We start from the raw sequence: 47,862 nt of genomic DNA on the forward strand, positions 1-47,862 counted from the left end.
GCCTATGTCCAACACCCCGAAACCCGCCAGCCTCCCCCGCTCCGCCTACGCGGCGATGTTCGGGCCGACCAAGGGCGACCGCATCCGCCTCGCCGACACCTCGCTCGTCATCGAGGTCGAGCACGACCACACCCGCTACGGCGAGGAGGTGAAGTTCGGCGGCGGCAAGGTGATCCGCGACGGGATGGGGCAGAGCCAGGCCAGCAATGCCGGCGGCGCCGTCGACACCGTCATCACCAACGCGGTGGTGCTCGACCACTGGGGCATCGTGAAGTGCGACGTCGGCCTCAAAGGAGGGCGGATCGCGGCCCTCGGCAAGGCCGGCAACCCGGACATCCAGGACGGCGTCACCATCGTGGTCGGGCCCGGCACCGAGGTGATCGCCGGCGAGGGCAAGATCCTCACCGCCGGCGGGTTCGACAGCCACATCCACTTCATCTGCCCGCAGCAGATCGACGAGGCGCTGAATTCCGGCGTCACCACCATGCTCGGCGGCGGGACGGGCCCGGCCCACGGCACCTTCGCCACCACCTGCACGCCCGGCCCCTGGCACATCGCCCGGATGATCGAGGCGGCGGACGCCTTCCCGATGAACCTCGCCTTCGCGGGCAAGGGCAACGCCTCGAAGCCCGACAGCCTGGAGGAGATGATCCGCGCGGGCGCCTGCGCCCTCAAGCTGCACGAGGACTGGGGCACGACGCCGGCGGCGATCGATTGCTGCCTGTCGGTGGCCGACGCCCACGACATCCAGGTGATGATCCACACCGACACGCTCAACGAGTCGGGCTTCGTCGAGGACACGATCGCGGCGTTCAAGGGCCGCACCATCCACGCCTTCCACACGGAGGGCGCCGGCGGCGGCCACGCGCCGGACATCATCAAGGTGGCGGGGCTCGCCAACGTCCTGCCCTCCTCCACCAACCCGACGCGGCCCTTCACCCGCAACACCATCGACGAGCATCTCGACATGCTGATGGTGTGCCACCACCTCGACCCGTCGATCCCCGAGGACCTCGCCTTCGCCGAGAGCCGGATCCGCAAGGAGACGATCGCCGCCGAGGACATCCTGCACGACATCGGCGCGCTCTCGATGATGTCGTCGGACAGCCAGGCGATGGGCCGGGTCGGCGAGGTCATCATCCGCACTTGGCAGACCGCCGACAAGATGAAGCGCCAGCGCGGCGCCTTGCCGGGCGACGCGACGGGGCACGACAATGCCCGGGCCAAGCGCTACGTCGCCAAGTACACGATCAACCCGGCCATCGCACACGGCATCTCGCGCCACATCGGCTCGGTCGAGCCCGGCAAGCTCGCCGACCTCGTCCTGTGGTCGCCGGCCTTCTTCGGGGTGAAGCCCGACCTCGTCATCAAGGGCGGCGCCATCGCGGCCGCTCCGATGGGCGATCCCAACGCCTCGATCCCGACGCCGCAGCCGGTGCATTACCGCCCGATGTTCGGCGCCTTCGGCCGGGTGCCGGCGAAGACCGCGCTCACCTTCGTGTCGAAGGCGGCGATCGAGGCGGGCCTGCGCGAGCAACTCGGCGTCATGAAGGAACTGGTCGCGGTCGAGAACGTGCGCGGCGGCATCTCGAAGAAGAGCATGATCCACAACGACGCCACCCCGGTGATCGAGGTCGACCCCGAGACCTACGACGTGCGCGCCGACGGCGAGTTGCTGGTCTGCGAGCCCGCCGAGGTGCTGCCGATGGCGCAGCGCTACTTCCTGTTCTGAGCTATCCTGCGGGGCAGGAGCGTCTGTCATGCCCGAGCTTGCCGAGCGGGCGCCGGGAGACGACGATCTCGCCCGAGACCGACGACCTCCTCTGGACGCAGGCGCAGGCCGCGCTGATCCGGGCCGGCCGCTGGGCCGCGCTCGACCGGGAAGCGTTGGCCGAGGAGATCGCCGACTTGGGCGGCTCGCGGAAATCCGAGATCCGCAGCCGCCCGACCGTCCTGCTCCACCACCTGCTGAAGTGGGAGTTCCAGCCCCAGCAGCGGCAATATGGCTGGCGGGCGACGATCGTGGAGCAGCGCGTGAGCCTGGACGACCTCGTGACGATGAGCCCGAGCCTGCGCGCCTGGCCGGCGGACGTGGTGGGAAAGGCTTACCGCCTCGCCCGGGTGCGGGCGGCCGAGGAGACGGGGCTACCGGAGCGTACTTTTCCGCCGGATTGCCCCTACACCCTGGCACAGATCCTGGACGAGCGGTTCTACCCGGGTCCGGAGGAGCCGGATGTCGTCTGAGGCGGTGAGGACCGGGCCTGACCGGCACCGCTCGGACGATGATGGCGCGTCGCACGCCGATCCGGACTATCCTACGAGGGCAGGAGGGCTTGCGATGCCCGAGATCGCGGAGCGCATGCCGGACACCGGCACAGCCTATCGAGTGGATTTCTACCGCTGGACGCGGGAGCAGGCGCGGGCCCTCGCGGCCCGTGACCACGCGCATCTCGACGTCGTCAACCTGCTCGATGAGGTGGAGAGCGTGGGCCGCAGCCAGCGCACGGCGCTCGAATCCCACTTGTGCGTGCTGCTCGTCCACCTGCTGAAGTTCCAGGCGCAGCCGCAGCGGGCGACGCCGAGCTGGCGCCACACCCTGAAGGCGCAGCGCACGGCCATCGCCCGCCTGATCGCCCGCAGCCCGAGCCTGCGCGCCTATCCGGCCGCGATCGTGGAGGAGACCTACCGGGATGCGGTGCGGGATGCCGCCGAGGAGACGCGGCTCGACCCACGCCTGTTTCCGCCGGCCCTGTCCTTCACGCTCGACCAGATCCTCGATCCGGGGTTCGAGCCGTGAGCGAGGCGGACCGGCCCGACCTGTTCTCGGAGGACCTGAGCGCCTGGGCCGAGGAGCAGACCCGTCTCCTCGCGGCGGGCCGGATCGACGCGATCGACCGCGCGCATCTGGCCGAGATCGTCCGCGACCTCGGCGAGCGGGAGCGTCGGGAGATCCGCGACCGGCTCGGGGTGATCCTGACCGGCCTGCTCCGGTGGGCCGCACAGGTCGACCTGCGTTGCGACAGTTGGGCGATCACGACCGACCGGCAGCGCCGGCTGGTCGCCTCCCTCCTCGCCGACAGTCCGAGCCTGCGGCCGGAGCTTCCCTGGCTGGTGGCGGAGGTCTATCCGGAAGCGAAGGCCCGCGCCGTACTGGAGAGTGCCCTGTTCGACGACAGTTTTTCCGAATCCTGCCCGTTCACCGACGAGGAGATCCTGAGCGAGGGCTTCCTGCCGGATCCCCACGGGGACGACGCGGTCCGGGGGCCCGGCTGGTGGCGGCGCGAGGCGACGCGATGATCCGCGCCACCCGCGTCATCCGCCGCGAGGCCCTCGCCGCCGGCGAGATCGTCGACCGCATCGTGCTCGATTCCGGCGACCGCCACCGCCGCCGCATGGCGATGCGGGGCGTCGGCGGCCTCGCCTTCCTGCTCGATCTGCCCGAGCCGGCGGTGCTCGACGACGGCGACGCCCTGTTGCTCGAGGACGGCCGCCTGGTCTGGGTCGAGGCGGCGCCCGAGCGGCTCTTGGAGATCCGCGCCCCCACCGACCACGCCCTCAAGCGCCTGATCTGGCACATCGGCAACCGGCACATCCCGGCCGAGATCGGCGCGGACGCGCTCTGGATCGCCCACGACCACGTGCTCGCCGCGATGGTGGAGGGACTGGGCGGCACCGCGACGCCGGTGGAGCGGCCGTTCCGGCCCGAGGGCGGCGCCTATGCGGGCGGGCACGCACAGGATCACGGGCACGGGCATCATCACCATCACGATCACCCGCACGACCACGCCCATGGCTGAAGCCGTCCCGGACACCCTGGTGCTGCTGGCCTGGCTCTCGCCGGGCTACCCGGTGGGGGCCTACGCCTACTCGCACGGCCTCGAATGGGCCGTGGAGGCCGGGGACGTACGCGACGAGGCGAGCTTGCGGGACTGGCTCGGCGACGTGCTGGAGCACGGCGCGGGGCGCAGCGACGCGATCCTGGCCGCCCACGCGCACGAGGCCGCGGCAGCGGGCGATGCCGAGGCGCTGGTCGCGGTGAACGACCTCGCCCTGGGCTTAAGCCCCTCGCGGGAACTGCACCTCGAGACCAGCCAGCAGGGCCGCTCGTTCCTGGACGCGACCCGGGCCGCCTGGGACACGCCGCACCTCGCCGCGCTGAGCGGCCATCTCGACGGGCCGGTCGCCTATCCGGTCGCGGTCGGCGCGGCGGCAGGCGCCCACGGGCTCGACCGCCGCACGGTGCTGGCGGCCTACCTCGCCGCCTTCCTGCAGAACCTCGTCTCGGCCTCCCTGCGCCTCGCGCCCGTCGGCCAGACCGCCGGAACGCGGGCGGTCGCCGCCCTGATGCCCCGGGCCGCGGCTTTGGCCGACGCCGTGCAGGGACTGCCCCTCGACGACGCCGGCACGGCGACGGTGCGCCTCGATCTCGGCTCGTTCCGGCACGAGACACAGTACACGCGGATCTTCCGGTCGTGACACGCCGTCGGGCGGGCTCACGGTTTCGCCGGACTTCCACGTGGCTCGCCGCCGCGCGGGCCGGGCGGTTCCGGCGACCGGGCCGGTCGACCACCAATCCGTGAATGCGGGCCCGCTCACGCCTGCGACCGCGCCGCCCCGGGGACCGGCCCGTCCGGCACGTACACGGTCTCGACCGGCAGCAGGGCCCGGGCCTCGTCGCGACGTCCGGCCTCGAGGGACGCCTCGATGTGGTGCGCCAGACCCGTGACGTCCGTGATGCGCACGATCCAGTCGCGAACGTAACGCTCGACGGCCTCACCGGAGAGGCCGATCTGGATGGACCGATGGGGCAGCGGGTTCAGGTCGAGGTCGCGTTCGGGATCCCACTGGATCCGGACCGGCGATGCATCCTTCACCCTCCCATAGGCGTCAGACGAATGGCCGGGCCCGCCATGGCTCAAGCAGCCATGGCCGAGGGCCCAGGCGAAGCCCTCCCGGTGGAGATCGATGGCGAGGATCCGGGCCTGCCCCTCATCCTTCCGGCCCCAGCCGGCACGGTACATCATCCAGAGGAACGAGGGCTTGATCCACGTCATTCGCCCCATCTTGAACGGCGGCGACACGAAGCGGCCCCGGCTCAGAACCGTATCGGCGATGGCGTGGTGGTAGGCTTGGGTAAGACCCGGACGGACCCGGCCGGCTGATGGGCCCTGATCTGGCGCTCGGGAACGAACGGGCTTGCGGTCATCTGCGCGACACTCTCCCGGTCAGGATGCAAGGCAGCGCTCCGCCGCCGGCTCCATGGGCATCTGCGGCCGGCTCGGCGCCGGCCTGGGCGGTGTCCGAGAGCGGAGATGATACGTAACGTCAGCCCTGGGTTCAAACGCGACGCGACGGCTTTTCCGGCGAATCGAGATCTGCCGCGGGCCGTGTCGCAGCGGATGTCGGGGTCGCTGGCGGAGACCCGATCGACACCGTTGGATGCTCGGGCCTTGCGGGCAGACGATCCGTGGCGCCCGCCGACGTCGATAATGTCCGGTCATCGCTACACCCCGCATGGGAAGGGAGCACGCGCGACGTCGCACCGCCGCGCGCAGGCACGCGATCCCGCACGGCGGTCGGCCTCAGGTCTGCGCCGTCCTCGCACGCGATGCCGCACCTGCCCCCGGGGACCCCTCCGCCCACCCGAACGTTTGGTGAGCGATCGCGTCGCGGCCCAGCGGCCGCGGCGGCGCGCATCACCTCGTTTCGGGCCGGGAGGCACCATGGACAAGTCCGATTCCGCGCCGCGGCTGACGCGCCGGAGCGTGCTCGAGAGCGGCGTCGCCGCCGCGGCGGTGCTCGGCTTCTCCGGATCCGCCCGGGCCGCGACCCCGCCGGCCCAGGCCCAGGCTCCTCAGGCCCCGGCCGCCGAGCCGGCGACGCCGCGCATGCCCGTGACCCTCCAGGTCAACGGCCAGGCCCGGCCCCTTGAGGTCGATCCGCGCACCACGCTGCTCGACGCGCTCCGCGAGCGCATCGGCCTCACCGGCTCGAAGAAGGGCTGCGACCACGGCCAGTGCGGCGCCTGCACGATGATCGTCAACGGCCGGCGCATCAACGGCTGCCTGACGCTGGCGGTGATGCACCAGGGCGCGGAGATCACCACCATCGAGGGACTCGGGCAGCCCGACGCGCTCCACCCGCTCCAGGCCGCCTTCGTCAAGCACGACGGCTACCAGTGCGGCTACTGCACGCCCGGCCAGATCTGCTCCGGCGTCGCGGTGCTGGCCGAGATCGCGGCTGGCATCCCGAGCCACGCCACCGGAGACCTCACCGCGCCGCCCGAACTCAGCGAGTCCGAGATCCGCGAGCGCATGAGCGGCAACCTCTGCCGCTGCGGCGCCTATTCCAACATCGTCGAGGCGATGACCGAGGTCGCCGGACACCAGACCGCGCGGGGGCAGGCATGAAGTCGTTCACCTACGAGCGCCCGGGCACCCCGGCCGAGGCCGCCGCGGCGGTGGCGCGCAACCCCGACGCCAAGTTCATCGCCGGGGGCACCAACCTGCTCGACCTGATGAAGCTGCAGGTCGAGACGCCGGCCCACCTCGTCGACGTCAACGGACTCGGCCTCGACACGATCGAGGCGACGCCGGAGGGCGGGCTTCGCATCGGTGCGCTGGTGCGCAACACCGACCTCGCCGCGGATGCCCGGGTGCGCAAGGATTACGGGGTGCTCGCCCGGGCGCTGCTCGCCGGCGCCACCGGCCAGCTGCGTAACCAGGCGACGACCGCCGGCAACCTCCTGCAGCGCACCCGCTGCCCGTATTTCTACGACACCGCGCAGGCCTGCAACAAGCGCCGGCCCGGCTCCGGCTGCTCGGCCCTCGACGGGGTCAGCCGGCAGCTCGCGGTGATCGGCGCGAGCGAGGCCTGCATCGCCACCCATCCGTCCGACATGGCGGTGGCGATGCGCGTCCTCGACGCCACCATCGAGACCGTCGACGCGGCCGGCGCGGAGCGAAACATCCCGATCGCCGAGTTCCACCGCCTGCCCGGCGACGCGCCGGAGCGCGACACCACCCTGAAGCGCGACGAGCTGATCACGGCCGTGACGCTGCCCAGGCCCCTTGGCGGGGCGCAGGTCTACCGCAAGGTGCGCGACCGGGCCTCCTACGCCTTCGCCCTCGTCTCGGTGGCGGCGGTGGTGCAGCCGGACGGGACCGGGCGGGTCGCGTTCGGCGGCCTCGCCCACAAGCCCTGGCGGGTCGAGGAGGCGGAAGGCGACCTCCCCCGCGGCGCCAGGGCCGCCGCTTCGGGCATGCTCGCCGGCGCCGCGCCGACCCACGACAACGCGTTCAAGCTGGTGCTGGCCGAGCGGACCCTCGGCGCAGCCCTCAAGCAGGCGAGGGCCTGAGCCATGAAGTTCGACACCCCGGCGGGCCAGAACCCCATCGACCAGCTCAAGGTCGTCGGCCGCCCGACCGACCGCATCGACGGCAAGTACAAGACCACCGGCACCGCGCCCTACGCCTACGAGCGCCACGACGTGGCGGAGAACCAGGCCTACGGCTACGTGGTGGGCGCCGGCATCGCCAAGGGCACCGTGCGGGCCGTCGACACGGCGGCCGCCAAGGCGGCGCCCGGCGTGCTCGCGGTGGTGACCACCCTCGACGTGCCGAAGCTCGGGCTCGGCACGATGAACTACGCCAACCTGTTCGGCGGCGACCGCATCCAGCACTACCACCAGGCGGTGGCCGTGGTGGTGGCGGAAACCTTCGAGCAGGCCCGGGCGGCGGCGTTCCTGGTCCGGGTCGACGCCGCACCCGAGGCCGGCCGCTTCGACCTCGCGGCCGAGGCGGATTCCGCGCCGCCGGTCAAGGCCGACAGCGGCGAGGGCAGCGGGGCCGACGGCGCCGAGCGGGTCGGCGACTTCGAGGGCGCGTTCGCGCAGGCGCCGGTGACGCTCGACGAGACCTACACCACCGCCGACGAGAGCCACGCCATGATGGAGCCGCACGCGACGATCGCGGCCTGGGACGGCGACCGGCTCACGCTCTGGACCTCGAACCAGATGATCGCCTGGGCCAAGGGCAGCATCGCCAAGATCCTCGGGATCCCGAAGCAGAACGTGCGGGTCGATTCGCCCTATGTCGGCGGCGGCTTCGGCGGCAAGCTGTTCGTGCGCGCCGACGCGGTGCTGGCGGCCCTCGCGGCGAAGGCGGCCGGGCGCCCGGTGAAGGTGGCGCTGACCCGCCCGCTCATCCCCAACAACACCACGCACCGGCCCGCCACGATCCAGCGGGTGCGCATCGGCGCGACGCCGGACGGGACCATCACGGCGATCGCGCACGAGAGCGTCTCCGGCAACCTGCCGGACGGCGGCCCCGAGACGGCGGTCGACCAGACGAAGCTCCTCTATGCCGGGGCGAACCGCCTGACCGCCCTGCGGCTCGCCCATCTCGACCTGCCGGAGGGCAACGCCATGCGGGCGCCCGGCGAGGCCCCCGGCATGCTGGCGCTCGAGGTCGCCATGGACGAGATGGCGGAGAAGCTCGGCATCGACCCGGTCGAGTTCCGCATCCGCAACGACACCCAGGTCGACCCGAACCAGCCGGAGCGCCCGTTCTCCCACCGCAACCTCGTCGGCTGCCTCAGGCTCGGCGCCGAGCGGTTCGGCTGGGACAGGCGCGACAGGCGGCCCGGGCAGGTACGCGACGGGCAGTGGCTCGTCGGGCTCGGCATGGCGGCGGGCTTTCGCAACAACCTGGTGATGAAGTCCGCCGCCCGGGTGCGGCTCGACGCGAGCGGCACGGTGACGGTCGAGACCGACATGACCGACATCGGCACCGGCAGCTACACCATCATCGCCCAGACCGCCGCCGAGATGATGGGCGTGTCCCTCGACCGGGTGGTGGTCCGGCTCGGCGATTCCGACCACCCGGCCGCCGCCGGCTCGGGCGGGCAGTGGGGCGCCAACAACGCCACCGCCGGCGTCTACGCCGCCTGCATGCGCTTGCGGGAGGCGGTGGCGCAGCGCCTCGGCATCAACTCGGCCGACGCGACCTTCGCGGACGGCGAGGTCCGGGCCGGCAACCGCGCCGTGGCGCTCGCCGTGGCGGCGGAAGCGGGCGAGATCGTCGCCGAGGACGCCATCGAGTACGGCGACCTGTCGAAGCGCCAGCAGCAATCGACCTTCGCGGGCCACTTCGTCGAGGTCGGGGTCGACGTCGACACCGCCGAGGTGCGGGTGCGCCGGATGCTGGCGGTCTGCGCCGCCGGGCGCATCCTCAACCCGAAGGCGGCCCGCAGCCAGGTCATCGGCGGGATGACCATGGGGGTCGGCGCGGCGCTGATGGAGAAGCTCTCGGTCGACAAGCGGCGCGGCTTCTTCGTCAACCACGACCTGGCCGGCTACGAGGTGCCGGTCCACGCCGACATCCCGCACCAGGAGGTGATCTTCCTCGACGAGGTCGACCCGACCTCCTCGCCGATGAAGGCCAAGGGGGTGGGCGAGCTCGGCCTGTGCGGGGTCGGCGCCGCGGTGGCGAACGCGGTCTACAACGCCACCGGCGTGCGGATCCGCGACTATCCCCTCACCCTCGACAAGCTGCTCGCGCGCATGCCGGACGCGGCGTGAGGCCGGCGCGTCCCGTGCCTTCGGGGGCCTGGACGACGCCGGCAGGCCGAGCCCGGGCTTCATCGGGTCCGCGCCGACGAAGCCGCCCCCGAGGGAGGCTGCCGGCCGCCCACGGTCGACCGGTCGAGGGCGTCAGACGAGCCAGGCGACCAGCAGCGAGACGGTGACGACCGAGACGAGGTGGGAGATGAGGATCGCCCCCGAGGTCACGCCGGCCTCGAGCCCGTAGAGCTTGGCCAGGGTGAAGGGCCCCGAGCCGATCGGCAGGGCGCTGAGCAGCACGGCCGCCCGCGCCCACAGGTCCGGCACCGCGAAGACCTGGTAGACGAGGAACGCCGTCATGGCCGGCTGCAGCACCAGCTTGAGGCCGACCAGCACCGCCATCGGGCGGACATCCGCCAGCACCACCCGCTCCTGCGCCAGGAAGAGCCCGATGCACACCAGGGCGCAGGGCGAGGCGGCCCCGCCGAGGAGCGCGGCGAAGCGCTCGACCGGTCCCGGCACCGGGATTCCGGCGAGCCCGACCGCGAGCCCGGCGAGGGGCGCGATCAGCAGCGGGTTGCGCACCAGCGCCAGCACCACCTTGCGGGCGGTGCCGGCCCGCCCTGCCCCCTTCTGCAGGTCGAGCTCGATCAGCACGATCGCGAACAGGAACAGCACGCAGGCGGTGAACAGCGTCGCGATGATCGCCGCCGGCAGGCTCGCCGGGCCGAAGACCAGCAGGCAGAGCGGGATGCCCATGAAGCCGACGTTGCTGTACCCGGCATCGAGCCCCTCGATGCAGGCCTGGGCCCCGCGCAGGCCCCGGCCGAGCCCGAGCACGAAGGCCGCCGCGAAGGCCGCCGCGATGCCGCCCGCGAAGGCCGCCGCGAACCCGACCTGGGCGACTTGGTCCGGCGTGATCTTCGCCATCGCGCCGAACATCAGGGCCGGCAGCGCGAGGTAGATCGCGAACCGGTTCAGGCTGTCGGCCGCCGCCGGCCCGAACAGCGCGGTGCGGCCGGACAGGAACCCCGCCAGGATCAGGGCGAAGATGGGAAGGACGGCGTTGAGGACGGCCTGCATCGGGGAGGAGCGCCGGGACCGGGCGGAGCGCCGGCGAGAGCCGCTTTGGTTCAGCTCGACGGGCGGCGCAAGGGTTGAAGCCCTGCACCCCCGGCAGGGCGGCCGGGCGTTGCGGTGGACCGGCAGGGCCGCCTGCCGGCCGCGACGGGCCGAGGCCGGACGCTGGATCGCCTCCGGAACCTGACGGCGTGCCGCGGGAACGGGACCAGGGCTGGCCGCCCGACCGCGCTGCGGCAGCACCCAGGGTGCGGTCGGAGCCGTCGCCGCTCGGGCCGGACCCGCACCGGCCACGCTTCATGCATCCAGCGCATGGCTGCCGACGCAGACTCGACGATTGTGCGGTGCGGCAAAGCGTGGGATACAGGATGCACGCAAGGACGCGATGGCGTCGCGGACTTGCCAGCCCTCTTGGGCGTTTCCTCCCTAGACTTCGGGCCACTCTCGCGAGTGGCCTTTTTTCTTGGCTCATCGGCAGTTCGGCCCGTTGCTCCGGGCTGATGTTTTCAGGCCTGCGGTTCTCCGGGCCCTGCCGTGGCGACGTCCCGCGCCATTCGCCGGCGAGCCTCTCGATTCCTGCCATCTCGTCGCTCAGTCCCGTCTGGGCGCCGCGTCCCCTTTCGGGCAAGGTGCCCTAGATCACGCCTCGGGATGAGGCGCCCCGGAGAGACATCCTTTTCTCGCCCGCTGCGGCCCGGCCGCGGCGAGGCCTCGCAGGAGATTGTCATGACGGGCCGAAACGTTGCCGACCTCTGCATCGAGACCCTGGAACACGCCGGCGTCGAGCGCGTCTACGGTGTCGTCGGCGACAGCCTGAACGGGCTCACCGAGGCGATCCGGGCCCGGGGCAAGATCCGCTGGGTGCATGTGCGCCACGAGGAGGTGGCGGCCTTCGCGGCCTCCGGCGAGGCGCAAGCGACGGGCGGGCTCGCGGTCTGCGCCGGCTCCTGTGGCCCCGGCCACCTCCACCTCATCAACGGCCTCTACGACGCCCACCGCTCCCGCACGCCGGTGCTGGCGATCGCCGCCCACATCCCCTCGGCCGAGATCGGCACCAACTACTTCCAGGCCACCCATCCCGAGGAGCTGTTCCGGGAGTGCAGCCACTATTGCGAGCTGGTCTCGGACCCGGCGCAGCTTCCCTTCGTCCTCGAGATCGCGATCCGCACGGCGATCGGCAAGGGCGGCGTGTCGGTGGTGGTGATCCCGGGCGACGTCGCCCTGAAGGAGGCGCCCGGGCGGGCGCTCGCCAGCCCGGCGACGCTGGCGCCGAAGCCCCCGGTCACGGTGCCGCAGGATTCCGAGCTCGACGCCCTGGCGGCGCTCCTCGACGGCGCCGAGAAGGTGACGCTGTTCTGCGGCCGCGGCTGCGCCGGCGCGCGGGAGGCGGTGATCGGCCTCGCCGAGGCCCTGAAGGCGCCGGTGGTGCATGCGCTCGGCGGCAAGGAGCACGTCGAGAGCGACAACCCCTACGACGTCGGCATGACCGGGCTGATCGGCTTCTCCTCCGGCTACGCCGCCATGGAGGCCTGCGACGCCCTGCTGCTGCTGGGCACCGACTTTCCCTACCGCCAGTTCTACCCCGAGAAGGCGAAGATCGCGCAGGTCGACATCCGGCCGGAGAATCTCGGCCGGCGCTGCCGCCTCGACCTCGGCCTCGTCGGCGACGTGGGGGCGACCATCGCGGCTCTGCGGCCGCGCCTCAAGGCCCGCGACGATGCGAGCCATCTCGAGCGCTGCCGCAAGCACTACGCGAAGGCCCGCGAGGGCCTGGACGACCTCGCCACCGGCAAGCCCGGCCGCAAGCCGATCCACCCGCAATACCTGACCCGGCTGGTCAGCGAGGCCGCGGGGCCCGACGCCGTGTTCACCGCCGATGTCGGCACGCCCACCATCTGGGCGGCGCGCTACCTGACCATGACCCCGGGCCGGAGGCTGATCGGCTCCTGGGCGCACGGCTCGATGGCTAACGCCATGGCGCACGCCATCGGGCTGCAGGCCTCGCAACCGGGCCGGCAGGTGATCGCGCTCGCCGGCGACGGCGGCTTCACCATGCTGATGGGCGATCTCCTGACCCTGGTGCAGGAGAAGCTGCCGGTGAAGGTGGTGGTGTTCAACAACGGCACCCTCGGCTTCGTCGAGATGGAGATGAAGGCCGCCGGCTACCTCGACACCGGCGTGGCGCTCCAGAACCCCGACTTCTCGGCCATCGCCCGCGCCGCCGGCCTGCACGGCCGCCGGGTCGAGGATCCGGGCGAGCTGGAGGGGGCTCTCGCCGAGATGCTGGCGCATGACGGGCCGGCCCTCCTCGACGTGGTCACGAACCGCCAGGAACTCGCGATGCCGCCCCGCCTCCAGGCCGAGCAGCTGAAGGGCTTCAGCCTCTACGTGATGCGGGCGGTGATGAACGGACGCGGCGACGAGATCGTCGATCTGGCCAAGTCGAACCTGATCCGGTGACGAACCTGATCCGGTGACGAACCTGATCCGGCCCTGAGCAGACTTGCGTTAGCCTGCCCACGACACCGACAGTGGCGGTCGGCTGTATCGGAGAGGCGAACGCCTCCTCGTCAGCCCTCCGCCCTGTCCGGGCCCGGACCGGGCCTGCACGACTGAAACGTAGTGGAAGGAGATCTGGGAAAGGGCGGAGAGCTCAGGACGGACCGGCTGTCCGGCAGCCTCCGGTCACCGACGTATGCCGTGGGGCGGGCCAACACTTCGCCCGCTCATGGGCTTGATATGACGCAGGATTGCTTCGCAGGACCGGCAATCGCTTCTGCGAAGCCTGCTCGGGGCGGCTACCCGCCGACCGGCCGCGTCGCCGCGATCAGCCACGCGCGGGTCTCCGGGTCGACCAGGCCCGCCAGCGCCTCGCGCACCCGGGCGTGGTAGGCGTCGAGCCAGGCCGCCTCCGCCGGGGTGAGCAGTTCCGGCGCCACCAGGGCGAGGTCGATCGGGGCGAGGGTCAGGGTCTCGAAGCCGAGCATCGGGCGCTCGCCGCCGGCGACCTCCCGCGGCTCGACCAGGACCAGGTTCTCGATCCGGATGCCGAAGGCGCGCGCCTTGTAGTAGCCGGGCTCGTTCGAGACGATCATCCCGGGCTGCAGCGCCACCGTCCCGGTCTTGGCGATGCGCTGCGGCCCCTCGTGCACCGACAGGAAGGCGCCGACGCCGTGCCCGGTGCCGTGGTCGAAGTCGAGGCCGGCCTCCCAGAGCGGGCGGCGGGCGAAGGCGTCGATCTGCGCCCCCGTGGTGCCGCGGGGAAACACCGCCGTGGCGATGGCGATGTGGCCCTTCAGCACGCGGGTGAAGCGGTCGCGCATCTCCGGGCTCGGCGTGCCGACCGCCACCGTGCGGGTGATGTCGGTGGTGCCGTCGCCGTACTGCGCCCCGGAATCGATCAGGAACAGCTCGCCCGGCTGCACCCGGCGGTCGGTGTCGCGGGTGACGCGGTAATGCACGATGGCGCCGTTCGGCCCGGACCCCGAGATCGTCGGGAAGGCGATCTCGCGCAAGTCGTTGGCCTTGGCCCGGAACCCTTCGAGCCGCACCACGGCGTCGATCTCCGACACCGCGCCGCCGGGGGCCTCGCGGGCGAGCCAGGCGAGGAAGCGGGTCACCGCGGCGCCGTCGCGCAGGTGCGCGGCGCGGGCACCGGCGATCTCGGCCTCGTTCTTGACCGCCTTCATGGCGGTGATCGGGTCCGGCCCGACATCGACCGCGCCGCCTGCCGTCTCGATCCGCTCCTTGAGCGCCACGGCGCCGGTCGCCGCGTCGAGGCGCACCCGCGCCTTGGCGCTCCCGAGCGCCTCGAGGGCGGCGGGCAGGGAGGCCGGCTCGTCGCGGTCGGCGAGCCCCTCGAGCGCGGTCGCCGCCTCCGGCGTGACCTTCTCGGGATCGAGGAAGAGGCGCGGCCGGCCCTCCCGCGGGATCACCGCGTAGCCGAGCGGCAGGGGCGTGTGCGCCACGTCGCCTCCGCGCAGGTTGAAGGCCCAGGCGAGGTTGTGCGGGTCCGACACCACCAGGGCGTCGAGGCGCGCCTTCGTCAGCGCCTCGCGCACCCGCCCGAGCTTCGCCGCCGCGGCCTCGCCCGCCAGGGTCTCCGGGTGGAGCACCACCGGCGCCCGCGGGGCGGCGGGGCGGTCGATCCAGACCAGATCCACGAGGTTCAGCGGCGTCGGCGCGAGGCGCCCGCCCGCGGCCTTGGCGGCGCGATCGAGCCGGGTGAGCCCGTCCGGCGTGTGCAGCCAGGGATCGTAGGCGAGGACCCCGCCGGCCGGCAGGTTCGCCTCGATCCAGGCCTCGACGCTGGTCTCGGCCAGCGGCACCGGGGTGATCACGCCGGTGTCGACCTGCTCGGCGGCCTGGAGGGTGTAGCGCCCGTCGACCACCAGGGCGGCCCGGTCGGCGAGCACGATCGCCGTGCCGGCCGACCCCGTGAACCCGGTGAGCCAGGCCAGCCGCTCGGCGTTCGGGGGGACGTATTCCGACTGATGCTCGTCGGCCCGCGGCACCACGAAGCCGGCGAAGCCCCGCTGGGCCATCGCGGCCCGGAGGGCGGCGACGCGGGCCGCGCCCTCCCGGTGGCTGGGATCCTCGAAGCTCTGGAAGCGGGCGGTCTGGCTCATGCCCCCTGGGGTACGACGCCGCGTGCGGGGCGGCAACTGCCGCCGGTCCTCAGTACAACGGCTGCAGCCGCACGTTCGGCACCGCGAACGGGCCGACGACCACCCGCCCGCCGGCGAGCCGCACGGTGGGCAGCACCTTGAGCGGCGGCTCGCCGGGGCGGTCCGGCGCGTCCGGCCCGGCCTGTCCCGGCGCCGGCTCCTTGCGGCGCCCGCCGAGGAACTGGCCGACGATGTTGCCGATGAGCGCCGCGCCGTCGCCGCCGAGGCGCGCGCCGAGCTGCTCGCTGATCAGCGGGGCGATCACCTGCTCGAGCCCGGCGGTGCGCACGTCGAGCTGGCCCGCCGGCCGGTGCTGCTCGTCGAGGGACAGGACGCCCTGCGCCCGCAGGCGGCGGCTGCCCTTCTCGGCGGCGAGGCTCGCGAGCTCCACCGTGCCGCCGGCGGCGCGCCAGCGCTCCAGCTCCTGGGCCAGCGTGCGGGTGCGGAAGCCCGCGGCCCGGGTCACCGTGGCGTCGAGCGCGATGCCGGCGGGCTCGGAGCCGCCGAGCACCGGATCGAGGACCGGCACCGCCGCCCGCATCACCCGGGCGCTCAGGTCGACGGCGCCGTCGCCGGCGAAGCGGCCCGGCGTCGGCCGGGCGTGCAGCTCGAGGTGGTCGGCGGAGAAATCGATCGGCGAGGGATCGGCGCCGGTGACGGCGCCCTTCAGCCGGTCCACCACCAGGGAGGCGCGCTGGAAGCCGTCGCCCGTCGCGTGCAGGCTCGCCTCCAGCTGGCCCCAGGTCACGTCGGCGGAGAGCCCGTCCTGCTGCACCCGGAACGGTCCGGTCGCCTCCAGGATCACGTGGCGCGGCTGATAGACCTGCGCCACCGCCACCACCGGGCCCACCGTGAAGCGCACGTCGGAGCGGGCGAAGCTCAGCGAGGTGCAGCGCAGCTCGAAGCGGAACGGGTAGCCGGTGAGCGAGCGGTCGGCGCAGGTCCATTGCCGGCCGGCCTGCGCCTCGCGGTTAAGCCAGCCGTCGATCTCGCCCTCGGCCCGGCCGCGGAGCCAGAACCAGCCCGCCGTCCAGGCGAGCGCCAGCAGCGCGAGGAGCACGAACGGCGCGAACAGGCCGAGGCGCAGGCCCGGCCCGCGGCCCGCCCCACCCGCCGTCGGCGGCGTCCCGTCCGTCGGCCCACCATTCGTCGGCCTGTCAGTCATCGGCGCGATCCCGGCTCTGCGGCGGCCCGACCTGGACCGTCCGGATTGAACCGCGTCCCCGTAGCTGCTACCGGCCGCGCCCGGCAAGGGAGGCACGCTCACGAGGTCGTGCCGGAACCGTCTTGCCGGGAGGATGCGGGGGCGCGAGGCGATGGGGACGGCGGATCCGTCGGATCTCTGGGTGTTCGGCTACGGCTCGCTGATGTGGCGGCCGGGCTTCCCCTTCGTGGAACGCGGCCCGGGCCGCCTGCGCGGCTATCACCGCTCGCTCTGCGTGCTCTCGCACGTCCACCGCGGCACGCCGGAGCGGCCGGGCCTGGTGCTCGGGCTCGACCGGGGCGGATCCTGCCGCGGCATGGCCTTCCGGGTGGCGGCGGACGACGCCCCGGCCACCCTCGCCTACCTGCGCGAGCGCGAGCAGGTCACGGCGGTCTACGTCGAGCGGGTCCTCGGCGTGACCCTCGACGACGGACGCCGCACCGAGGCCGTGACCTACCTCGTCGACCGGCGCCACCCGCAATATGCCGGCCGCCTGCCGGAGCCCGAGCTGGTGCGGCTGGTGCGCCAGGGCCTCGGCCGGTCCGGCGCCAACCCGGACTACGTCCGCCACACCCACGACCAGCTCGTCGCCATGGGCATTCCCGACCCGGTGCTGGCCCGCCTCGCCGCGGCCTGCGCGATACCGAGCCCCTGAGGACCACCATTCCTTCGCGGCACCTTCGCCTCCCGCGATGGCGCTGCGGGACGGGAGCCCAACCGCGGCGTTGCGATCATTTCCGGTTCAGGTGCGTTAGTCCGTCTGGGCCCTGACAGACCCGAACGGGCAAGCCGGAGCGTCTCCGCGTTGATGAATCCCACGACCCATCTCACCCTGATCAACGTCTTCGTCGGCGACATCCAGGGTGGGCTCGGCCCCTTCCTCGGCACCTGGCTGGCGCAGGCCGCGCAGTGGGGGCCGAGCCAGGTCGGCCTCGTCACCACGATCGTCGGCTTCGCCACCCTGGCCTTGAGCGGGCCGCTCGGGGCCCTGGTCGACCGGGCCGGCCGGCCCCGGATGCTGATCGCCGGCGCCTGCGCGATGATCCTCGTCGGCACCCTGCTGCTGCTGCCTGCCCGCGCCTTCATGGCGGTGCTGGCGGCGCAGTTCGTCGCCGCCGTCGGCGGCACCCTGGTGGTCCCGGCGGTGACGGCGCTGACCCTCGGCATGGTCGGCAAGCAGGCCTTCCCGAAGCAGCAGGGCCGCAACCAGGCCTGGAACCATGTCGGCATCCTGGCCGCCGCCCTGGCGATCAGCTTCGGCACGCCCTACACCGGCCCGAGCATCGCCTTCTGGGTGCTGGGGGGCCTGTCCGCCTGCGCCATCGTGGCCGCCGTGACGACGCCGAAGAAGGCCTGGAACGGCCGGCGCGCCGTCGGCTGGAAGGAGGACGACCCGGACGACAAGCCGGAGCGCTCCGCGATCCTGAAGGTCCTGTCCGACCGGCGCCTGCTGATCCTCTCGGCGGCGCTCGCCCTGTTCAACCTCGCCAACGGCTCGATGCTGAGCCTGCTCGGCCAGAAGCTGGTGGCGGCCGGCCAGGACGGCACCGGCTGGACCGCCCGCTACGTCATCGTCGCCCAGGCGGTGATGATCCCGGTGGCCCTGTTCGCCGGCTCGCTCGCCGACCGGCGCGGCCGGCGCCAGCTCCTGCTCGTCGCCTGCGCGGTGCTGCCGGCGCGCGCCCTGCTCTCGGCCTTCCTGTCCGACCCGTACTGGCTCGTCCTCGCCGAGGTGCTGGACGGCGTCGCCTCGGGGGTGATCGGCGTGGCGGTGCCGGTGGTGGTGGCCGACCTCACCTGGGGCTCGGGCCGCACCCAGACGGCGCTCGGCACCGTCGCGGCGGTGCAGGGCGTCGGCGGCGCCCTGTCGGGCTGGGTCGGCGGGCTGCTCGCGCTCCATCTCGGCTGGACCTGGGCCTTTCTGGCGCTCGCGATCCCGGCCGGCCTCGCCCTCCTGATGGCTTTGTGGCTGGAGGAGACCTGCGCCCCCGGCGGCCAGGACGGCGCCGGTGCGGCCTGCGGCGAGGCCGCGCCGGCGGAGCCGCGCGAGCGGCCGGTTGGCGCCCCGGCGGGCCCCTGAGGACCGGGGACACTGCGCCGTCGGGTCAGCCCCCCACTGGACAGGCCGGACGGCGCCGTGATGCTATTGCGGCCCTCGCCCGAGGCCTCTGAGTTGAGTGCGCCGCCATGAAGACGCTCCTCGTTCCGGTCGCCCGCCACACCCTGCTGGATTCGGTGCTCGACACCGCGGTCCTCACCGCCCTCCGCTTCGGGGCCAGCATCGAGGGGTTCGGCCTGCGGCCGGCCCTCGCCGAGTACGTCCCCGTCGACATGGTCGGGGGCATGACCTGGGTGCGCGACGAGGAGACCGACCTCGTCGAGGCCCGCGATTGCGGCGGGCTGTTCACCGCCGCCATGGAGCGGCACGGCATCGCCCGCGAGAGCGCCGACACAGCCAAGAACGGCCCGCGCTACCGCTGGCTGCCGGACGCGCCCCCCGGGGACGGCTTCCTCGCGCAGCACGCGCGCCTGTTCTGCGCCACGGTGGTCGGGCGGCCCGGCAGCGGCGAGAACGCGCCGCGGATGACCACCCTGGAGGCGGTGCTGTTCGAGAGCGGGCGCCCCCTGGTGATCGCCCCGCCGACGCCGCCCGCCAGCATCGGCGAGACCGTGGTGATCGCCTGGAACGGCTCGACCGAGACCGCCCGCGCGGTCGCCTTCGCGGCGCCGTTCCTGCGCGGCGCCGCCCGCATCGAGGTGCTGGGGGTCGATGCCGGCATGGTGCCGGGCCCGAGCGCTGAGGAGATGGCCGCCGCCCTCAACCGCGAGGGCCTCTCGGCGCAGGGGCGCACCCTGGCGGCCGGCCGCCGCACCGTCGGCGAGATTTTCTTGACCGAGGCCGAGGCGATCGGCTGCGACCTCCTGATCAAGGGGGCCTACACCCAGAGCCGCCTGCGCCAGATGATCTTCGGCGGCGCCACCAGCCACATCCTCGCCCACGCCACCATGCCGGTGCTGATGGCGCATTGACGGACCGCGATGACCTCCGATTTCAGCCTCGACCCGCGGCTCGCCGCCGACACGATCGCGCTCGGCGACCTTGAACTCTCTACGGTGCTGCTGCTGAACGACAAGCGCTTCCCCTGGCTCGTCCTGGTGCCGCGCCGGTCGGACGTCTCGGAGCTGACCGACCTCACCCCCGAGGACGCCGCCCGGCTGATGGAGGAAACCCGCCTCGCGGTCGGCGTGATGCAGGCGCTCGCCAAGCCCGACAAGGTGAATGTCGGGGCGCTCGGCAACATGGTGGCGCAGCTCCACGTCCACGTGGTCGGGCGGTTCCGGTCCGATCCGGCCTGGCCGGGGCCGGTCTGGGGGCACGGTACGCGGGAACCGTACCCGGCGCACGCGGCGGCCCAGCTGGTCGAGCGGGCGCGGGGGTTGTTCGCGGCGGCGTGAGGGACACTGAAAGCCGGATCGCGCCGTTCGAACGTTACGTCAGGCAAGAAACGCTCTAAGGTGGCGCCTGTCCCGATCCACTCGCCACCGGCACTCCCGATGTCCAGCACGCCGCCCGCTCCCCTCGCCGCCTGGGGTCCCCCGGTGATCCGCACCATCGCCATGCCGGCCGACACCAACCCGGCGGGCGACATCTTCGGCGGCTGGCTCATGGCGCAGATGGATCTCGCGGCCGGCAACGTCGCGGCGCGCCGGGCGCGGGGGCGCTGCGCCACCATCGCGGTCGAGGGCATGACGTTCCTGCAGCCGGTGGTGGTCGGCGACGAGGTCAGCCTCTACGCCCACATCGTGTCGGTGGGCCGGTCCTCGATCCGCATCCAGATCGAGGCGTGGCGCCGTGCCCGGGAGAACGAGGAGACGATCAAGGTCACGCAGGCGCTGTTCACCTTCGTGGCGATCGACGAGAACCGGCGCCCGCGGGCGGTGCCGCCGGACACCGCCGCGACCGGGGGCACCGGCTCCGATCCCGCGTGAGCCCGCGCTCCGGCCCGTCCGCCGGAATCGTCGCGCCGGGACGGCACGAGGCCGGGCAGGCTCTGCGTCCGGGGCAGTCTCACGGCGGCTGCACCGGGAGCATGGCGCTCCCCTCGCCCGCCACCTTGCTCTTGCATCATTTTGCCTGCCCATGCTCCCTCCGCTGCGAGGGGCCGCGCCGGGCTCCGCACGATGATGCATGAGGATCCGCCTTGCCCGCCTCCCTGCCCGTCTCCTTGGATCGCCTCGGCTACACCCACAGCCTGCTCGAGCGCCATTCCGCCGAGCGCAGCGGCCCGACCCCGACGCTGGCCGACACTCCCGACGCGAGCCTGCTGCTGTTCTGCGGCGACGTGCCGGTGCTGCGGGTGACGGACGAGCACGCCACCTGCCTGCTGAACCCTGAGGACGCGGCCCGGGCCGGCGCGCTGCCGCTCGAGCTCTTCCTCGGCCGGGTCGGCGGCCGTCCCGCCTTCGCCGGCGCCCTGCCGGCCGATGCGGCGGCCCTCTATCGCGACGATCCGGCCTACCGGGTGATCGACGCCCGCGCGGTCGCGGTCGAGGGCGCGGTGCCGGCGCCCGAGATGGGGGTGCTTGCCACCGCCAAGTCGCTGCTCGGCTGGCATGCCCGCCACGGCTTCTGCGCCAATTGCGGCCACGCCACCACCCTCTCCTGCGGCGGCTTCCGGCGCGACTGCGGATCTTGCGGCACCGAGCACTTCCCGCGCACCGACCCGGTGGTGATCATGCTGATCACCCGCGGGGACCGCTGCCTGCTCGGCCGCCAGGCCCGGTTCCTGCCCGGCGTCTATTCGTGCCTCGCCGGCTTCCTCGAGCCCGGCGAGACCATCGAGGACGCGGTGCGGCGCGAGACCTTCGAGGAGGCCGGAATCCGGGTCGGCGCGGTGCGCTACCACTTCTCGCAGCCCTGGCCGTTCCCGTCCTCGCTGATGATCGGCTGCGAGGGCGAGGCGCTCGGCGACGCCCTCGTCCTCGACCGGACCGAGCTCGAGGACGCCCGCTGGTTCACCCGCGAGGAGGTGCGGCGGATGCTCGACCGCACCCACCCGGACGGCCTGATGACTCCGCCCCCGATGGCGATCGCGAACGCCCTGGTGCGCACCTTCGCGGAGGCGTGAGGATGGCGCGGTTCCAGGGCATCATCCCCTACCTCGTCACGCCGCTCGACGCCGAGGGGCGGATCGAGGCGGGGGTGCTCGGCGCGCTGTGCGGCGACCTGATCGCGGCCGGCGTGCACGGCCTGACGCCGCTCGGCAGCACCGGCGAGTTCGCCTATCTCGACGAGGCGCAGAAGCGCGCGACCGTGGACGCCGTGGTGGCGGCCGCGGCAGGCCGGGTGCCGGTGCTTCCCGGCGTCGCCTCGACGGCGATCCGCGGGGCGGTCGCGCAGGCTCGTGCCTGCCGGGCGGCGGGAGCGGACGGGATCGTGCTGATCCTCGACGCCTACTTCCCGCTGACCGAATCGGAGGTCGAGCGCTACTTCCTCTCGGTGGCGGACGCCACCGACCTACCGATCATCCTCTACACCAACCCGAACTTCCAGCGCGCCGACCTGTCGGTAGCCTCGATCGCGCGGCTCGCCCGGCACCCGAACATCGTCGGCATCAAGGACGCCTCGACCAATACCGGCCGGCTGCTCTCGATCATGAACCGCGTCGGCGGCGACCTCGACGTCTTCGCCGCCTCCTCGCACATCGCCGCGAGCGTGATGATGCTCGGCGGCAAGGGCTGGTTCGCGGGTCCCGCCTGCGTCATCCCGCGGGAATGCCTGGCGCTCTACCGGCTCTGCCGCGAGGAGAGGTGGGGCGAGGCGGTGGCGCTGCAGAAGCGGGTCTGGGCCTTCAACGAGGTCTTTGCCCGCTACAACCTCGCCGCCTGCGTCAAGGCGGCGCTCAACCTGCAGGGCTACGCGGTCGGCGACCCGGTGCCGCCCCAGAGCCCGGCCTCGCCGGAGGCCCGCGCGGCCATCGCGGTGGCCCTCGCCGACGTCGCCGGCACGGGCGCCGACGCCGCGCCCTAGATCCCGGGCATCGTCGCGCAACCGATACCGGCGGCCGTGTAAGACGGCCGCTCCGATCGCAAGAGGATCCTCCATGACCACCGAGACCGCCCGGGCCGCCGCCGCGCGCCACGACCTCGCCCTCGCGATCGCCCGCGCGGCCGGCGAGACCGCGCTCGGCTTCTTCTCCGCCCGCGACGAACTGGTGATCGAGCAGAAGTCCGGCGCCCAGGACCTCGTCTCGCAGGCCGACCGCGAGGTCGAGCTCATGATCCGCGCCCGCATCGCCGAGGCCTTTCCGGAGGACGGCGTGATCGGCGAGGAGCACGCCCCGGTCCCGAGCCGGTCGGGCTACGTCTGGGTCGTCGATCCGATCGACGGCACCAGCCCGTTCCTCAACGGCCAGCCGAACTGGTGCGTGTCGATCGGCGTGCGCGGGCCGGAGGGCCTGGTGGCGGGCGTGATCGAGGCGCCGGTGCTGCGCGAGACCTACGCCGCCCTGCGCGGCGCCGGCGCGACCGTGAACGGCCGGCCGCTGCGGATCGACCCCGCCACGGTGCTGACCTCGGCCAACATCGCCTTCGGTGCCACGCAGAAGAACGACGCGGCCGAGACCGCCGCCTTCGTGCTCGGCCTCTACCGCGAGGGCGGCGTGATGTTCCGCAACGGCTCGGGCGCCCTGATGCTCGCCTACGTCGCCGCCGGCCGCCTCGCCGGCTACTACGATCCGGGCCTCAACGCCTGGGACTGCTACGCCGGCCTGCTGCTGGTGCGCGAGGCCGGCGGCGTCGCCGAGTATCTCGGCTCCGACGACATGCTCACCGGCGGGCTGCTCTATGCCGGAACGCCGGCGGTGGTGGCGGACTTGCGCCGGCTGGCGGAGGCGTCGCGGCGGGGCTGACGCCCGCCGTCAGGCCATCGACCCGAGCGCCGCCACGGCGGCGAGCACGGCCGCGGCCGGGGCCATCCAGACGACGGCCCGCGGCCGGTACGACAGGGCGACGATCAGGCAGAGGCCCGCCGCGATCAGGGAGCCGAGCCAGTGGACCGGCCCGAAGGTCCCGCCGTCGAGCCCGATCGCGGCGGCGAGCGACAGGGCGACCAGAACCCAGCCGGCCGCGCGCAAAGCGAGGGCGCGCCGCCGGTCCGGCGGTGCGGACCAGACCGCCTGATGGTGCCGGGAGAGGCTGAGGCAGAGGGCGGAAAGCCCGAGGAAGCTCAGGCCCGCGCTGACGAGGAGCGTCATGCCGGGCCCATCTGCGGCTCGCCGGCCTGTCCGCCCGCCGCGGCCCGTGCCCGCCGCGGCGCCGCGAAGCGGTCGACCTTGTGCGAGATGACCGCGAAGCCGGCGGCGAGGGCGAGGAGCGCGGCGTCGAAGCCGAGGAACCAGGCCGGATCGTCCCAGGTCGCCTGCGCGGTCGCCAGGTCGGCCACGACCACGGCGACGAACAGGGCCGCGACGAGCGCGGTCGCGCCCCGCCAGGCCCGGCGCGGCGCGGGCAGCGAGCCGGCCACGGCCACGACGATCCAGGTGCCGAAGAAGACCCAGACCTCCCGCTCGGCCCGGCCGGCGAGGTCGAGGGGCAGGAGCCGGTTGGCGAGGAGGTAGGCGGCGATGCCGGCCGGCAGGCCGGCGATCGCCCCGACGTTGAGGCCGTGGACGAGGCGCCAGCCGAGGCCCGCCGGCGCCCCGGCCTTCGGCAGGCGGGCGACGCACCAGAGCACCAGCCCGCTCCCGACCATGGCGCAGCCCATCAGCCCGCACAGGAAGAACAGCACCCGCAGGGCCGGGCCGGCGAAGTGCGCCTCGTGCAGGCCGACCATGGTGGTGAAGGTCTTGGCGGCCGGTCGCAGTCCCCCGGACAGCACCTCGACCACGGTCCCGCTCGTGCCCGCGAAGGCGACCTGCGGGTGCTCGTGCGAGAGGCCGTGCGGCTCCTCGAACACCGCCACCACGGTGGCGTTCGCGTCCCGGGGATTGATGATCGTGAGCCGCTCCAGCGGCTCCGGGATGCGGGCCATCGCCTCGCGCACCATCGGCCCGACCGGCGCCAGGGTGCCGGGCTGCCCGGCCGGCGGACGCCCCTGCGTGATCTGCCCGGTCTCGGCGAAGTACGCCTGCTGGTCGCCGTGATAGGCCGCGGTGACGCCCCAGGGCATGTACATCAGCGCCAGGGTGACGACGCCCGTGTAGGTGATCATCAGGTGGAACGGCAGCGCCAGAACGCCGCTGACGTTGTGCGCGTCGAGCCAGCCGCGCTGCGCCGCCTTGTCCCGCCGCAGGGTGAAGAAGTCGGAAAAGATGCGCCGGTGGGTGATCACGCCGCTCACCAGCGCCACCAGCATGATCATCGCGCAGATGCCGACGATCCAGCGGCCCCAGAGCGGCGGCAGATGCAGCTCGAAGTGGAAGCGGTAGAAGAAGTCGCCTCCCTTCGTGGCGCGCAGCTCGGCCGGGCCGCCGGTACGGGGATCGAGCAGCACGTGGCCCGGCGGGGTGCCGGGGCGGGTGCGCCAGAACAGCTCGACCAGCGGCCGCTCCGCCGTCGGCAGGGTGACGAACCACATCCGCGCCCCGGCGGCGTTCGCCTGCAGGTGGGCGACCGCGAGGTCGGCGGCCTGCGCCAGGGCGTCGGGGGTGACCGTCGCCTCGCGCCGCAGCTCAGGCTGCATCCAGCGCGAGATCTCGGCCCGGTAGTAGCTCGCCGTGCCGGTGACGAAGACCGCGAACAGCACCCAGCCGACGACGAGGCCGGACCAGGTGTGCAGCCAGGCCATGGACTGCCGGAAACCCTTCTTCATGGCGCAGCTCCGATGGGTCCTGCGCCCGCGACGAGCCAGAGGGCGAGGCCCAGGACGACGGCGAGGCCGCCGATCACCAGCGCTGCCCGCGCGAGCGAGCGGGCCGCGAAGGCGACAACGACGATCGCGATCATGATGGCGAAGCTCGCGAGCGTCGCCGTCGTGACCGCCTCGGCCCGGGGCATCGGCAACGTCAGCGACAGGAGGGCCGTCGACAAGGCCGCGATCCCGTAGCCGCCGCCGGCGGCGAGGACGACGCGTCCTGCCACCGCGGCGCGCCCCGGAAGGGTGGGTGAAAGGGCCATGGCGCCCCCTTACCAGCGGTAGCGCAGGGTCGCATAGACCGTGCGCGGCAGGCCGTAGAAGCAGGACGCGTAGGAGAAGCAGCCGGTCACGGTGCGGTCGTCGAGGAGGTTCTGGGCGTTGACCTGCAGGTTGAAGCCCTCGAGCTTCGGGTTCAGGTGCTTGAGGTCGTAAGCCGCCACCGCATCGACCAGCACCGCCTCGGGCACCCGGAAGGTGTTGGCCGGGTCGCCCCAGGAGCCGCCGAGGTAGCGCACGCCGCCGCCGAGGCTCAGGCCGAGGAGCGGGCCGGACTGGAAGCGGTAGTCGAGGAACAGCGAGGCGGTCCGGTCCGGCACCTGGACCGGGCGTCGGCCGACGATCGGGACCTGCTGGCCGGTGACCTGGTTGTAGGTCGTGTTGGTGTCGCGGGTGTTGCGCACGTCGAGGAACGACACGCCGCCGACGAGGTTCAGCCCCTCGGCCAGGTTGGCGCGGGCCTCGAACTCGACGCCCTGCACACCGATCTCGCCGGTCTGGAGGCTGAAGAGCGGGCCATTGACCGGATCGGGCGTCAGGGTGTTCGAGCGCTTGATGTCGAAGGCCGCCGCGGTGAGCAGGATGTCGGTGCCCGGCGGCTGGTACTTGATGCCGGCCTCGTACTGCCGGCTCGAGATCGGATCCGGGATGCGCCCGGTGGTGCCGAAGGCCGGATCGTAGATGCGCCCGCTGGCGATCGGCTCGAACGCCTCGCTGTAGGAGACGTAAGGGGCGACGCCGCTGTCGAAGAGGTAGAGCAGGCTCGCCCGGTAGGTCATCGCGTCGGACGGCACGTCCTGGAAGGCGACGGCGCCGGTGGCGAGCGTCCGGGTCGGCCCGTTCGTCCGCGCGGTGTCGTAGCGCCCGCCCAGCGTCAGGACCAGGCGGTCGAACTTGATCTGGTCCTGCAGGTAGACGCCGGTCTGCTGCGCGGTGATGCGGGCGTTCGTGGAGAAGCCCGGCACCGCGATGTTCATGTCGTAGTTCGGCGCCAGCAGGTTGAGGTCGGGCGCGGCGGGGAACGGGGTCCCGAGCGTGCGGGTCTTGATCGTCTGGTGGTCGACGCCGAAGAGCGCCGTGTGGGCGAAGGGGCCGGTGTCGAACTTCGCCTCGAAGTAGTTGTCCATGGTGTAGGCGTCGATCGCCACGTCGGTGGCGATGCGCGAACGGTTGAGCAGCGGTCCGGTCGTCAGCGCGGTCGACGGGAAGAGCGGCGTGACGGAGCTGAAGGCGCCGTAGACGCTGCGGTACTGCCCTTCCGTGCGCAGGAAGCGGCCGGACGAGTGGAACCGGAAGGCGTCGCTGAAGCGGTGGTCGAGGATGTAGGTGACCGCGGCCTGCGTGCGGTCGGACTGCTCGAAGTTGCGGTCGCCGTCGTAGAAGTCGACCGGCAGGCGCCCGACGACGCCGCTGCCGAAGTTGCGCGGGAAGACCGTGCCGAAGGCCGGGAAGCCGCCGTAGAAGCCCGAGAACGGGTCACGCTGGTATAGGCCGAGCACGGTCAGCGACGTGTCGGCGGAGGGACGCCAGGTCAGGCTCGGCTGGATGAAGGCGCGCTCGACCCGCGTCGTCACCGCCGGCCCGTCGCCGTTCCAGCCGAGGCCCGTCACCCGGTAGGCGAATTCCTCGGTTCCCGGAACGGTGGTCTCCGAGGTGATCGGCCCGCCGACGTCGAAGCCGCCGCGGACCTCGCTGAAGCCGCCGCCCTGGACGAAGACCTCGCCGTGACGGACGAATTGCGGCATCTTGGAGGTCAGGTTGACGATGCCGCCGGGGCCGGACTGGCCGTAGAGCACCGAGGCCGGGCCCTTGATGATGTCGATGCGCTCGATCCGGTAGGGGTCGACGGACGGGAAGGCGTCGCGGCTGGTCGGCAGGCGCATGCCGTCGAGGAACAGCGGCGCGGTGAAGCCGCGGATCGAGAACTGCTCCAGCCGGGTTCCGCCGGCGCCGCCGCGCTGCTCGGTCGTCACGCTCGGGCTGTAGCGCAGGGCCTGGTTGATGGTGAGCGCGTTCTGGTCCTCGATCTGCTGGCGGCCGATGACGGTGATCGACTGCGCGGTCTCGAGGATCGGGGTGTCGGTCTTGGTCGCCACCACGCTGCGCGAGGCGACGTAGCCCGGCACCGGCCCGCGGGCGCCGCCCGGCTGCGTCCCGGCGGCGGTCGCCGTGACCGGCCGGGCGACGCCCTCGACGTTGATGGTGTCGAGGGCGATTTCGGCGCCGCCCTGATCCTGGGCGTGGGCCGCCGAGACCATCCCGGCGGACAGCACCACGCCCGAGAGCAACGATCCGATCAGCCTATGCCGCCTCTGCGCGAGCGGGAGAGGAGTGGCGCGACGCAACGACGAAACGGGCATGACGGGATCCAGGACGAGCGAGCTTATTGATGCCGGCCGCTGCGATGCAGCGCGGTAGATCGGCAATCACGTCTGGAAACCCATTGGCAAAACGATGAAATCGCTACAAGTATTATGTTTTAAATCTATTATAATGTGAGGCTGACACGCCTGGTCTGATGCCTCACCGGTGCAAAAATCCCGCAACCTCTCGTGAATTGCTTTTCATGATTTATGAGAATACGAGCGTTCAAATGACACCGATGGCGTGGCTGTTCGATTGTTACTCCCGCCCTGCAACGCAAGGGAACACGCGTCGAATGCGAGCCAGCCTAATCCGAATGGTGGAGATGGTGAGATCCTCGGGTGCAAGCCCGGGACCTGACCGGCTCGGCCGGGCGACGGCACACGACGAGATCAGGTCGTCGCGTGGCCCGATCGTCCTCCCGCGGCTCCCTTGCCAGGATCTCGCACAGCGCCTGGCGAAGCCGGATTTGGTCGTGGACCGCGCGCTGCTGGAAGTCGGGATCCGGCACGTGCGTCATGCGCCGGCAAAGAGTGTGTTGGTCACGGGCGCAGCCGTGGCGCCATTCGCCACGGTCCTGTGGACAAGCGGGCACGCCCCGGGCCTGAAGGCGGCGTCGCCCGTCCCGGGGCGGGGTGCGTGTCGTCCCGAGCACACGAGGCGCCGGTCGCGTCCAGGTTTCTCCGCGCCGCCTCTCCGACCCTCGCATCAATCCTGTTGAGTGCGACAGCCCGGCCCGGACCCGCCGCAGCCGCCGGGCGTTTCTCCGCGCAAGGGAACGAGGAGCGGGAGCCGATGGCGAAGCGCAAGGCGAGACAGCGCGCACGGGCGGGGACCGAGGAGAGCGTGGCGCCGCTGGTGCCGCCCGGTGCCCTCGCGGTGGCGCTGCTCGGCCTTCGGAACGAGGGCCGCCCCCTCGTCCACGTCGCCCGCGACGCCCGCCGGCTCGAGGAGCTAGCGGCCGTGCTGCGCGGCCTCGCACCCGGGATCGGCGTCGCGGTCTACCCGGAATGGGACTGCCTGCCGTTCGACCGCGCCTCGCCCTCCCGCGGCACCATGGGGGCGCGGGCCGGGGTGCTGCGCTGGCTCACCGATGTGGGCGCCCTCCCGGACGTCCTGCTCACCACCGCGCCGGCCCTGATCCAGCGGGTGCCGCCGCCGGAGACCTGGGGCACGGCCCGGGTCGAGATCCGGGCCGGGGACGGGCTCGATGCCGGCCGCCTCACGGCGGAGCTGCAGCGCCTCGGCTACATCCTGGACGACCGGGTCGACGAGCCCGGGGAGGTCGCGGTGCGGGGCCGGACCATCGACGTCTTCCCGGCCGCGGCGCCCCGGCCCTGCCGGATCGAGCACGCCGCCGGGACCGTGACGGCGATCCGGACCTACGATCCGGTCTCGCAGCGCTCGCTCGACGAGGTCGAGACCCTGGTGGTCGATCCGGCGACCGAGGTGATCCTCGCGCCCGACTCGCCGGTGCGCCTGCGGCCCTTCACCGGCCAGGAGCACCAGCTGCCGACGCTCTACGGCCGCCTCGTCACCCTGCTCGACTACGTGCCGGAGGCTCGCCTGGTGGTCGAGGCCGGGGCCGAGAGCCGCGCCGACGCCTTCTTTGAGCAGATCGCGGAGGGGCGCGCCGGCGAGGCGGCGACCCGCGGCAAGGCCGTGCCGCTCTACCTCGCGCCCGCGGAGTGGCGGGCGCTGCGCGAGGCCCGCGCGGTGGCGCGCGCCGCCGACGACGACGCGGGCGCGATCGCGGTGCCGGCCTTCGTGCGCGAGCGGCGGCCGGGCCCGGCCTTCTCCGCCTACCTGCGCGAGCGCCTGAAGGGCGGCGAGCGGATCGTGCTCGCAGGCGACGCGGCGGCGCTCAAGCGCCTCGCCCGCCAGGCCGCCCGGGCGGCGGAGCGGACTGTGCGCCCGGTCGCCGAGTGGTCCGAGGCCGTCGCCGCCAAAGCTGGCGAGATCGTCGCGCTGCCCGCCCCCCTCGACGCGGGCTTCCGGGTGCCGGAGCTCGGCGCCACGGTGATCGCCGCCCCCGACGTCTACGGCGGCACCTCGGTCAAGCCCAGCGCCGGCCAGCCGGTGATCCTGCCGATGGGCGAGGTCGACCTGCGGGTCGGCGACGTCGCGGTCGACCGCGACCACGGCCTGTGCGTGTTCGAGGGGCTCGAGCGCATCGACACCGGCGACGGCGGCAGCACCGAGGCCCTGCGGCTGCGCTTCGCCAACGAGGCGATCCTGATGGTGCCGGTGGCCCAGGCCGACCGGATCTGGCGCTACGGCTCCGAGGAAGACGCCGTCGCCCTCGACAAGCTCGAGGGTGGCACCTGGCCGAAGCGCCGCCTCGCCACCGAGGCCGGGCTCGCCCGGGCGGCCCGGGCCATGCTGGAGGCGGCGGAGATCCGCCGCACCGCCAGGGCCCCGGCCCTGGCGCCGCCGGAGCGCGAGATGGAGCGCTTCGGCGCTGGCTTCGGCTTCCCCCTCACCCCCGACCAGGCGAAGGCCGTCGACGGGGCGCTCAAGGATCTCGCCGGCGAGCAGCCGATGGACCGTCTCGTCTGCGGCGATGTCGGCTTCGGCAAGACCGAGGTGGCCCTGCGCGCCGCCGCCGCGGCCGTGCTGGCCGGCCGGCAGGTCGCGGTCGTGGCGCCCACGACCGTGCTGGTGCGCCAGCACCTGCGCACCTTCGAGCGCCGCTTCGCCCGCTTCGGCATCGGCGTGGCGCAGCTCTCGCGCCTCGCCGCCCCGGCGGAGGCCAAGCGTGTGCGCCAGGGCCTCGCCGACGGCTCGATCCGCCTCGTCGTCGGCACCCACGCGCTCGCCGGGCGCGGCGTCACCTTCGCGGATCTCGGCCTCGTCGTGATCGACGAGGAGCAGCGCTTCGGCGCCGCCCTGAAGGAGCGCCTGCGGGCGATGGCCGGCGACGCCCACGTGCTGACGCTCACCGCGACGCCGATCCCCCGCACCCTGCAATCGGCCCTCGTCGGCCTCAAGTCGCTCAGCGTCATCGCGACGCCGCCGGCGGTGCGCCAGCCGATCCGCACGCTGCTCGCGCCCTTCCACGACGACACGGTGCGGGCGGCGCTGCTGCGCGAGAAGGGCCGCGGCGGCCAGAGCTTCGTGGTCTGCCCGCGGATCGAGGACATCGGCCCGATGGCCGAGCGCTTGAGGGCCCTGGTGCCGGAGCTCGAGACCGTGGTGGCCCACGGCGAGATGAAGCCGGCGGAGCTCGACGAGATCATGGTGCGCTTCGCCGACGGCGAGGGCGACGTGCTGCTCGCCACCTCGATCATCGAGAGCGGGCTCGACGTGCCGCGGGCCAACACCATGCTGGTCCACGACGCCGAGCGCTTCGGCCTTGCCCAGCTGCACCAGCTGCGCGGCCGGGTCGGGCGCGGCCAGCGCCGGGGCGTCACCTACCTGCTGACCCGGCCCGACCGCGAGCTGCCGCCGGCCGCCGAGAAGCGCCTGCGCACGCTGGAGGCCCTCGACCGCCTCGGCGCCGGCTTCGCCATCAGCGCCCGCGACCTCGACCTGCGCGGGGCCGGCGACCTCGTCGGCGAGAACCAGGCCGGGCACGTCAAGCTGATCGGGCTCGGCCTCTACCAGCACCTGCTCCAGCTCGCGCTGCGCGCCGCCAAGGGCGAGCCGGCGGAGGACTGGGCGCCGGAGATCAACCTCGGCCTCTCCGGCGACGTGCCGGAGGACTACGTGCCCGAGCCCGAGGTGCGCCTCGGCCTCTACACCCGCCTCCTGCGCCTCGGCAGCCTGGAGGAGGTCGAGGCCCTGCGCGGCGAGGTCGAGGACCGCTTCGGGCCGCTGCCGCCGGGCGTGCGGGCGCTGTTCACCCTGGGCCAGCTGCGGGTCGGCTGCCTCCACCTCGGCATCGCCCGCCTCACCGGCGGCCCCCAGGGCCTCGCCGTCGATTTCCGCCCCGGCTGCGCGCCGGTCGCCCTGCCCCTCGGGGACGAGGTGACCGCCCGGGACGGGCGGCTGATCCTGCGCCGCCCCTGCGACGACCCGGACCGGCGCGGCGCGCTCGCGGCGGAGCTGCTGCAGCTGATCCAGGACGCCCGCGACGAGGCCCGCGACCGACAGGGCTGACGGCACCACGTTCGCGGCGCGGGTTTCATCCCGCGCCGGAACGTTCGTCGGCGGCCAAGGTTGACTCCCATCGCGCCCTCACCGGGGCCGCCGACGAGCCGTGCCCATGGACAGACCGCACACGGACAGACTGCACGACATTCCCGGCAACGCCGCGACGGAGAGCGCCGAGGCAGCCTGCGACCGGGTGCAGGGGCCGGCGGAGGACGTCGTGCTGGAGCCCCTGGCCGACTTCCCGCACATCGACCTGCGCACGCCGGGCGAGCCGTGGGAGAAGCGCCGCGCCGCCGGCAAGTGCCTGCGGACCAAGGTCCCGCACGAGAGCCACGGCCCCGGGGCCCTGCCGTCCGACCGGCCGGACCCGGTGCGGCTGATCGAGGAGGCGCAGGCCGGCCGCCAGTCCCACCTGATCCCGCTCCGGGTCGCCCGGATGGCGAGCTCGCCCTTCGCCTTCCTGCGGGGAGCCGCCACCGTGATGGCCTGGGACCTGGCGCAGACGCCGCGGAGCGGCATCGACGTGGTGATGAACGGCGACGCCCACATCTCGAATTTCGGCCTGTTCGGCACGCCCCAGCGCGACATCGTCCTCGACCTCAACGACTTCGACGAGGTGACGATCGGCCCCTGGGAGTGGGACCTGAAGCGGCTCTGCGCCAGCATCGAGGTGGCGGCCCGTGACCTCGAGGTGCCGCTGGCCGAGCGGCGCGAGGCCGTGCTCGCCGCGGTCTACGGCTACCAGCACACCATGACCGACCTCGCCCCCCAGGGCGGGCTCGACGTCTGGCACCGGGCGGCGCGAGCCGAGGAGCTGGATTTCAGCGGCATCACGATCGACGACGAGTCCCGCGAGGTCGTGCGGCGGGCGGTCGAGAAGGCGCGCAAGCGCCACAACAAGAGCCTGCTCGCGCAGGTCGGCGAGCGCCGGGTCGACGGCGGCTGGCGCTTCCGCGACGCGCCGCCGATCCTGACCTGGGTCGAGCCCGAGATCCGCGAGGCGGTGACCGCCGGGCTCGAGCGCTACGCCGAGACCCTGCCGCGGGAGCGCCGCTTCATGCTGAGCCGCTACCACGTGGTCGACGTCGCCCACCGGGTCGTCGGCGTCGGCAGCGTCGGCACCCGGGCCTACGTGGCGCTCCTGTGCGGCAACTCGGACCAGGACGCGCTCTTCCTCCAGGTGAAGGAGGCGGTGCGGCCCGCCCACGCGCCGTACGTCGCCGGGATGCCCGAGCCCTACGCCTCGCACGAGGGCGAGCGGGTGATCTACGGGCAGCGCCTGCTCCAGGCGGTCGGCGACCCGCTGCTCGGCTGGACCACCATCGACGGCCGTCCGTTCTACGTGCGGCAGATGAAGAACATGAAGGGCGAGATCCCGGTCGCCTGCATGCGCGGCCAGCCGCTGGTCTACTTCTCCTGGGCCTACGGCGCGCTCCTCGCCCGGGCGCACGCCCGCACCGGCGACGCCGCGGCGATCGCCGGCTATTGCGGCCGCGACCGCCACGCCAATTTCCGCGAGGCCCTGGCCGACTGGGCCCACGCCTACGGCGAGCGCAACGCGGAGGACCACCGGCTGTTTCTGGAGGCGATCGCAGCCGGGCGGCTGGAGGCGGCGGAGGATCCGGAGCTTTAGGCCGAGCCCCGCCGGCGTGACGTTGCCGTGGCCCGCGCTCGGCGGTCCCTGACATCTCGTCTCGACGCGCATGTTCCGTTCGTGGCCCAGCCTCGCTTGAGCCACGGATCGGCCGGATCGTGCGAGATTTCGGCCCGAGACTGTTACGGTCCCATCAATATTCTAAGCGCGAATTTTCAAACCCGGCATGAACTACAGTTTCATGCGCGCCATTATTTCGATCTACGGTTTTGTCTTTGGCGCCGCCTGCAGGCTGATAATTTCTTCGCCTTGTGCAATGGCCTTGAACGTCGCCTCCGGCAAGCTCATCTCCTTGAAATACGCGAGGTTCATGCCGACCCAGGCCAATCGATAAGAATTGGCTCGCTGCCCAGGATCGATGATGGCATGAAGCGCACTGGTGATTGCGACCAGAAGAGCGATTTGATCCCTTATATTTTCTACGCGCCGCCATTTAGATGCAACAATGGCACTTCCTGCGGTTATAATAATAATGGAAAACCAATATATTATCTGCCAAATCATGTACAATGTGTACCACTGCATTCTTAAACTGAACACCGCGTCGGCCGCTTCGCTGCTCATTATATTCATCCCATGATTTTGGGAGATAGTTTTTATATATTATCGTTTCTGATAAAAATATCAACACCGCAGCCTACAATGTTGTTATTATAATATTTTTAGGAACATGCATGACAAATAGACAAATTTTATTGGCACTAAAAATATTGCGGCAATTTATATCTAGATTAAATTAAATATATTGAATGCCCTCTTCGAGATAATTCAGCCCAGCGCCCGGCCTCGCTTCACAGATTCACTCAACAGATGCTCGATCAAGTCCTGCTTCGATCTGGAAAACGCCTTGCGGCCCGAGTCAGCCCTCCGCCCGCTCCGTCAGGCACCGCCGATAGAGCGTGCTGCGGCTGATGCCGAGGCTGCGGGCGGCGCGGCTGACATTGCCGCCATGGGCCGCCAGCGCCGCCCGCATCGCGTCCCGGGCGATGGCGTCGAGCGGGCCGGCGGCGGGCGGCCGTCGCGGCGCCGGGCTCGCGGGACGCGGGGCCACGCCCTCGGGCAAGTCCTCCGGCCCCAGCACCTCCCCAGGCTCGGCGAGCGCCGCGAGGGCCCGCAGGCAGGAAGCGAGTTGGCGCAGGTTGCCGGGCCAATCCGCCTCGGCGAGGGCCGCCTCGCAAGCCGGCGACAGGTGCACATGGCGGGCCGGGCCGTCGGTCCGGGCCCACAGGCCCCGCACCAGGGCGAGGCGGTCCGGCCGCTCGCGCAAGGCCGGCAGGCGCACCCGGTAAGGGGCGATGCGGTAGTAAAGGTCGGCCCGGAAGGCGCCCTCGTCGACCATCCGGGACAGGTCGCGGTGGGTGGCGCAGATCAGCGCGAAGTCGACCTGCACCGGGCGGGTGCCGCCGACCGGCAGCACCTCCCGCTCCTGCAGCGCCCGCAAAAGGCGCGATTGCAGGGAGAGCGGCATGTCGCCGATCTCATCGAGGAAGAGCAGGCCGCCCTCGGCCTGGCGCAGCAGGCCCTTCGCCCCGTGCCGCGCCGCGCCCGTGAAGGCGCCGGGCTCGTAGCCGAACAGCTCGGCCTCGATCAGCGTCTCGGGGAGCGCTGCGCAATTCACCGCCACGAAGGGTTTTTGCGCGCGCGCACAGGCCGCGTGGGCGGCGCGAGAGAACACCTCCTTGCCGGTGCCGGTCTCGCCTTCGACCACCACCGGGATCCCGGCATCGATCAGCCGCACCGCCCGGGCGAGGAGCCGCGCGGTGGCGGGGTCGAGGATCGGCGCCTCGGGGTCCGGCCGCGCCGGCTCGGCCGAGGACCGGCGCGGCCTTGGGACCGGCGCGCCCTGGAGGTGGCCGTAGAGCGGCGCCCCGCTCGTGTCCCGCAGGGCCAGGGGACCGGGACCGGTGTCGCCGCCGTGGCCGGCCGCGTGCTCGGCGCCGAGATCGCTCCAGTCGAGGCCCAGCAGCGCCAGCCCGTGCCGGTTGGCGCCGACGAGGCGCCGCCCCTCGAACACCAGCACCCCTTCGCGGGGGGTGCCGAGGAGCCCTGCGTCGCGGGCAAGCCGCAGCACCTCGCAGCCCGGCGGCACCGCGTCGAGGAGGCGGTGCTCGATGGCGGCGACCGCGAGCCCGACGAGCCCGAGGGCGTGGCCCTGGTGGATTCCCGCCGGGCCGGTGAGGTCGAGGACGCCCAGCACCGTGCCGTCCGGGCCGACGATCGGCATCGCCGCGCAGCTGAGGATGCGGTGCGGCGCGAAGTAGTGCTCCGCCCCCCGCACCTCGACAGGGCGGCGCTCGACGAGGGCAGTGCCGATGGCGTTGGTGCCGGTCAGGCTCTCGCTCCAGAGTACCCCGGGGCGGAGCGCCACCTGCGCGGCGCGGCCGGCGAAGCTGTCGCTGCCGAGGGTGTCGAGGATCAGCCCGTCGGCATCGGTGAGGATCACGAGGCTGCCGGTCGCCTGCGCGTCGGCGTGCAGGGCCTCGATCTCCGACCGGCAGCGCCGGCGCAGCGCCTCGCTGCGGTCGAAGGCCTCCCGCATCGCGGCGGCGCTCAGCGGCTCGACCCGGGGCCTCTGCCCGAAATCGAGCCCGAGGGCGGCGCAGCGCTCCCAGGAGCGCAGGATCGGCGGCGGCGGCTCCGCCAGCCCGGTCCCGAAGGCCTGCCGCCGGGCGGCCAGCAGGGTGCGGGGCGTGGTCACGCGGCTGTGCATGCGCGGCTCGCCTCCGGTTCGCCGCCGCGCGGGCGGCCTGTCGCTCTCTGCGACAGGTGTCGCAGGTGTCGCGCGGGCGATCCAGCACCGCTGCGGCCGGACGAGGGCGGATTTTGGTCGAAGGTCGCGCGGCCAGTTCTCGAAACGCGAGACCGATGAACGGCTTGCCGGTCGCCGCAGGGGCCGGGCCGGCCTCCGCCGGCCGCCTGGCACGCGCGCTGCCGAGTGGTCTCCCGCCACCCCCGCGAACGGGATGAGTGGGAGGAACGCATGAACAAGCCGGAACTCTTCGCCGACGCCAAGAAACAGTCGCCCTTCTCGGCGCGCTACGACAACTTCATCGGAGGCCAGTGGGTGGCGCCCGTGAACGGCCGCTATTTCGAGAACACCTCGCCGATCACCGGCGGCGTGATCTGCGAGGTGGCCCGCTCGGACGCGCAGGACGTCGAGCGGGCGCTCGATGCCGCCCACGCCGCCAAGGACGCCTGGGGCCGGACGGCCCCGGCCGAGCGCGCCCGCATCCTCCTCAAGATTGCCGACCGGATGGAGGACAACCTCGACCTGATCGCGCTCGCCGAGACCTGGGACAACGGCAAGCCGATCCGCGAGACGACCCACGCCGACATCCCGCTCGCCATCGACCACTTTCGCTATTTCGCCGGCTGCGTCCGGGCGCAGGAAGGTTCGCTCTCCGAGATCGATCACGACACCGTGGCCTATCACTTCCACGAGCCGCTGGGCGTCGTCGGCCAGATCATCCCGTGGAACTTCCCGATCCTGATGGCGGTGTGGAAGCTCGCGCCCGCGCTCGCCGCCGGCAATTGCGTGGTGCTCAAGCCCGCCGAGCAGACCCCGGCCTCGGTGCTGCTGTTGGCCGAGCTGATCGGCGGCCTCTTGCCGCCGGGCGTGCTCAACATCGTCAACGGCTTCGGGCTGGAGGCCGGCAAGCCGCTCGCCTCCTCGCCCCGCATCGCCAAGATCGCCTTCACGGGCGAGACGACGACCGGCCGTCTCATCATGCAGTACGCCTCGCAGAACCTGATCCCGGTGACGCTGGAGCTCGGCGGCAAGTCGCCCAACATCTTCTTCGCCGACGTCTCCGCCGAGGACGACGACTTCCTCGACAAGGCGCTCGAGGGCTTCACGATGTTCGCCCTCAACCAGGGCGAGGTCTGCACCTGCCCGAGCCGGGCGCTGGTGCACGAATCGATCTACGACCGCTTCATGGAGCGGGCGATCAAGCGCGTCGAGGCGATCAGCCAGGGCTCGCCCCTCGATCCCGCGACGATGATCGGCGCGCAGGCCTCCTCCGAGCAGCTGGAGAAGATCCTCAGCTACGTCGATATCGGCCGCCAGGAAGGCGCCGAGTGCCTCACGGGCGGCGCGCGGAACGTCAAGGAGGGCGAGTTCGCCGGCGGCTACTACATGCAGCCGACGGTGTTCCGCGGCCACAACCGGATGCGGATCTTCCAGGAGGAGATTTTTGGGCCGGTCCTGTCGGTGACGACCTTCCGGGACGACGACGAGGCGCTCAGCCTCGCCAACGACACCCTCTACGGCCTCGGCGCCGGCGTGTGGACCCGGGACGGCACCCGCGCCTACCGCTTCGGCCGGGCGATCCAGGCCGGCCGCGTCTGGACCAACTGCTACCACGCCTACCCGGCCCACGCCGCCTTCGGCGGCTACAAGCAGTCCGGCATCGGCCGCGAGACCCACAAGATGATGCTCGATCACTACCAGCAGACCAAGAACCTGCTGGTCAGCTACTCGCCGAAGAAGCTCGGGTTCTTCTGAGAAAGGCGGGGTACATGCCCCGCCTCTTCCAGGGCTTCCGGTGAAAGAGGTGACGCGGGTCTTCCCCTCTCCCCGCGGGCAGGGAGAGGGGAAGACCCGCGCCTTTCTCGTCGTGGTTATTTCCACGCACAAACCCGTGTTCCCCAACCAAGGACGCCCGCATGACCGCTCCCCCACGCCGCGTCACCGCAACCCCGGCGGCCCTCGACCTGATCGCGAGCTTGCGCCGCGAGCACGGCGCGATCCTGTTCCACCAGTCCGGCGGCTGCTGCGACGGCTCGGCGCCGATGTGCTTTGCCGTCGGGGATTTCCTCGTCGGCGGCGGGGACGTGCGTCTCGGTGAGATCGGCGGGGCCGACTTCTACATCAGCGCCCCGCAATACGCGGTCTGGCAGCACACCCAGCTCGTCATCGACGTGGTGCCGGGCCGCGGCGGCATGTTCTCGCTGGAGAACGGCTCCGGCCTGCGCTTCCTGCTGCGCTCCCGCGTCTTCAGCGAGGCCGAGCGCGCCGCCCTGAACGGCTGACGGCGCGGGGCCGTGGCGGGGCCGGCGGCCGGCGTGCTAAGCGCGGACACGTTCTCCCGGAGCCAGGCCATGCCGTCCCTGACCCATCTCGACGCCGCCGGCGCCGCCAACATGGTCGACGTCACCGACAAGGCCGCGACCGATCGGGCCGCCCGCGCCGAGGGCCTGGTGGTGATGAACCCCGAGACCCTGCGGCTGATCCGCGAGGGCGACGCCAAGAAGGGCGACGTGCTCGGCACCGCGCGGCTCGCCGGCATCATGGCGGCCAAGCGCACCCACGAGCTGATCCCGCTCTGCCACCCGCTGCTGCTGACCAAGGTCCGGGTCGAATGCGAGCCCGACGAGGCCCTGCCGGGCATCCGCGTCACCGCCGAGGTGCGGGTGCAGGGACCGACCGGCGTCGAGATGGAGGCGCTGACCGCCGTCTCGGTCGCCTGCCTGACGGTCTACGACATGGTCAAGGCCGCCGACCGCGGCATGCGGGTCGAGGGCGTGCGGCTGCTGCACAAGAGCGGCGGCCGCTCCGGAACCTGGGAGGCCGGCCGGTGAGCGGGCTGCTCCCCGTCGCGGAGGCGCTGGCGCGCATCCTGGCCGGCGCGACGCCCGTCGAGGCCGAGACCGTCCCGATCCAGGCCGCCGCCGGCCGCACCCTGGCGCAGGACGTGCACGCCCTGCGCACCCAGCCGCCCTTCGCCACCTCGGCCATGGACGGCTACGCCGTGCGGGCCGCCGACGTCGCCGGTGCCGGGCCCGACGCGCCGGTGCGCCTGAGAGTGACCGCCGTCAGCGCCGCCGGCCACGGCGCCCGCGGGCCGGTGGGCCCGGGCGAGGCGATCCGCATCTTCACCGGCGCTCCCCTGCCCGAGGGCGCCGACACGATCGTGATCCAGGAGGACACCTCGACCGAGGGCGACGCGGTGCTGGCCCGGGCCGGCAACCCGCCCGGGCGCCACATCCGCGGCAGCGGGCTCGACTTCCGCGAGGGCGACCGGCTGCTCGCGGCCGGCGAGCGCCTCGACGGCTGGCGGGTGGCGCTCGCCGCCGCGGGCGGGCACCCCACCGTGAGCGTCCGGCGCCGGCCCCGGGTGGCGGTGCTCGCCACCGGCGACGAGCTGGTGCGGCCGGGCGAGCCGGCGGCCTGGGATCAGATCGTCGCCTCGAACGGGCTGGCGCTGGCGGCGATGGCCGAGACGGCCGGCGCCGAGGCGATCGACCTCGGCATCGCCGGCGACCGCTTCGCCGACCTCAAGGCCGCCATCGGCCGCGCCCGCGACGCCCGCGCCGACCTCCTCGTCACCCTGGGCGGCGCCTCGGTCGGCGACCACGACCTCGTGCAGTCCGCCCTCGTCCGGCAGGGCCTCGACCTCGGCTTCTGGCGGATCGCCCTGCGCCCCGGCAAGCCGCTGATGCACGGGCGCCTCGGGCCGATGGCGGTGCTGGGCCTGCCCGGCAACCCGGTCTCGTCGGTGGTCTGCGGGCTGCTCTTCGTGCATCCGCTGATCCGGGCGCTCCTCGGCGACCCGGAGGCCGGGGCCGACCGCAGCGAGCCGGCGCTCCTCGGGCGCGACCTGCCCGCCAATGACGGCCGCCAGGACTACGTGCGGGCGCGCCTCGACACCGCGCCCGACCGGCTCCCGGTGGTGCACCCGGCCGAGCGCCAGGATTCCTCGATGCTCTCGGTGCTGGCCCGCTCCGAGGCGCTGCTGATCCGCGCGCCCCACGCGCCGGCGGCCCGGGCCGGCGATCCGTGCCGCATCCTGCGGCTCGACCGGAGCCTGTGAGGCGGGGGCGCTGCCGGCCCCCTCTCACGGCTATTGCGGTTCGGCGGGACCGCCGGTCTTGCGGTCGTAGGTGTTGATCGCCGCTCGGCACTGGGCCGAGAGCTTGGCGCGGTTGCGCGTGAAGCAGCGCTCGACCTCCGGGCTGTCCGGATCGGCCCCGGCGCAGAGTTTGAAGTAGTCGCTGGCGCAGTTCATCTGCAGGCCCGGATCGTCCCGCTGGGCGAGGGCCGGCGTCGCCGCCAGGAGCGTCAGGAGGGCCGCGGTGGCGGCCGGCGCACGAAACGACTTCGGGTTCAAGGCGTCATCCCCGCTGGAGAAGCTGGAGCCCTAGGGTAGGTGCTGCGGGCCGCCGGGCAAGCGCGGCCGGGTCACACAAGCTCGGGAGACGTGCGGGCCCGCACCGGAGGCGGTGTGCGCATCCTGTGCGGGAGCGTCGGGCCACGGCCCCGCACGCGACGCTCTGACAATCTTACGGTCAAGCCCTCAGCATTCTTACAGACAAGCTCGCGTCCAACGGCCGCGCTTTGATTAAGATTGGCTGAATATCCTTTTCAGACCGCATTAAAATCCACGGCTTTATTGCGGCGCGCAACGAAGCATGAGGCGGCTCTCGATCGGCGCGCCGCGGTTCCGGCAGGCATCCCGCCCGCCGCGGCCCGGCCACCCGGCGGCCGCGAGGCGAGCGGCGATGCGCGACGACCAGAGAGACACCGACGGGCCGGCCGGACCGGCGCCGCGATCCCGCGGGCGGCCGGACGGGAGACCGGGCAAGGGAGAGCTGGCCAAGGGAGAGCCGGACAAGCCGCGGGGGGAGCTCGACGACGAGACCCGGCGCCGGCTCGGCCGGGCCCTGCGCGCCCACTACGCCGACCTCCTGAGCGCCCCGGTGCCGGAGCGCTTCGCGGCGCTCATCGCCGGGCTCGATGCCGGGCCGCGAAGGGCCAAGGTCGCGCCGCCGGCCGGGCCATCTGACGACAGTTCCGGGGATCTGCCCGGACGGGAGGATGCGCGATGACACCCGTCGATCCCGAGATGCGCGCGTTGCTGCTCGGCTCCATCCCGGCCCTGCGCGCCTTCGCGTTCTCGCTGACCCGCGACCTCGACCGCAGCGACGACCTGGTGCAGGAGACCCTGGTGCGGGCCTGGACCAAGTCCGACAGCTTCACCCCGGGCACCAACCTCTACGCCTGGCTCTTCACCATCCTGCGCAACCTGTTCTACTCCGAGCAGCGCAAGCGCCGGCGCGAGGTCGAGGATGCCGACGGGGTGATGGCCGGACGGCTGGCTGCCCTGCCGGACCAGGAGGCGCGGGTCGAGCTCTCGGCCTTCCAGGCGGCGCTGAGCACCCTGCCGGCGAACCAGCGCGAGGCGCTGGTTCTCGTGGGGGCGCAGAACTTCACCTACGAGGAGGCGGCCGAGATCTGCGGCGTCGCCGTCGGCACGATCAAGAGCCGGGTCAGCCGGGCGCGCGGGCGCCTGATCGAGCTGCTCGGCATGACCGGCCCCGACGACATCGGCAGCGACGGCACGACGCTGGCGGCCATGAGCCATCCGTGACCGGCGATCCGCGGCCCGTGCCCCCCGGGGATAAGGGCCGGGACGCCGCACCCTCGGAACACTTCGCCGGGCTGCGCAGTTTCGATGCCCCAGCGGCAGTCCTGCGGCGCTGCCCCCAACCGGTGAGGATGGTCATGCCACGCCCCTACGAAGCCGTCGCGGACGCAGTCCGCACCGCACGTGCCATCGTGATGCAGGAGGGCTCCGCGCTCGCCGTGGCGGCGCGGGCCGGGAACGATGCGGCGGTCGAGGCGGCGAGCTGCGACCTCGTCAGCCGGATCGCCCAGGCGATCCTGGACGCCGAGCACGAGACCCTGGCCCGCTCCCTCGTGGCCGCCGACTCCGTCCCGGCGACGCGCCTGAGCGCCTGAGCACCCTGGCCCATGCCTGTTCGGGTGAGGCCGGCGCCTCCGGACGCAGCCGTCCGAAGCCGCTGCGGGATCAGGCGCCCTCCCCCGCCGTCGCCTCGATGGCGGCCTCGTAGGCCGCGAGGCTCGGCACCGCCGCGGGCAGGGCCGGGATCCGGACCTCCGCGAGCTGGCCGCGGGCCGCCACGAGCGCGTCGAGCACCGCCCCGGTGTCGCGGCCGAACGGGATCAGCAGCCCGCCGCCCTCGGCGCGGATCCGCTCGGCCGGGGCGCCGATGTCGAAGGCGACGACCGGATAGCCCGCGGCCCAGGCCTCCGACAGGACGTAGGAGTAGGTCTCGGGCCAGACGCTCGACAGGAAGACGTAGTCCGGGTCGGCCTCCGCCAGCAGCCGCGGCAGGTCGCCGGGGTCGTAGGAGCCGGTCACCGCCAGGTTGCCGAGGCCGGACGCCCGGTGCGGGTCGGCGACGTTGCCGATCACCGTGAAGGCGATGGGCCGCCGCTCCCGCGCCGCCCGCTCCGCCAGGGCCACGACGAGCTCGAAGCCCTTGTGATGGCCGATGGCGCCGACGAGGGCGACCCGGACCGCACCCGCGCGGGGTTTCCGGGGCCGCTCGGGTGCCGGGGCCGGCGCTGCCCTGGGATGCGGCACCACCGCGATGCCGGTCAGGCCGAGCCGGCGCGCGTAGCGCTCGGCGGTGTCGCGGCTGGGCGCCACCAGCCGCCGGGCGCCGCGCAGGATGCGCTCGTTGGTCGCCAGCCAGCCGTCGAGGCCGCCGCCCATCAGGGCGTTCTGGTCGCCGTAATCGTGCGTCACCCCTCGGACCGTGCAATGGCGGCAGACGTCCGGGGGCGGCTCCTCGCAGTAGAAGTTGCGCCCGTCGACCAGGTGGACCTTCGGGCAGTACCACTGGAAGTCATGCAGCGTGACGACGTAGGGCCAGCGGCCGGAGAGCAGCCGGTCCAGGAAGGACGAGGCGTAGCCGAAGCGGGCGTTGAGGTGCAGGTCGATGGCGACGCCCTCTCCCTCCAGCGCCTCGAGCAGGGCGAGAAGGCCCTCGGGCCGCAGGGTCACGGTCGCTCCGGCCGCGTCCAGAGCAAGGGCCAGGCGCGCGCCGGCCGGCGCCAGATGGCCGATCTCGTGCTCCGGCGCCCGGGCGAGGCCGCGGATCTGGTTGACGTAGCGCGTCGCGCCGCCGCCGAGGCCGTGCCCGAGATGCAGCGTCAGGCGCCGGGCCGTCCGGGGGAGCAGCCGCACCAGGGCGGCGATCCGCAGGCCGTGGAGCGGGTCGGCGGCGATGAAGGCGTCGACCTCGTCCTGGTACTCGGGGTAGCGGCCGACGAGCCGGTCGTGGTTCTCCGCCAGGATCGCCAGCCGCTCGCCCTTGCCGAACGACACCGAGCCTTCGTGCTCGACGTAGGTGTCGGTGGCGGCGACGTGGATCCAGCCGAGGTCGCGGGCCTTGAGGCACCAGTCGACCTCCTCGCAGTAGCCCCGCCCCCATTCGGGCGAGAGCGCCCCGACCTCGTCGAGGGCCTGCCGGTTCAGGTAGAGGCAGAAGCCGACGCCCGTCGGGATCGTCACGGGCGCGGGTGCTGCGGCCTCGAGGGCGGCGTCGATCGCCTCCGGCGGGAGGCCGAGGACCGGCGCCTGCGCCTCCGGCATCCCGGGGAAGCCCAGGATCGTGGCGTTGTTCGAGAGCGGGGTGACGCTGGCGATGCCGGGGATCCGGTGGCAGGCGCGGGCAAGCTTCTCCAGCGCCCGCGGCGCCAGCACCGTGTCGGCATTGACGAGGACGCAGTCCTCGCCCGGCTCGAGCAGGGCGAGGCCGCCATTGACCGTGCCGACGAAGCCGAGATTCGCCTCGTTGCGCAGGACCGTCAGGCCCGGATGGCCCTCGGCCGCCAGGGCGTCGAGGTAGCGGGTGACGGCCGGATCGGGCGAGGCGTCGTCGATCACCAGCGCCCGCACCCGACCGGGCGCGAGCTGCGGCAGGAGCGAGGCGAGACATGCCCTGAGGTCGGCGAGGCCGTTATAGACCGGCACGATCACGCAGGCGGGGGGCGGGAGGCGACCGCCCTCCGGCGGCGGCGGCGGCTCCGGCGCCGACAGGACGAGGCGCGCCCCGCCGCCGGGCCGGATCGCCGCGACGATGCGGTCGCGCACCGCCCGGCGCTCCTCGCGCGTCGCCGCCGGATCGTTGCGGAGCAGGAGCGCGCGCGCTTCGCCCCGGGCGAGCTCGATGCTGCCGCGCAGGTGACCGATCACCTGCCCGTGCCCGACCGGCCCGACCGCGAGGTCGGTGCCCGGCGGCAGCGACCCGGGCGGGAAGGCGAAGGAGGCCGAGCGGCGGCCGAAGCGCGCGAGAATATCGGGCCGCGGATGGGTGACCGCCTCCGCCAGGGGCGTGCCGTCGAGGACGGCCCGCACCGTGGTCGGACGGTCGAGCCCCGCCGCGTCGAACACCCAGCCGGTGACCCGGCTCGGCGCCTCGACGTGCAGGCTCAAGCGCAGCTGCGGCGCGTAGGTGCCGAGCGCCGCCACGGTGTCACCGGCCCGCACGGCGAGGGCGTGGGGCGCTCCGTCGAGGGCGAAGGCCGGCAGGTGCAGGCGGAAGCCGTTCCAGCCGCCCTCGCGGCTGCCGTAGCGCAGCTCGGGCCGGTAGATCCCGGGCCGGACGGGCTCGCCCTCCAGGCCGTCGACGATCAGGCGCACCGCCGGCAGCGGCTCGGGCGAGAGCGCCGAGACCCAGCCCTCGAGCACGCCCTCGGCGACGCCGTCGAGGTGGAGCGTGTGGCGTCCCGGCCCGACCACGATCCGCTGCTGGTCGGCGCGGCCCGGCTCGACCACCGTGAGCCGGAGCTTGCCCGGGCCGGCGAGCAGCGCCGGATCGAGGGCGGCGTGCAGGTAGGTGGCGCCGTCCTCGACGAATCGGCGCTCGACGGGCAGGTCGCGCTCGCCCTCGCCTCCCCGGGCCAGGGTGAGGCCGACCCCCTCGGCCTCCGCCCCGGGATTCAGGGCGACCAGGACGCCGCAATTGTAGAGCCTGCCCCAGGCGACCGGGCCGGGAGGCGGCACGAACCACCGGCGCCCCGTCTCGGCGAGGTGCCGCGCGCGTTTCAGGATGGTCACGTCGCTTAAGACCGCACAGGAGGGGGCCGCCGGCCAGGGCTGGCGGGCATCGTCTCCCTCTAGCCGAGACCGGGGCCGACCGCGAACTGCCGCGGCGCCACATGCCCTCGCTTCCGCCGACTGTGCTCCCGCGGCCTCAGGCGGCCGCGAGCGCGGCCAGCACCCGGCCGGGGGCGATCTGGTGCAGCATGTGCCCGGCGCCCTCGACCGCGACGAGGCGGCTGCCCGGGATGTGGTGATGGAGCGCCACCGCCTGATCGGCGTGGGACAGCAGACGGTCGCCGGTGCCCGACAGGATCGTCACCGGCGCGCGCAGGCCGGCGTAGTGCGGCCGGAGCGCGAAGGCGTCGGGCACCAGCAGCACCGATTCGGCCGCCGCCGCGCGGAGCTGGGACGGGCGCAGCACCATCTCGACCGGGAACTCGCGGGCGAAGCGCTCCGGCACCGGGCTCGGCCCGAACAGGCGCGCCAGGATGCGGGGCCAGAGCAGGCGACTCGTGACCGGCGCGACCGTGTGGCTGAGGAGGTCGCCGAGGCCCGGCAGGGCCTGGGGCGCGAACAGCACGCTGTCGACCCGCGGCGACGGGAAGTAATAGCCCGATTCGAGGAACAGAGCCCGCACCCGCGCCGGATCCTGCAGCGCCAGCGCGATCGCCACCTGCGCCCCCCAGGAATGGCCGAGCACCGTCGCGGTCTCGACGCCGAGGCTGTGCAGGGCGCCGCGGATCAGGCCGGCCTGCATCATGGGCGTCCAGACCCGGCTGCGGGGCCGCTCGCTGTAGCCGAAGCCCGGCCGGTCGATGGCGATCACCCGGTGCGTCTCCGCCGCCCGCTCGACCAGGCCGCTCACGAGCCAGTCCTGGATCAGGCTGCCGTTGCCGTGCAGCAGCACCAGGGCCGGCCCCCGCCCGCGCTCGAGCACGTGCAGCCGGGTCCCGCCGACCTCGACGAACCGCCCGACCGGCGGCGTCGCCCGCTCGGCCTCGCGGGCGCGTCGGTTGTTCTCGACCGCGCCCGCCCCGAGGAGCGCGGCGCCCGCCAGGGCGAGCCCGGCGGCGGGGGGAAGGATGCGGGACGGCCGGTGCGGCGCGTCGACGAAATCGGATTGTGCGGCCATGCCGGCACAACGGCGGGGCGAGCGGATGGTTCGCGATTCACGCTTCCGGGAGCGGGCAGGCCTCGCCGGGGACGTCGGCTCCGCCGGCCGGCCCTTCCGCGAAGCCTGATCAGGCCACCAGTCCGCCCAGGGGCCGCACCGCCTCGCTGCCCGGGAAGACGCTGCGGGCGAGCACGAGCGGGGACAGGCCGAACAGGTCGACGGCCAGCCCCTTGGCGACCGCCCGCAGGTCGGTGACGGGGGCGAGGTCGCGGCCCTCGTGGAGCCGGCCGGATCCCAGGCCCGGCCAGTCCGCCAGCACCCGGCCGCCGCGCACCGCGCCGCCGAGGAGGAACGCCACCGTGCCGGTGCCGTGGTCGATGCCGGTGGTGCCGTTGACCCGGGCGGTGCGGCCAAACTCGGTGACGACCAGGATCGCGGTGTCGGCCCAGCGCGGGGCGAGGATCTCCGCGAAAGCGGCGTATACGCTGTCGAGGCCGCCGAGCAGCCCCGCGAGGCGGCCGGTGGCGCCGCCCTCGTTGGCGTGGGTGTCCCAGCCGTCGAGGGCGAGCGCGGCGATGCGCGGGCCGCCGTCGGCGGCGATCAGCCGGGCCGCGGCCTCGCCGAGGCCGCGCAGGCTACCCGCCCCTCGGCCCGCCCTGCGCCAGCGCATCGACGTCGAGGCCGCGGGCGAGCGCCGCCGCCAGGGCGGGATCGCGGGCTTCGTAGAGGTCGAGCACCCGTGTCGCGGCGAGGTCCGGGCCGCTCGGCATCGGCACCGTGCCCGACAGGACCTCGCGGCGCAGGGTGTCCTCGGCCGCCTCCCCGCGCGCGAGATCGCCCGGGCGGGCGCCGAGCCCGAACCGCCCGTAGGCCAGGGCCAGCCGACGCGGATCGACCGCCATGCGCTTCCCCTCCCCGCCGCCTCCCTACCCGCCAGTCCGCCATGACGCGCCGCGCGGACTTATACCCTCGCGCCTTCATCGACACGTCGATGCGAAGGCGTCCGGCGCTGATGCCCCGGACGCCTTCGCATCGACGTGTCGAGGCGAAGGCGTCCGGGGCATCAGCGCCGGCGCCCGTTCGGGCTTGCCTTGCGCCTTCGAACGGACCCGTTCGGAGGCGCGGCGGTATAAG

41 protein-coding genes and 1 pseudogene are annotated in these 47,862 nt (G+C 73.0%); 27 read left to right on the forward strand and 15 right to left on the reverse strand.

Features of this window, described 5'->3' with window-relative positions; translation table 11 throughout:
* Positions 1-4 precede the first annotated feature (4 nt).
* The 6 genes from ureC to VQ02_RS02880 all read left to right on the forward strand — a co-directional run bounded on the left by ureC (position 5) and on the right by VQ02_RS02880 (position 4,476).
* Positions 5-1,732 carry an urease subunit alpha gene (gene ureC, locus VQ02_RS02855; protein ID WP_048442651.1) on the forward strand — a complete coding sequence of 576 codons (1,728 nt, stop codon included), beginning with the start codon at positions 5-7 and terminating at the stop codon, positions 1,730-1,732.
* A gap of 38 nt (positions 1,733-1,770) precedes the next feature.
* A complete protein-coding gene (locus VQ02_RS02860; RefSeq protein ID WP_048442652.1) occupies positions 1,771-2,244 on the forward strand; it encodes a DUF29 domain-containing protein in 474 nt (157 codons plus the stop codon).
* Between the two features lie 94 nt (positions 2,245-2,338).
* Positions 2,339-2,797, forward strand: a complete 459-nt coding sequence (locus tag VQ02_RS02865; protein WP_167350701.1) for a DUF29 domain-containing protein — start codon at positions 2,339-2,341, stop codon at positions 2,795-2,797.
* Complete coding sequence (locus VQ02_RS02870) at positions 2,794-3,297, forward strand: DUF29 domain-containing protein (RefSeq protein ID WP_053080173.1); 504 nt, start codon at positions 2,794-2,796, stop codon at positions 3,295-3,297. The genes VQ02_RS02865 and VQ02_RS02870 overlap by 4 nt, the downstream gene beginning before the upstream one ends.
* Positions 3,294-3,797, forward strand: coding sequence for an urease accessory protein UreE (locus tag VQ02_RS02875; RefSeq protein ID WP_048442683.1), 504 nt, complete (start codon positions 3,294-3,296; stop codon positions 3,795-3,797). The genes VQ02_RS02870 and VQ02_RS02875 overlap by 4 nt, the downstream gene beginning before the upstream one ends.
* Positions 3,790-4,476, forward strand: coding sequence for an urease accessory protein UreF (locus VQ02_RS02880; RefSeq protein ID WP_048442653.1), 687 nt, complete (start codon positions 3,790-3,792; stop codon positions 4,474-4,476). Before VQ02_RS02875 ends, VQ02_RS02880 begins: the two co-directional genes overlap by 8 nt.
* A gap of 116 nt (positions 4,477-4,592) precedes the next feature.
* On the opposite strand, the pseudogene VQ02_RS02885 reads toward VQ02_RS02880, so the two are convergent.
* Positions 4,593-5,120, reverse strand: a pseudogene (locus tag VQ02_RS02885) (DUF4291 domain-containing protein); the annotation flags it as partial.
* A 603-nt stretch (positions 5,121-5,723) separates the two neighbouring features.
* Between VQ02_RS02885 and paoA the strand changes: the two are divergent.
* From paoA to paoC, 3 genes are read left to right on the forward strand one after another with little or no spacing between them, the layout of a single operon-like run.
* Positions 5,724-6,410: an aldehyde dehydrogenase iron-sulfur subunit PaoA gene (gene paoA, locus VQ02_RS02890; RefSeq protein ID WP_083469012.1), complete on the forward strand. Its 687-nt coding sequence runs from the start codon at positions 5,724-5,726 to the stop codon at positions 6,408-6,410.
* On the forward strand, positions 6,407-7,357 hold the full coding sequence (locus tag VQ02_RS02895; RefSeq protein ID WP_048442654.1) for an FAD binding domain-containing protein: 951 nt from the start codon (positions 6,407-6,409) through the stop codon (positions 7,355-7,357). The genes paoA and VQ02_RS02895 overlap by 4 nt, the downstream gene beginning before the upstream one ends.
* A gap of 3 nt (positions 7,358-7,360) precedes the next feature.
* Entirely contained in the window at positions 7,361-9,580 is a 2,220-nt protein-coding gene (gene paoC / locus VQ02_RS02900) for an aldehyde oxidoreductase molybdenum-binding subunit PaoC (RefSeq protein WP_048442655.1), read from the forward strand.
* A gap of 132 nt (positions 9,581-9,712) precedes the next feature.
* On the opposite strand, the gene VQ02_RS02905 is transcribed toward paoC, so the two are convergent.
* A complete protein-coding gene (locus VQ02_RS02905) occupies positions 9,713-10,645 on the reverse strand; it encodes an AEC family transporter (RefSeq protein WP_048442656.1) in 933 nt (310 codons plus the stop codon).
* Between the two features lie 723 nt (positions 10,646-11,368).
* Between VQ02_RS02905 and poxB the strand changes: the two genes are divergently transcribed.
* A complete protein-coding gene (poxB, locus tag VQ02_RS02910; protein ID WP_048442657.1) occupies positions 11,369-13,102 on the forward strand; it encodes a ubiquinone-dependent pyruvate dehydrogenase in 1,734 nt (577 codons plus the stop codon).
* Between the two features lie 338 nt (positions 13,103-13,440).
* Here poxB and VQ02_RS02915 read toward each other — a convergent pair whose 3' ends face one another.
* Positions 13,441-15,270: an aminopeptidase P family protein gene (locus VQ02_RS02915; protein WP_048442658.1), complete on the reverse strand. Its 1,830-nt coding sequence runs from the start codon at positions 15,268-15,270 to the stop codon at positions 13,441-13,443.
* 49 nt (positions 15,271-15,319) lie between these two features.
* Entirely contained in the window at positions 15,320-16,474 is a 1,155-nt protein-coding gene (locus VQ02_RS02920) for a DUF2125 domain-containing protein (RefSeq protein WP_048442659.1), read from the reverse strand.
* A 151-nt stretch (positions 16,475-16,625) separates the two neighbouring features.
* Between VQ02_RS02920 and VQ02_RS02925 the strand changes: the two genes are divergently transcribed.
* From VQ02_RS02925 to VQ02_RS02960, 8 genes are all read left to right on the forward strand, one after another.
* Complete coding sequence (locus VQ02_RS02925; protein ID WP_048442660.1) at positions 16,626-17,168, forward strand: gamma-glutamylcyclotransferase; 543 nt, start codon at positions 16,626-16,628, stop codon at positions 17,166-17,168.
* Positions 17,169-17,321: 153 nt separating this feature from the next.
* Positions 17,322-18,593, forward strand: a complete 1,272-nt coding sequence (locus VQ02_RS02930) for an MFS transporter (RefSeq protein WP_083469013.1) — start codon at positions 17,322-17,324, stop codon at positions 18,591-18,593.
* A gap of 107 nt (positions 18,594-18,700) precedes the next feature.
* A complete protein-coding gene (locus VQ02_RS02935; RefSeq protein ID WP_048442661.1) occupies positions 18,701-19,543 on the forward strand; it encodes a universal stress protein in 843 nt (280 codons plus the stop codon).
* A 9-nt stretch (positions 19,544-19,552) separates the two neighbouring features.
* Positions 19,553-19,969, forward strand: a complete 417-nt coding sequence (locus tag VQ02_RS02940; RefSeq protein WP_048442662.1) for an HIT domain-containing protein — start codon at positions 19,553-19,555, stop codon at positions 19,967-19,969.
* A gap of 99 nt (positions 19,970-20,068) precedes the next feature.
* Positions 20,069-20,503 (forward strand): acyl-CoA thioesterase, encoded by a 435-nt coding sequence (locus VQ02_RS02945; protein ID WP_048442663.1) that lies wholly within the window; start codon positions 20,069-20,071, stop codon positions 20,501-20,503.
* A gap of 224 nt (positions 20,504-20,727) precedes the next feature.
* On the forward strand, positions 20,728-21,642 hold the full coding sequence (nudC, locus tag VQ02_RS02950) for an NAD(+) diphosphatase (RefSeq protein WP_083469015.1): 915 nt from the start codon (positions 20,728-20,730) through the stop codon (positions 21,640-21,642).
* A gap of 2 nt (positions 21,643-21,644) precedes the next feature.
* On the forward strand, positions 21,645-22,544 hold the full coding sequence (locus VQ02_RS02955) for a dihydrodipicolinate synthase family protein (protein ID WP_048442665.1): 900 nt from the start codon (positions 21,645-21,647) through the stop codon (positions 22,542-22,544).
* Between the two features lie 73 nt (positions 22,545-22,617).
* Positions 22,618-23,424: an inositol monophosphatase family protein gene (locus tag VQ02_RS02960; RefSeq protein ID WP_048442666.1), complete on the forward strand. Its 807-nt coding sequence runs from the start codon at positions 22,618-22,620 to the stop codon at positions 23,422-23,424.
* 9 nt (positions 23,425-23,433) lie between these two features.
* Here VQ02_RS02960 and VQ02_RS02965 read toward each other — a convergent pair whose 3' ends face one another.
* From VQ02_RS02965 to VQ02_RS02980, 4 genes are read right to left on the reverse strand one after another with little or no spacing between them, the layout of a single operon-like run.
* Complete coding sequence (locus VQ02_RS02965) at positions 23,434-23,769, reverse strand: DUF3325 domain-containing protein (protein WP_048442667.1); 336 nt, start codon at positions 23,767-23,769, stop codon at positions 23,434-23,436.
* Positions 23,766-25,325, reverse strand: coding sequence for a PepSY-associated TM helix domain-containing protein (locus tag VQ02_RS02970; RefSeq protein WP_048442668.1), 1,560 nt, complete (start codon positions 25,323-25,325; stop codon positions 23,766-23,768). Before VQ02_RS02970 ends, VQ02_RS02965 begins: the two co-directional genes overlap by 4 nt.
* On the reverse strand, positions 25,322-25,630 hold the full coding sequence (locus tag VQ02_RS02975; protein WP_048442669.1) for a hypothetical protein: 309 nt from the start codon (positions 25,628-25,630) through the stop codon (positions 25,322-25,324). Before VQ02_RS02975 ends, VQ02_RS02970 begins: the two co-directional genes overlap by 4 nt.
* A 9-nt stretch (positions 25,631-25,639) precedes the next feature.
* Entirely contained in the window at positions 25,640-28,006 is a 2,367-nt protein-coding gene (locus VQ02_RS02980; protein ID WP_048442670.1) for a TonB-dependent siderophore receptor, read from the reverse strand.
* Between the two features lie 799 nt (positions 28,007-28,805).
* Between VQ02_RS02980 and VQ02_RS02985 the strand changes: the two genes are divergently transcribed.
* On the forward strand, positions 28,806-32,111 hold the full coding sequence (locus tag VQ02_RS02985; RefSeq protein WP_048442671.1) for a helicase-related protein: 3,306 nt from the start codon (positions 28,806-28,808) through the stop codon (positions 32,109-32,111).
* 106 nt (positions 32,112-32,217) lie between these two features.
* A complete protein-coding gene (locus VQ02_RS02990; RefSeq protein ID WP_083469014.1) occupies positions 32,218-33,738 on the forward strand; it encodes a DUF2252 domain-containing protein in 1,521 nt (506 codons plus the stop codon).
* Between the two features lie 222 nt (positions 33,739-33,960).
* Here VQ02_RS02990 and VQ02_RS36670 read toward each other — a convergent pair whose 3' ends face one another.
* Together VQ02_RS36670 and VQ02_RS02995 are read right to left on the reverse strand one after the other, a co-directional pair.
* Positions 33,961-34,323 (reverse strand): hypothetical protein, encoded by a 363-nt coding sequence (locus VQ02_RS36670; RefSeq protein WP_157080468.1) that lies wholly within the window; start codon positions 34,321-34,323, stop codon positions 33,961-33,963.
* A 295-nt stretch (positions 34,324-34,618) separates the two neighbouring features.
* On the reverse strand, positions 34,619-36,469 hold the full coding sequence (locus VQ02_RS02995) for a sigma-54-dependent Fis family transcriptional regulator (RefSeq protein ID WP_048442672.1): 1,851 nt from the start codon (positions 36,467-36,469) through the stop codon (positions 34,619-34,621).
* Between the two features lie 270 nt (positions 36,470-36,739).
* Here VQ02_RS02995 and adh point away from each other — a divergent pair, with 270 nt between their 5' ends.
* The 4 genes from adh (at position 36,740) to VQ02_RS03015 (ending at position 40,571) form a co-directional block, all read left to right on the forward strand.
* Positions 36,740-38,263, forward strand: coding sequence for an aldehyde dehydrogenase (gene adh / locus VQ02_RS03000; protein WP_048442673.1), 1,524 nt, complete (start codon positions 36,740-36,742; stop codon positions 38,261-38,263).
* Between the two features lie 161 nt (positions 38,264-38,424).
* Complete coding sequence (locus VQ02_RS03005; protein ID WP_048442674.1) at positions 38,425-38,790, forward strand: DUF779 domain-containing protein; 366 nt, start codon at positions 38,425-38,427, stop codon at positions 38,788-38,790.
* Between the two features lie 69 nt (positions 38,791-38,859).
* Positions 38,860-39,339 (forward strand): cyclic pyranopterin monophosphate synthase MoaC, encoded by a 480-nt coding sequence (moaC, locus tag VQ02_RS03010; RefSeq protein WP_048442675.1) that lies wholly within the window; start codon positions 38,860-38,862, stop codon positions 39,337-39,339.
* The gene (locus VQ02_RS03015) at positions 39,336-40,571 is read left to right on the forward strand and encodes a molybdopterin molybdotransferase MoeA (RefSeq protein WP_048442676.1); all 1,236 of its coding nucleotides are present in this window, start codon (positions 39,336-39,338) and stop codon (positions 40,569-40,571) included. Before moaC ends, VQ02_RS03015 begins: the two co-directional genes overlap by 4 nt.
* 30 nt (positions 40,572-40,601) lie before the next feature.
* Here VQ02_RS03015 and VQ02_RS03020 read toward each other — a convergent pair whose 3' ends face one another.
* A complete protein-coding gene (locus VQ02_RS03020; RefSeq protein WP_048442677.1) occupies positions 40,602-40,868 on the reverse strand; it encodes a hypothetical protein in 267 nt (88 codons plus the stop codon).
* Positions 40,869-41,259: 391 nt separating this feature from the next.
* Between VQ02_RS03020 and VQ02_RS34550 the strand changes: the two genes are divergently transcribed.
* The 3 genes from VQ02_RS34550 (at position 41,260) to VQ02_RS03035 (ending at position 42,499) form a co-directional block, all read left to right on the forward strand.
* Positions 41,260-41,586: a NepR family anti-sigma factor gene (locus VQ02_RS34550; RefSeq protein WP_053080176.1), complete on the forward strand. Its 327-nt coding sequence runs from the start codon at positions 41,260-41,262 to the stop codon at positions 41,584-41,586.
* Positions 41,583-42,128 carry a sigma-70 family RNA polymerase sigma factor gene (locus VQ02_RS03030; RefSeq protein ID WP_048442678.1) on the forward strand — a complete coding sequence of 182 codons (546 nt, stop codon included), beginning with the start codon at positions 41,583-41,585 and terminating at the stop codon, positions 42,126-42,128. Before VQ02_RS34550 ends, VQ02_RS03030 begins: the two co-directional genes overlap by 4 nt.
* Positions 42,129-42,262: 134 nt before the next feature.
* Positions 42,263-42,499 carry a hypothetical protein gene (locus tag VQ02_RS03035; RefSeq protein ID WP_048442679.1) on the forward strand — a complete coding sequence of 79 codons (237 nt, stop codon included), beginning with the start codon at positions 42,263-42,265 and terminating at the stop codon, positions 42,497-42,499.
* Positions 42,500-42,569: 70 nt separating this feature from the next.
* Here VQ02_RS03035 and VQ02_RS03040 read toward each other — a convergent pair whose 3' ends face one another.
* The 4 genes from VQ02_RS03040 to VQ02_RS39975 all read right to left on the reverse strand — a co-directional run bounded on the left by VQ02_RS03040 (position 42,570) and on the right by VQ02_RS39975 (position 47,630).
* Positions 42,570-45,629 (reverse strand): glycosyltransferase, encoded by a 3,060-nt coding sequence (locus tag VQ02_RS03040; RefSeq protein WP_157080469.1) that lies wholly within the window; start codon positions 45,627-45,629, stop codon positions 42,570-42,572.
* A gap of 136 nt (positions 45,630-45,765) precedes the next feature.
* Positions 45,766-46,746: an alpha/beta fold hydrolase gene (locus tag VQ02_RS03045; protein ID WP_053080178.1), complete on the reverse strand. Its 981-nt coding sequence runs from the start codon at positions 46,744-46,746 to the stop codon at positions 45,766-45,768.
* 109 nt (positions 46,747-46,855) lie between these two features.
* On the reverse strand, positions 46,856-47,398 hold the full coding sequence (locus tag VQ02_RS03050) for a DUF1501 domain-containing protein (protein WP_053080181.1): 543 nt from the start codon (positions 47,396-47,398) through the stop codon (positions 46,856-46,858).
* Positions 47,364-47,630 (reverse strand): hypothetical protein, encoded by a 267-nt coding sequence (locus VQ02_RS39975; protein ID WP_053080183.1) that lies wholly within the window; start codon positions 47,628-47,630, stop codon positions 47,364-47,366. Before VQ02_RS39975 ends, VQ02_RS03050 begins: the two co-directional genes overlap by 35 nt.
* Positions 47,631-47,862 lie beyond the last annotated feature (232 nt).

It is taken from the genome of Methylobacterium variabile, from assembly GCF_001043975.1.
In the GTDB taxonomy this organism is placed as follows: domain Bacteria; phylum Pseudomonadota; class Alphaproteobacteria; order Rhizobiales; family Beijerinckiaceae; genus Methylobacterium; species Methylobacterium variabile.

Bases quoted from the DNA above. Each gene is read 5' to 3' on its own strand.
- ureC (WP_048442651.1), top strand. From the start codon at position 5: ATGTCCAACACCCCGAAACCCGCCAGCCTCCCCCGCTCCGCCTACGCG.
- VQ02_RS02865 (WP_167350701.1), top strand. From the start codon at position 2,339: ATGCCCGAGATCGCGGAGCGCATGCCGGACACCGGCACAGCCTATCGA.
- VQ02_RS02875 (WP_048442683.1), top strand. From the start codon at position 3,294: ATGATCCGCGCCACCCGCGTCATCCGCCGCGAGGCCCTCGCCGCCGGC.
- VQ02_RS02880 (WP_048442653.1), top strand. From the start codon at position 3,790: ATGGCTGAAGCCGTCCCGGACACCCTGGTGCTGCTGGCCTGGCTCTCG.
- paoA (WP_083469012.1), top strand. From the start codon at position 5,724: ATGGACAAGTCCGATTCCGCGCCGCGGCTGACGCGCCGGAGCGTGCTC.
- VQ02_RS02895 (WP_048442654.1), top strand. From the start codon at position 6,407: ATGAAGTCGTTCACCTACGAGCGCCCGGGCACCCCGGCCGAGGCCGCC.
- paoC (WP_048442655.1), top strand. From the start codon at position 7,361: ATGAAGTTCGACACCCCGGCGGGCCAGAACCCCATCGACCAGCTCAAG.
- VQ02_RS02905 (WP_048442656.1), bottom strand. From the start codon at position 10,645: ATGCAGGCCGTCCTCAACGCCGTCCTTCCCATCTTCGCCCTGATCCTG.
- poxB (WP_048442657.1), top strand. From the start codon at position 11,369: ATGACGGGCCGAAACGTTGCCGACCTCTGCATCGAGACCCTGGAACAC.
- VQ02_RS02915 (WP_048442658.1), bottom strand. From the start codon at position 15,270: ATGAGCCAGACCGCCCGCTTCCAGAGCTTCGAGGATCCCAGCCACCGG.
- VQ02_RS02920 (WP_048442659.1), bottom strand. From the start codon at position 16,474: ATGACTGACAGGCCGACGAATGGTGGGCCGACGGACGGGACGCCGCCG.
- VQ02_RS02925 (WP_048442660.1), top strand. From the start codon at position 16,626: ATGGGGACGGCGGATCCGTCGGATCTCTGGGTGTTCGGCTACGGCTCG.
- VQ02_RS02930 (WP_083469013.1), top strand. From the start codon at position 17,322: ATGAATCCCACGACCCATCTCACCCTGATCAACGTCTTCGTCGGCGAC.
- VQ02_RS02935 (WP_048442661.1), top strand. From the start codon at position 18,701: ATGAAGACGCTCCTCGTTCCGGTCGCCCGCCACACCCTGCTGGATTCG.
- VQ02_RS02940 (WP_048442662.1), top strand. From the start codon at position 19,553: ATGACCTCCGATTTCAGCCTCGACCCGCGGCTCGCCGCCGACACGATC.
- VQ02_RS02945 (WP_048442663.1), top strand. From the start codon at position 20,069: ATGTCCAGCACGCCGCCCGCTCCCCTCGCCGCCTGGGGTCCCCCGGTG.
- VQ02_RS02955 (WP_048442665.1), top strand. From the start codon at position 21,645: ATGGCGCGGTTCCAGGGCATCATCCCCTACCTCGTCACGCCGCTCGAC.
- VQ02_RS02960 (WP_048442666.1), top strand. From the start codon at position 22,618: ATGACCACCGAGACCGCCCGGGCCGCCGCCGCGCGCCACGACCTCGCC.
- VQ02_RS02965 (WP_048442667.1), bottom strand. From the start codon at position 23,769: ATGACGCTCCTCGTCAGCGCGGGCCTGAGCTTCCTCGGGCTTTCCGCC.
- VQ02_RS02970 (WP_048442668.1), bottom strand. From the start codon at position 25,325: ATGAAGAAGGGTTTCCGGCAGTCCATGGCCTGGCTGCACACCTGGTCC.
- VQ02_RS02975 (WP_048442669.1), bottom strand. From the start codon at position 25,630: ATGGCCCTTTCACCCACCCTTCCGGGGCGCGCCGCGGTGGCAGGACGC.
- VQ02_RS02980 (WP_048442670.1), bottom strand. From the start codon at position 28,006: ATGCCCGTTTCGTCGTTGCGTCGCGCCACTCCTCTCCCGCTCGCGCAG.
- VQ02_RS02985 (WP_048442671.1), top strand. From the start codon at position 28,806: ATGGCGAAGCGCAAGGCGAGACAGCGCGCACGGGCGGGGACCGAGGAG.
- VQ02_RS02990 (WP_083469014.1), top strand. From the start codon at position 32,218: ATGGACAGACCGCACACGGACAGACTGCACGACATTCCCGGCAACGCC.
- VQ02_RS36670 (WP_157080468.1), bottom strand. From the start codon at position 34,323: ATGAGCAGCGAAGCGGCCGACGCGGTGTTCAGTTTAAGAATGCAGTGG.
- VQ02_RS02995 (WP_048442672.1), bottom strand. From the start codon at position 36,469: ATGCACAGCCGCGTGACCACGCCCCGCACCCTGCTGGCCGCCCGGCGG.
- adh (WP_048442673.1), top strand. From the start codon at position 36,740: ATGAACAAGCCGGAACTCTTCGCCGACGCCAAGAAACAGTCGCCCTTC.
- VQ02_RS03005 (WP_048442674.1), top strand. From the start codon at position 38,425: ATGACCGCTCCCCCACGCCGCGTCACCGCAACCCCGGCGGCCCTCGAC.
- moaC (WP_048442675.1), top strand. From the start codon at position 38,860: ATGCCGTCCCTGACCCATCTCGACGCCGCCGGCGCCGCCAACATGGTC.
- VQ02_RS34550 (WP_053080176.1), top strand. From the start codon at position 41,260: ATGCGCGACGACCAGAGAGACACCGACGGGCCGGCCGGACCGGCGCCG.
- VQ02_RS03030 (WP_048442678.1), top strand. From the start codon at position 41,583: ATGACACCCGTCGATCCCGAGATGCGCGCGTTGCTGCTCGGCTCCATC.
- VQ02_RS03035 (WP_048442679.1), top strand. From the start codon at position 42,263: ATGCCACGCCCCTACGAAGCCGTCGCGGACGCAGTCCGCACCGCACGT.
- VQ02_RS03045 (WP_053080178.1), bottom strand. From the start codon at position 46,746: ATGGCCGCACAATCCGATTTCGTCGACGCGCCGCACCGGCCGTCCCGC.
- VQ02_RS03050 (WP_053080181.1), bottom strand. From the start codon at position 47,398: ATGCGCTGGCGCAGGGCGGGCCGAGGGGCGGGTAGCCTGCGCGGCCTC.
- VQ02_RS39975 (WP_053080183.1), bottom strand. From the start codon at position 47,630: ATGGCGGTCGATCCGCGTCGGCTGGCCCTGGCCTACGGGCGGTTCGGG.